Genomic DNA, 57671 nt, shown 5'->3' with positions numbered 1-57671 from the left:
TTTAAGTAATGCTTTATAAGCATAGACTCCACGCGCATTTGGGCAAAAATCTACCGGTACTTTTTGCGCTAAACTTGCATCTCTAAATTTAGTATCAACAGGAATAACGCCTGGCCATACTTTTTCTTTATACGTTTCTTGTAGTGTTTTATAGGCCTCAAGCGATGCTTTGGTTCGTTTATCATACATAGTTGGAATTATAGTATATTCATAGCTTTTCGCTTGAGAGGTTTGCATTAATTCCATAGTACGCATCATTCTATCGAGCCCTTTAAGCGCCAAGAACTCAGTTTGCACCGGCACTAACACTCTTTCACAGGCGGCAAGCGCATTGACCATCAGCACACCTAAAACAGGTGGGCAATCTAAAATTGCATAATCGTAATACTCGCTAATTTTAGCCAGTGTTTTTTTTAAAATCAGGCCCATTCCCGTTTTATTACCCATGCTACGGTCAAGTGTCGCGATCGCCATAGTTGCAGGTAAAATATCAAGGTTTTCAATTGTTGAGGGGCATAATGCTTGCAGTATTTCTTCACTTTTCATACTCGAGCCGCGAGTAAAAATATCGTAAACACTGACCTCTAAATCTTCTGAATCAATACCAAAGTAATAGGTTAGTGAAGCATGAGGATCTGTATCAATCAATAACACGCGCTTGCCTTGAAGCGCAAGGATCCCTGCAAGGCTAACCGCTGTAGTGGTTTTGCCTACTCCCCCTTTTTGATTGGCTACTGTCCAAACTTTCACATTACATCCTAATTACTGTTCGTTGCGCGTGGTAACACGGATGCCACCATGCGGTAAACGGATTATTTTTATTGTATCGTCTTGGGCAGGTAGCTCAATTTCTGGCTGACTTTGCTCTGATACTGAAATTGATGATCTCGTTTGTTCATCAGAGGGCTCTGGTGCTAAACCATATTTAGAAAGTGCAATCACGACTTTACGGTTTTCAGCACGCCCAGCTTCGGTATCATTATCGGCAAAGGGCGAGTATTGACCATACCCCTCAATGGCCATGCGCGCGGATTCAATGCCCAAACGCTCTAGTTCAACTAATATTGAGGTTGCACGCGCCACTGATAACTCCCAATTAGAACGAAATATTTCATTTCGTATGGTTTCGTTATCTGTATACCCGCGTACTCTTATATAGTTATCGACTGATGCGATGATTGCTTCAATTTTTTTTACAATCTCTTTGGCCTTGTTATGTGCAACAGCACTACCACTGGCAAACAACAATCCGGAATTGAGCTCAATAACCAACCAGTCTTGGCTTAGTTCTAAGCTAGCCTCGCCACTGCGTATCTCATCAATCAGCGACGATTGTAATTTAGCCAATAAACTATCCAGCGGCTTACCTAAGTGGCGTTGACTAATATTGCTATTGTCACTTTGACCATCGAGTAACATTGGGCCTTGCTCTTGCTCTTGAATACTTTCGCCATAGAGTATTTCAGCCTCAGGGGTCACCCTTTCAAGCAATAAAGCATCACCATTTACCCCGTTACCCTGCTGAGAATATTGTTTTGCAGACTTATCAAAAACATGCTCAAGAGAATCAGATAAAACCTTGATGTTGTCTTCTTTGTTTATCGCAATTGCATACAATACAACAAAAAATGCAAACATTATGGTCATATAATCCGCATAAGAAACTAACCAACGCTCAGTATGTTGGCTCTTTAATTGGTGATGACGTAAGCGACGGCGTAACATAGGCGCTAATGGGCCTGTAAAATTGGACGTTCAACGCGGTAGGCTTCAAGCTTTAGTTCAATATTAATAGGGCTCTCACCTTGGCTAATAGCAATTACACCTTCCGCTAACATTTCGTGATAAAGCATCTTTTGTTCAACCCGTTGCTTTAGCTTATTGGCCATAGGTAAAAATAATAAATTAGCCAAACCAACACCATATATAGTTGCAATGAACGCGGTGGCAATACCCGTTCCTAACTGCTCAGGATCGTTAATAAATGACATGGCTTGAATAAGCCCAAGTACCGCACCTAAAATACCAATAGTTGGGCTATACCCACCCATTGCTTCATATACCCGGCTAGCCTCAAGTAATCGTTCTCGCTCAAGTAATAAGTCAATCTCGAGGGTATCGCGTAGTTTTTGCTCTGAACAGCCATCAACTAATAAACTCAGTCCTTTGGCAGCATAGGGATCTGAATGCGCAAGTGCTTCGTTTTCTAATGCTAAATAGCCTTCTTGACGGGCTTTATGCGACCAGCGTTTTACTTGCTCAATCGCATCTTCAATATCATGGTCGTCGGTAACAAAAACCCAATGAGTAATACTAAGCATTTTTTTAAATGTATTGGCTGATGTTTGTAGCATCACCGCACCTAATGTACCGCCTAATACAATAATTAGTGCAGGCCCATTAAACAGCGCAGATACCACACCTCCCTCTAAAGAATAACCGATTGCAATAGCACCTAATGCAACCAGTAATCCTAAAACAGAAAGCTTATCCACAGCCAACCTCTCTTTTTAAACGTGCAGCCACATCATGAAGGCTAATGCTTTCGCTCGCTAAACCTGCACTGGCTATCGCCTGAGGCATACCATAGACAACACAGCTTTTTTCATCCTGAGCCCAAATTGTAGCGCCAGTTTGCTTAAGCATGCGAGCACCATCACGACCATCTGCACCCATGCCTGTCAAAATAATGGCAAGCACATCACCTTGATACGCTTTGGCCGCACTGGCAAAGGTAATATCAACACTTGGTTTATAGTTTACTCGTTCATTTTTATCTTCAAACACACGAAGGGTTCTATTAGAGCCACGTCCTTCTACCATCATTTGCTGGCCACCTGGCGCTAAATAAGCGCACCCAGGTTGTAATCTATCGCCTTGCTGCGCTTCTTTTACTTTAATCTTACACAAGCCATCTAAGCGAGTAGCAAAGGCCGGGGTAAATGCAGCAGGCATATGCTGTATGAGTAAAATAGGGTGTGGAAAATTAGCAGGTAATTGCGTCAAAATAGTTTGCAGTGCAACTGGCCCACCTGTGGATGTACCAATAGCAACTAACTGATACTGCTTACCACTGGCACGCGCTGAGGCACTGCTGTTATTAGGTGCAGGACTCGCATTATTAAAGCTACGATCAGGTTGAACTATCGGCTTTTTAGCAAGGTTAGAAAAGCGTTCAGAACTGTTTGACGCTGGTTTACTAATACTTGGAGATGGGGCCGTTCTCGTAATTCTTCCAATACGCTGGCGGCCTATTTCCTTAACCTTATTTTGCAATAACTTAATTGCATCATCGTTATTGCGAGCAATATCTTCAAACTTTTTAGGTAAAAAGTCCATCGCCCCAGCATCAAGCGCATCCAAAGTGGCAGATGCCCCTGCTCGTGTTAACGATGAAAACATTAAAATAGGTGTTGGATTACTCGCCATGATCTCTTTCACAGCACTAATACCATCCAGCACCGGCATTTCAACATCCATGGTGATAACATCAGGACGTAACTGAGCTGTTTTTTCGACGGCCTCTCGGCCATTTACAGCAAAGCCTATTACCTCAATGCCGCTGTCTTGTTCAAGAATTTCACTCACTCTGCGGCGAAAAAAGCTTGAATCATCAACTACTAAAACTTTAACAGCCATTTCGCTCTCTTATTCAATGAATGGGTAGGCATAAAGTTTATACCTACTTTTTATTATCCAGCGTAATGCTTTAGCATACTCGGTACATCTAATATCAGTGCAATTCCACCATCAGAGGTAATAGTCGCACCCGCCATACCCGGCGTACCTTGCAATAATGCATCTAGAGGCTTGATCACCACTTCTTCTTGACCTATTAGTGAATCAACAACGAACCCTACTTTTTGAGTCCCTATTTGCACAATAACGACATGCCCTTGTGCTTTTCGCTGACCTCTATCAGCGCCTTTTATAAGCCAATGTTCAAGGTAGAATAATGGAATCGACTTTTTACGAACAATAATCGTTAGCTGGCCATCAACCACATTAGTTTTTGTTAAATCTAAGTGGAATATTTCACTTACACCCGCTAGCGGCAAGGCAAAGGTTTGCTCTCCCACCACCACCATTAAGGTAGGTAATATCGCAAGTGTTAGTGGAACTTTGATTTCTAAAGTAGTCCCTACGCCCATTTCTGATTTTATGTTAACCGAGCCATTGAGCTGAGTGATTTTTGTTTTAACCACATCCATACCAACACCACGGCCAGAAATATCTGAGATTTCTTCTTTGGTTGAAAATCCAGGTGCAAAAATAAGGTTATAAGCTTCAGTATCAGAAAGACGACTCGCTTGGTCGTGATCAAGCACCCCTTTACTAATCGCAATCTTTTTAAGCTTTTCAGCATCCATACCGGCACCATCATCTTGGATGGTAAGTAGAATATGATCACCCTGTTGCGAAGCTGATAAAGTCACCGTACCTGTTCTAGGTTTACCCGATGCTTCACGAATATCGGGCATTTCAATACCATGGTCGACCGAGTTGCGAACCAAATGCACCAATGGATCGGCCAATGCTTCCACTAAATTTTTATCTAAATCGGTGTCTTCACCGACAAGTAATAAATTAATATCTTTTTTAAGTGTTCGTGCTAAGTCACGTACAACACGAGGAAAACGGCCAAATACTTTTTTAATTGGCTGCATTCGTGTTTGCATTACTGCACCTTGGATATCAGCAGTCACAACATCTAAGTTGGAAATAGCTTTACCCATAGCCTCGCTATCAGAATTAGTCGCCAAACTCACTAAGCGATTTCGCACAAGTACTAACTCGCCCACCATGTTCATTATTTGGTCTAGGCGTTTGGTATCAACACGTACTGTTGTTTCTGCCGGTGGAGGCGCTGCTTTTTTAGGCGGCGCAGCTTTAGCTGCTTGTGCCGCAGGAGCAGGCTTAGCTGGCTCTGGTTTAGGCTGTGGCTTAGCTGCAGCAACTGGTTCTGGCTTTTTAGCTGCCACTGGTTCTGGTTTACTTACAGGAGCCGGTGTTTCTATCGACTTAGGTGCACCTTTACCATGAAGTTCATCAAGTAACGCTTCAAACTCGTCGTCACTTATTTCATCATCGCCCGAGCTTTGCTCGTTACTTGGTGGAGCCACAGGGGCTGATGGTGTTTGTTGTGGTGTACTTGCGGTTGCTTGGCTCACTTCGCCAAAGCTGCCTACACCATGAAGTTCATCCAATAAGCTGTCAAACTCATCGTCAGTTATATCACCACTGACATCATTGTCACTTGATGATGATTGTTTTTCTTGTGGGGCTTGCCCTTTTCCATGAAGTTCATCAAGTAGGCTTTCGAATTCGTCTTCGGTTATTTCATCAATCTGAGACTCAGTACTGCTGCTATCTGGGCCGCTAAATAATTCATCAAAAGCAAACGGGTCTTCTTCAGCATCGTTGCTCGGTTGCTCTGCAACTGGTTCGGGCTCTACCGATGGGGTTTCGACAGGAGCTATATCTTCAACCACAGAATCGCCGGCAAGCTCTTCTGCTGTCGGTGGCTGTCCAAGTTTGTGAAGTACTGCAAGTAATTCTGGATCAGCAGGCTCTGGCTGGTCACGATTTTTAATCGTGGCAAACATTTCATTAATGGTATCCAGTGCTTGTAAAATCACATCCATTAATTCAGAGTTAACTGTTCTTACACCTTGGCGCAGTAAATCAAACACATTTTCAGCACCATGACATGCATCAACAAGCTCTGTCATAGCCAAAAAGCCAGCGCCACCCTTTACAGTGTGGAAACCGCGAAATATTGCGTTTAGTAGCTCAGTATCATCTGGGTTGTTTTCCAGTTCTACTAACTGTTCAGATAAAAGCTCAAGGATTTCTCCGGCCTCTACTAAAAAGTCTTGTAAAATATCTTCATCGACTTCAAAGCTCATGCAGTACTCTCCTATTAGAAGCCCAAACTTGATAATAGATCATCAACTTCATCTTGATCAGATACAACATCATTACGCGTTTCTTTATCAATAATAGGCCCTTCGGGACCTGCTAGTGTTTGTGCAACAATGGGATCTTCTATTTTTTCTGGTTGTTCAGTTGGTTCAACCTCACCACCTTGCGCTGCAAATGCAGTCAACAGGTGAATTAAACTTTCTTCAACTTCACGGACAAGTTCAATAACACGGCGAATAACCTGACCGGTTAAATCTTGATAGTCTTGAGCCATCAGCACATTAGTCATCAGCATTTGTAACTCATCGGTTTTGTGATGAGAACTGCTCATAAACTTATCAATACTATGACAAAGTGATTTAAACTCACCAAGCTCTATTTCGCGGTTCATTAAACGATCCCACGTTGGCTTGATATCAGCTATTTCGTCAGCGATTTCTTGTGCTAATGGTAAGCTTGCTTCAACCGCATCCATTGTCTTATTGGCTGCGTTTTCTGTCATTTCCATGACATAGTTAAGGCGTTTTTTTGCGTCAGGGATGGCATCAGTGGTAATGTCTGTTAAACGCGTGTCTAACTCGAAACTTTTTAAAGCTTCGTGCAGTTGACGCGTCAACTTACCCACCTCAGCAAATAACTGTGATTGCTCTTGTGAAGCTGTTTCTAAAATTAACTGATTCGCTTTATCTTGCTCACCATTTTCTAAAAAAACAACTAACTGGCGAGCTTGTTCTAAAGTAATCTGAGGCGCAGCAGGTGCTGACATAAGCCTCTCCCTCTCATTAACCTAAGCGTTCGAACACTTTTTCTAATTTAGTTTTCAATGTACCTGCAGTAAATGGTTTAACAATATAACCATTAACACCTGCTTGGGCCGCAGCAATTATTTGTTCTTTTTTAGCTTCTGCTGTAACCATTAAAACAGGAATATGCTTTAATTTTTCATCAGCTCGAATTGCCCTCAAAAGATCAATACCTTGCATGCCTGGCATATTCCAATCTGTTACAACAAAATCAAACGCTTGATTTTGCAACATAGGCAAAGCAGTTGACCCGTCATCTGCTTCTTGAACATTGGTAAAACCTAAATCGCGCAACAGGTTTTTAATAATACGTCTCATTGTTGAGAAATCATCAACAACAAGAATTTTAATGTTTTTATCCAAAACATCCTCCAGTGAGGCCTGAACCTTTATTTACTTACTTCTAGTTTATCCAGTCATTGATTTTTGCTTTAAGCTTAATCATCGCCTGACCATGTATCTGACTTACACGCGATTCACTTACATCGAGTATATGCCCAATTTCTTTTAAATTCATCTCATCGTTATAGTACAAAGAAAGCACCATTGCATCTTTTTCCGGTAACGACTTTATTGCACTGAGTAAAGACTCATTAAACCGTTCATTTTTAACATTATTGAACGGTTTGTCTAGTGCTAAATCTTGGCCATGAGGTGTAATCACATCGTCATCTATACCAAGGTCTTCAATACCTAACACTTTGCTTACATTTACATCGTTTAAAATATGATGGTACTCATTTAGCGAAATTTCAAGTTTTTCAGCAACTTCACTATCTTTAGGTTCACGGTTTAAACTGTTCTCAAGCGCAACAATAGTCTCTGCAACCAAACGGCTTTTTCTGTGAACTGAACGTGGAACCCAATCGCCTCGGCGCATTTCGTCTATCATCGCACCACGAATACGAATACCGGCAAAGGTTTCAAAGCTTGCGCCTTTGCTCGCATCAAAGTTTTTTGAAGCTTCAATTAAACCAATCATACCCGATTGAATTAAATCATCTAGCTGCACACTGGCCGGTAAACGAGCAATTAAATGGCACGCCACTTTTTTGACTAATGAGGCATGCTTTTCAACAATCATATTTAAATTTTGTGTTGACTGATATCCCATAGCTCTATTCACCGGTATTGTCATTGTTAGTTACTAACTAGTTTCTCAATGAAAAACTCTAAATGACCCGAGGCTTGACTAGGTGTTGGCCACTTAGCAATTTTTGTAGCCAGTGTTTTAAAAGCAATTGCAGCAGGCGACCCAGGAAAAACCTCAACAATTACTTTTTGGCGGCGCGTTGATTTGCGCATATTTTCATCATATGGAACCGTTGCAACCAACTCCATTGATATATCTAAAAATCGGTCGGTAACCTTTGAAAGTTTTGCAAACAATTCCTGCCCTTCGCGTAAACTACGCACCATATTGGCAACAATTTTAAATTTATAAACGCCGTGCTCACGGCTAAGTACTTTAATTAAAGCATAGGCATCGGTAATTGATGTAGGCTCATCACATACCACCACAACCACATCTTGCGCTGCGCGAGAAAAACTCAGCACCATATCGGAAATACCCGCAGCGGTATCAACAATTAAAATATCAAAGTCGGTGTTAAGTTCACTAAATGCACGAATAAGTCCAGCGTGCTCTGAGGGTGATAACTCAACCATACTTTGCGAACCCGATGTTGCAGGCACTATTTTTATGCCTGCGGGACCTTCGACTAAAATATCATCAAGTTCACATTCGCCCGATAAAACATGAGATAAATTACGCTCAACGCGCAGTCCAAGCATCACATCACAATTCGCTAATCCTAAATCAGCATCTAGTACAAGCACACGTTTGCCTTGTTGGCCTAACGCGATTGCCGTGTTAAGGGATACGTTCGTTTTACCCACTCCACCTTTGCCGCCGGTGACAGCGATAACTTTTACGCCGTTATTATTATTCTTGCTCATTTTGCGAAGGCCGCTTGCTTGATCTAAAACTGTGTTAATCATACATCTCTACTGTGCTCGACGCCACTGATTGGTGTCGTGATTGTTGTGCTTTTATTCTTTTTAAATACAATTGCTCAGCTTTTTTTACTAGTTTTTCGGCATTTGCCACTCTAATATCTTCTGGTACTCGCTGACCGTTAGTAAGATACCCTATTGGGAGACGATTTTGAATCGCAATACTAATAATCTCACCTAAACTCAATGACTCATCAAGTTTAGTAAAAATACATCCGCTTAGCTGTACTTTTTTAAAGTGCCTTACTGTTTCTTGTAATACATTAATTTGCGCCGTCGCACTTAATACTAAATAACTACGTATATCAACACGCTGATTACGCATCAAGGTGTTTAACTGCTCGGTTAAGCGTAAATCACGTTGACTCATTCCCGCTGTATCAATTAAGACTAGACGTTTATTTCGTAAATGGTATAAAACTTCTGCTAATTCATTTGCATCTTTAACTTGTTTAACGCCACAACCTATAATACGACCATACGTTGCTAGCTGCTCATAAGCACCAATACGGTAGGTATCGGTAGTAATAAGCGCTACTTTATCGGCACCGTATTTTTGTGCACCCAATGCTGCCAGTTTTGCAACTGTGGTGGTTTTACCCACGCCAGTAGGTCCGACTAACGCAAAAACACCGCCTTGGCGAAGTATTTCGTTGTTCGTGGTTTGCATTTGATCTTCAACCATGTTCAATAAAGCTTTCCAGCCTTGTTGGCGAGACACATCGTCTGGTACAAAACATGCCATTTGCTCAGCAACATTTTTTTCTATCCCCATACCGACTAAGCGGTCAATCATACATGCACGGGTCGGATCGCGACGTGCCATATCTTGCTGCATTAAACCTGATACTTGGTGCTCTAATAGTTGACGAATTGCGTTCATTTCTTCACGCATTGTGCTGATGTCACTGGATTCTTTATGCATTGTTTGCTGACGCGGTGCGCTAGGTGAATCTAAATCGTCAAAGCCACTGTCTAAGTCGTCGAAACCTAAGCTATCGGCTTGGGTACGAGGGCGCACTGGCGCGCTTTGTTCACGTTCAAACATATTTTTAGGTCGTGATTGCACAGGCTCTTGTTCTTGATAGTGACCAGAAGTGTCAATGCCAGAGTGTGAAAACATTGAAGCAAGCTCTGCTGAACGAGGACGTGGAGACTGACGCTCTAGTAAAGCTTGTAAGCTATCTGCAACCTTTGCCTGTGGCTTAGGTTGAGCGCGTTGCGGTTCTGGTTTAACAAAATTATGTGAACTTTGCTCAGTATGTGCAAATGAAGCTCTTGCAGCAGGTTGGCTTTGAGGCTGCTCTGGCGCTTTTGTCGCTGCTTTGTCGTAATCAACTGCAGCAACAATTTCAACGCCATTAGCTAGTTTTTTATTTGACATAATAACCGCATCAACACCCAACTCTTCTTTTACTTCTTTTAGTGCAGTGCGCATGTCTTTAGCAAAAAAACGTTTAATTTTCATAATTCAAACCCCTTTAAAATCTTATTGTTGGCCTACAGAGCTGACAATCTTGATCTGTCTTTCATCTGGTATCTCTTGATAAGACATCACTCGCAATCCAGGAATGGTGTATTTAACAAATCGAGATAACACAGTGCGTAACATTCCTGACGTTAGCAATATTGAAGGTTCACCGGCCATTTCTTGATTTTGATGCGCTTCATTCAATGATGTTTGAAGTCTATCAGCAAGCCCTGGTTCTATTCCGGCACCTTCATCACCTGCATTTTGAAGTGACTGATGCAACATCTGTTCCAACTCAGGCGCCAAGGTTATGACAGGGATTTCAGAAGACATACCAACGGCATCTTGAACGATTAATCTACGCAGTGATATTCGCACTGCAGCCGTTAATACATCTGGGTCTTGGCTACGAGGGCCATACTCAACAAGGGTTTGAACAATTGAGCGCATATCTCGTATTGCTACCCCTTCGTTTAATAAATTTTGTAGTACTTTCACGATGGTGGTCAGCGGTAATACCTCAGGTACAAGTCCTTCAACTAAGCGAGGGTGACTCTTACCTAACATATCTAATAAGTTTTGTACTTCTTCATGTCCGAGTAATAATGCGGCGCTATTGGTGAGTAACTGGCTAATATGGGTTGCCACCACGGTAGCCGAATCAACCACGGTGTAACCTAAAGACTGTGCTTCATCTTTTTGATCAGGTTTTATCCAAACTGCATCTAAACCAAACGCAGGATCTTTAGTTTCAATTCCTTTTAGCGGGCCAAATACTTGGCCTGGGTTAATCGCTAATTCGTCACCATGTTTAAGCTCACCCTCACCACTTGATACACCCATCATGGTTATGCGGTATGCATTTGGGTCGAGTTCTAGATTATCGCGTATATGCACCGGCGGCACTAAAAAGCCTAGCTCTTGAGATAGTTTTTTACGCACTCCTTTAATACGGTTTAACAGCTCGCCACCTTGTGATTGGTCAACGAGAGGAATGAGTCGGTAACCGACTTCTAGACCAATAACATCAACTTGTTGAACATCATCCCAACCCAGTTCTTTTTGCTCTTGTTTAGCCGCAATTCCGGTACCTGAGGCCGCATTTTCGGCTTCTTCTGCTTCTGCAGCGGCTAATTTAAGTTTATTTTGCTGAGTATAGTATGCAAGGTAACCTAAAAACGCCCCTAAGCTTAAAAATGCAAGGTGTGGCATACCTGGGACTAAGCCCATCGTAATAAGGATACCTGAGGCAATAAATAACGACTTTTCGTTACCTAATTGCTTCTTAAACTGATCGCCCATGTTGTGCGATTCATTTTGACGGGTTACAACAATTGCAGTACCAATTGAAAGTAGTAATGAAGGTAATTGCGCGACTAAGCCATCACCAATGGTCAATAGTGTGTACACTTCCATAGCGCGTGAAAAACTTAAGTCATGTTGGATCATGCCAACAAATAAGCCACCCACAATATTGATCACTAAAATGACTATGCCAGCAATAGCATCGCCTTTTACAAATTTACTAGCACCATCCATAGAACCATAAAAGTCAGCTTCACGGGTTACTTCCTCACGACGTTCTCTGGCTTGCTCGGCACTGATAAAACCGGCATTCATATCTGCATCTATGGCCATTTGCTTACCTGGCATAGCATCTAGAGTAAAACGCGCTGATACTTCTGAAATACGACCAGCACCTTTGGTGATTACCACAAAGTTAATGATGATCAGAATTAAAAACACCACCAAGCCCACGGCGTAGTTACCACCGATTACCACTGAACCAAATGCTTCAATGACTTTACCAGCAGCATCCCCACCGTTATGACCCTCAAGCAGTACCACCCGGGTACTGGCCACATTGAGTGCTAAGCGCATTATGGTTGCAATTAACAGCACGGCTGGGAACATACCAAACTCAAGCGGCTTCATGGTGTATACAGTGACCAGTAATACAACTAACGCAAGCGCGATATTAAACGAAAATAATATATCAAGCAGGAATGGAGGCAGCGGTAAAATAACCATGCCCAGCGCAGCCAACACCAAAAGCGGTGTACCAACGCCCTTCGCATATTCTTTTTTATCTTTATTAAGTTGTTGTAATACCGCTTTAAATTCCATAACTCTACAATTTCAAAAAATTGACACTACGCTGAAATTGCAATAACTATTCCAAGTTAGTTGGTTAGCAGTTAATACTTAAATTCATCGGGGATAGGCAGCTTTTTATTAAGGGCAACAGGGCGTTTTCCACGGCCTTTTTTAAACCGTTTAAGCTGAAACACATAAGCAAGCACTTGAGCAACCGCAGTAAATAGCTGATCGGGGATTTGCTCACCCACTTCTGCAGTATGATAAAGCGCTCGGGTTAAAGTTGGAGACTCAACAATAGGCACTTCATTACCCAATGCAATTTTACGAATTTGCATGGCGAGCTCATCCACACCTTTGGCTAATACAATAGGCGCGCCTGCTCGCTCTGTATCGTATTTTAAAGCTACGGAATAGTGAGTAGGGTTGGTAACAATAACATCGGCGTCTGGCACATCCTGCATCATTCTCTTTTGCGACATTTGACGTTGGGTTTGCCTTATGCGCGCTTTAATCTGCGGATCACCTTCTGAGTTTTTATATTCGTCTTTTACCTCTTGCATAGTCATTTTAAGCTGTTTGTTATGACTATAGCTTTGAAATGGGGCGTCAATAGCAGCAATAATAATTAAGGTGCAAGACATGCCTAAAAACATCCACGCTAAAATTTCCAAAGCATGAACAATATTGCCAGGCGCACTTTCTATACTTAAATGTAAGATTTCATCAAAAAACGTATTAATTAAAAAAATAGCAAATGCGGCCACCAAGCCAAACTTTAATAATGACTTAAGCAATTCTATAGCCGCTTGTGGACCAAACATGCGGGTAAAGCCTTTCATTGGCGACATTTTACTGGCTTTGGGCGCAGCTGCTTGCCAACTAAAATTAAAGCCGCCAAGCATGGTATTACCGATAAATGCAGCCAATACAATAATGAGTACAAACATCGACATAGGAAATAACAGTACGTCGGCCACCTCTCCCCATACGGCAAACATTTTGGTGGTGTCGTAGGTTTCATTGCGGTTAAGACTCAGCATTCTTCCCATAATGCGGTACAAGCCTTTGCCAATTTCAGGCCCATACATTAATAAGGAAATAGCAGAAAAAATAAGCACAAACATGGTACCTAACTCTTTAGAACGCGCTATTTGGCCTTTCTTTTTAGCATCATCAACTTTTTTTGGGGTGGGTTCTTCGGTTTTTTCTTGTCCGGAATCTTCAGCCATTACGCTCTCCTAAGGGGAACAACCAACTAGAGTACACATCAGCTCAACCATTTTTAGCCATTGGAACTCAAACTGAGTGACAAAGTTACCGAGCGTTGCCCAAATAATAACGAGCCCTGCCACTAAGGTAAACGGGAAGCCTATCGAGAAAATATTTAACTGCGGTGCAGCACGGGTCATAATACCAAATGCCATATTAATAACCAGCATGGCGGTTAATGGTGCTAATGACAGTACTAATGCAGTGGTAAACATCCAACCACCCCATGTCACTATGTCCCAGTAATGATCAACCGCCCACCAATTGCCATCAATCGGGAGTACTTCAAAACTGTGCACCACCATTTGAATCATCATTAAATGACCATTAAACACAAAAAATAATAAGGTAGCTAATATAAGATAAAATTGCCCCACTGCAGGCACACTCATCCCATTAGAGGGGTCAACAACAGATGCAAAACCTAAACCGGTTTGCATAGCAAGAATTTGACCGGCTAATACAAACGTATTGAGTAATAGTGTGGACGCAAAACCAATTGCGACACCAATCAACATTTGTTGGAGTACCACTAAAATCATTTCAAAAGAAAATAGATTAGTAAATGTAGCAGCAGGAAGAACAGGAACAACTAAGAAGGTGACCACTACAGCCAAGCCCATTTTTATTCGAGCAGGTACGTTTTTTGCGCCAATACCCGCCATGATCATGATCATAGAGCTGATGCGCACTAAGGGCAGTAAAAAATCACTTAACCATTGAATGACAACGGAAAATGGAAATTCCATTGTTAACCTGCAATTTCGGGGATAAGCAGCACTAAGCGATTAAAAAAGTCCATTAGCTCTTGAGTAAACCAATGTCCTCCCACAATCAGGGCACTGATGGTGATTAATAAGCGCGGTAAAAAACTCAGTGTTTGTTCGTTAATTGAGGTTGCTGCCTGAAACACAGCCACAACCAACCCAATAATTAAGCCAGGTACCACAATGGCAGACACCAGCTTAATCACTAAAAATAGGGCTCCACTTAAAATATCAACAAATACTTCAGGTTCCATGGACGACTCCTAGTGTGATTGGTTCAATGAAGAGTGCACAACTACGTGCCCAAGCCAAAGCTTTTAGCGAGTGTACCCATCACCAAGCTCCACCCATCAACCAATACAAACAACATAATCTTAAACGGTAGCGACACAATCATAGGCGATAACATCATCATACCCATGGCCATCAATACCGATGCAACCACCAAATCGACAATCAAAAAGGGAATAAAAAACATAAAACCAATAATAAAAGCGGTTTGTAGTTCACTGGTCACAAACGCAGGAATAAGCACAACCATTGGCGTTGCTTCAGGCGAGTCAAGCTGATCGTAACCTGCTATTTTAGCAAAGGTTTCTAAATCTTTTATACGTACCTGTGAGAGCATAAACGCTTTCATTGGCTCTTTGGCTAAATCAAGTGCTTCAAGTGACGTTACTTGTTCACTTAAATACGGTTCGATAGCTCGCTCATTTATTTGCTCATAAATTGGCGCCATAATAAAAATACTTAAAAACAGCGACATACCTAGTAATACTTGGTTCGAAGGCGTTTGCTGCAAACCAATGGCTTGGCGCAAAATAGCTAAAACAACAATAATTCGAGTGAAAGAGGTCATCATGATGATCGCGGCTGGAATAAAGCTCATAGCCGTCATGATCGCCAACACTTGTAGCGTCACTGAGTAGTCTTGGGTGCCATCGGCATTAGTGGTGATCGTCAGCGCGTCAATCCCCTCGGCATTGACCCCTGGGACGAACAGCATGGCAAATAGGAAAAGCAGCCATTTAGTCATAATATTAGTTCTTTTTATTTTGATTAAGTTGCGGATTCAACATTTTGCCAAACCGCTTCGCTAATTCTGGTAACTCTTTTTCTGTTAGGGGGGTTTCTAACTTGTGTAGATAATTAATACTGTGTGGAGTAACCCCTAATAGGTGCTGTGCATTATCTATTTCAACCACCATTAAGCGCTCGCGTGATCCCAACGGAAGACTGCGGATCACTTTAAACTCATCGTTATTGGTTAAATTTGGATTGAGCTTTTTTACAAAAAAAGCCAACACTAAAATTAACACCACAACCATACCCAAAGATAACACCATGGATACGATATCTGTGGTCGGTGTTGCAGCATCGGTTGCTGCAAACACCGAATTGCTTAAACTGGCTAGTGCTATCATCGTAACTTTTTGATCCGTTCAACCTGGCTAATTACATCCGTTAAACGAATACCGAACTTATCGTTTACTACAACCACTTCGCCATGCGCAATCAAAGTACCATTAACTAATACATCAAGCGGTTCGCCGGCAACCCTGTCAAGCTCAACGACCGAACCTTGGTTAAGTTGTAATAAATTACGAATATTAATTTTAGAACGCCCTACTTCCATAGAAATAGTAACGGGAATGTCTAAAATAGTATCGAGTTTACGTTTTTCTTCACCGCTGAGTTCATGCTTTGAATCATCAAGCTCATCAAGCTCGGTTACTTTGACCTCAGGACTATCGTCAGTGCCTTCAGCTTCAGCAAGTGCTGCTGCCCATTCGTCCATTGTATCTTGATCATCGCTCATACTTTTAACCTTTTAATCAATTACCAGTCTAAGTCTACACCGTTTGAAAGGTGTAAATCATCTTCTAGTTCTGCTAATTCTGCATCTGAATCAATTTTTTTGCCGCCTTTGGTAAAGACATGCAGCTCAGATTTAACTGAATCAGGGCGTTTAATTTTTTCACTAATTTGTAGCGCAACGTTATCACGTGAACGACCCATTTTAGCTCTAAATGTAGGGAGTTCTTCCACAAATACGGTAATATGCTCAGGCATTTCAACTGGAATTATATCCCCCGCCTTGAGCTCCATTATTTGTTTTAAGCTTAAATCAACTTCAAGTAGCTGGGTCGATAAATCGACTTCTACGTCCATTATTTCGTCACGAAGCGCCTTACTCCAACGTAAATCGGTATCTTCAGTATCAGACTGAACACCCGCATCCAATAGCTCTCTGATAGGTTCGAGCATTGAATAAGGTAGCGCAATATGGAAGTCTCCCCCGCCACCATCCAGCTCAATATGAAAAGAGCTGATAACCACTACTTCGGTTGGGCTAACAATATTAGCCATCGCAGGGTTTACCTCAGAATCGAGGTACTCGAACGACACATCCATCACCGGTGCCCATGCTTCTTTGTAATCTTCAAAGATTATTTTCAGCAGCATTTGCACGATTCGGCGTTCTGTTGGGGTAAATTCACGTCCTTCAATTTTGGCATGATAACGGCCATCGCCACCAAAGAAGTTGTCTACCAGTATAAATACTAAGCGTGCTTCCATGGTAATAAGGCCGGTGCCTTTTAGTGGACGAAAACGCACCATATTCAAACTCGTTGGTACAAACAAGGTATGTATGTACTCACCAAACTTGATCATTTGCACGCCGTTAATTGACACCTCAGCGGTGCGGCGCATCATGTTAAATAAGCTAATTCGCATGTGACGGGCAAATCGCTCGTTAACAATTTCAAGTGTCGGCATGCGACCACGCACGATGCGATCTTGCGAAGAAAAGTCGTACTGTAGTGTACTTCCCTCACCATCTTCACCGTCGTGTATATCTTCCTCTTCGACTTCATCGACACCATGTAATAGCGCATCAATTTCGTCTTGGGATAATAAATCGCTCACACTGGCCCCTTATTGCATCACAAAGCCGGTAAATAGTACCCGCTCAATTACTTTATTCCCTTCAACATCCATCATAGCGGCCTGTACTTTATCAAGTGCAGTAAAACGCAGTGTTTCTTTGCCTACACTGGTGCTAAGTTCATCAGCCGTTGTCATGGAAAATACACTCAGGAGTGTGCCTTCAATCAGTGGAATGTGTTTTTTAGCCGTTTCTTCATTACCATCGCCGCGCACTAATAATTGCACTTTAATCTGTACAATTCTATCGCGACTAGCCCCTGGCACATTAAAAATAAACGGTCTAGGCATCGCAACATATAAAGCACTGCCAACCGTTGCCGAAGAACTTGTTGGCGCAGCAGCTACCTCACCATTGGCAGCATCATCTGCAAGGGTTTCTACTGGCTCATCACCACCTGATAATAAAAAGTACCCTGCCACAGCGCCAACAATAAGTAATACAGCGGCAATAATTATTATGAGTTTGCTTTTACTTTTACTTACTTCTTCTATTTCTAAATTAGTATCTTCAGCCATTGTATTTCCTTTATTTGCAAAGGTATTTGCTTGTTTTAACTATTATAATAGCAGGACTTAGGCATAGTAATCTATTGATGATAACGTTTGTTGTCCAGAACCCTGTATTTGCTTATCTGGTTGCTCACTATTTGTCTCATCTGTAGAGCGATTATTAGCCATTTGCCCTTGTGCATCACTTTCTTGTTGCTGTGCTTGTTCACCTGAGGAATCACCGTAAGAAATACTGCTTTCACCTAGTTCTAAACCTTGCTGCATCAGCATTTCTCTAAGCCTAGGTAACGACTGCTCCAGCGCTTCTTTGGCTTGCTGGTTTTGCACTACAAAGTTGATTTGTGCTTGCTCAGCATCACTTCTAATACGAATTTGCATACTGCCCATTTCTGGGGGATCTAGGCGAATTTCAGCTTCTTTATTATTAATACTTAACATTGAGCTAACCCGCTCTTGTAGCATTTTTGCCGCATCACTTTTAATAATGTTTAAAGCCTGTAAGGTGGCAGGATCAATGCTTACTTGTTTCGCTTGTGCGGTACTTTGTAACTGTCCTGCTTGCAAGCTTTGCGCTTCAATAATAGCTTGTTCGTACCCTAAAGTATCGTATTTAGCGAGACTATTAAGCGACTGTTTGTCAAATATATTAATGATCTGAGAGAAAATTTGTGCTGCACGCGGTGGCATTTGCTCAGCATTAGTGCCGCGCATGCTCTCTTTTTGTAATGCGTCTAACTGTTTGGCAAGCCCGTCAGGGTTATCAGCTACCGATTTTGAACTCTCTAATTTTAGCTCAGGTTTTACATTGGCTGATTCAGTACCAGTCTGTGCTTTTGGCGCTATTGCTCCCGCCAAAGCATTATTTGAAAATAGTGGCTTATCTTTGGCGCTAAACAAGCTGTCCGCGTCAATCGCGGTCTCTAAATCACTGATTACTCCTTTTAGCGAGGTAAGTTCTTTCGTTGATAAAGATTCATTTTTAACGTAACCCTGCAACTGATTGAGTAAGGCCTGTTTTTCTGAGGTAGTTAACGTACTTATTTGTGCATTAATGGTCTGCTGAGGTGTTTGCGGCTTCTCACTTTCACTCACATACTTACTGAGTAATTGCTTTAAATCCGCTAGGTTATCTTTATTAATTGGCTTGCTCATCGCATTAAGTTCAGTAGCTAACTCACCTTGCTGAGCAGGTGTTAAATTTGCCAATAATTTATCTGCTTTAATGGCATTATCATCTTTTGATAACAGCGCCAAAATTGATGAGTCTAATGATGATTTTACGGTTGTGGTATCAGTCGGCTTATCGGCCACCTTATCTGTTGCTAATTGACTTGAAACAACATCGCCTTTTTGACTCGCATTAACAGCTGCTAGCGCTTTTGTGTCAAGCAGTGTCGGCTCACCTTCGCCTTTTCCTGCTAAATTAGCACCTTGTACATTTTGTGTTTGTGGAATGATTTCATCATCCACAACGGCATCACTTGGCATAGTAATAATAGGTGCCAGCTTATCTTCAGGCTTAGCGTTTATTTTAACAGCGTCTTTGTCTATTAACTGCGCACCACCATGGGGGTTATTTTTTACTGAGGTATCGATGACTTGTGCCGCATTAATTTGCGCCAGCATATCTTCACCGCTCAAAGGCTTTTCTTCGCTACTTTGCTCTTTTAGATCGGATTGTTCATCTGCTGATTGTTTGTTTGGCGCTTTAGCTTGCGTACTGTGTGTTTCAGAAGCTTGGTTAGCAAGGGCTAATTGATCAAAAAAGCCCGCATCATTACTGCTGTCTAGCTTTGTTTTATCACTGTCTTTTTTAACTAAGTATGAGTCTTGCTCAGATACCGCTAACATTGAAATATCATTTATCGCCATAAATCACCTAATAAAAGCGGCAACAGCCCACCGCACAATCCTAAAAATCATTGCTCTTGTAGAATCTAAGCAATTAGCATGCCTACCTTATAGTGCTTTATGCCTTTGATAAAACTGATTAGAGGAAAATTCATCGAGCATTTTTTGCTCACTTTTAGCGGCCAACATATCCGCTTTTATCTGTTGTTTTTCAATTAACTTAGCAACCGCTTTCGCTTTTACTTGTTGCTTTAACCACAAGGTTTTACGCTGGCTAACCACCTGCTTTGCAGTGTTAACAGTGCTTGCTTGTTGACGTATCGCTTCTTCAATCTTAGCAATGAATGCATGATACTGGCTAAATCCGGCACTTGATAAACCCGACTGCCCCTTAATATGAAGTTGCTGCGTGTATTCAAGTCGAAAGTCATTTAAGCCCTGCAGCTTTTGCTGATTTAATTGCAAATTTTGATTAGCTTGCAAATAGCTCATGCGTAACGTTTCTTCTTTTTCGTTTTCAAGCCTGAGCAACAAATGCAGTTTATTTTTTGCCATTATGCTTGTCCTAATAATTGCGCTAGCCCTTGAAGGCCATCATCATAGCTAATCACATCACGCATCCCTTGTTGTAAAAATGCGTTCACTCTTGGCATCATGTTTATTGCCTGATCGAGCATTTGATCACTGCCTTTTTGATAAGCGCCCAAGGTGATCATGTCTTTGTTCTGTTGATACATTGAATACACTTGCTTAAGCACCCGAGCTTGTTGCATGTGCGATTCAGACACCACTTGAGGCATAACTCGAGAAATCGATTTTTCTATGTCAATGGCAGGATAATGGCCGCTGTCGGCTAAATCACGCGATAAAACAATATGTCCGTCAAGTATGGCACGTGCAGCATCAGCAATCGGGTCTTGCATGTCATCGCCTTCACTCAGTACGGTAAAAAAGGCAGTAATAGAGCCTTGCCCTTCCCCGCCATTACCCGCTCTTTCCACCAGCGCAGGTAATTTAGCAAATACTGAAGGTGGGTAGCCTTTTGTTGCAGGGGGCTCACCGACGGCAAGCGCGATTTCACGCTGTGCCATAGCATAACGCGTCACCGAGTCGAGTAATAACAATACGTTTAAACCTTGATCTCGAAAATACTCTGCAATGGTTACCGCACTTTCGCAGCCTTTTAATCGCATTAATGGTGAGGCATCAGCGGGAGCTGCAACAACAACTGAACGTTTACGCCCTTCAACACCCAGTATTTCTTCAATAAATTCTTTTACTTCTCGACCACGCTCACCGACTAAACCCACTACAATCACATCGGCTTCACTGCCTCGGGTCATCATGCCTAATAATACTGATTTACCCACACCAGAGCCTGCAAATAAGCCCATGCGCTGGCCTTGGCCGACAGTAATCACCGAGTTAATAGCACGTACCCCCACATCCATAGGCTTACTAATGGGGCGTCTTGCAAGAGGGTTTATTGCATTTTGAGCAAATTTGAGTGTATGTTCTGCATTAATTTTACCTAAGCCATCTAAAGGTCTGCCTAAGCCGTCTACCACTCGACCAAGTAAGCTCATGCCAACAGGCAAACCTGTGTCATTAACTTGGGGGATAACTCGCGCACCAGGCAGTACGCCTGAAATGTGGTCGTTAGGCATTAAATACAAAGTTTGATCGTTAAATCCAACAATTTCAGCGTCAACAAAGCCGTTCATTGTTTCAATTTTACATTGGCTGCCTACCGGAGCGCGCAAACCTTTGGCTTCCAGTGTTAAACCAACCACACGCGTTAAAACTCCCGCGACTGCAGGCGCTGGAATTTTAATATGCCGTTGGTATTGAGATAAGCGTTCGCTTAATGAAGTATCGCTCACAGACATGACACGCCAATAAAAAAGTTAGATACCACTGTTATGCAAAAAGCTATCCAACGTTTCTTTGACACGGGTTTTCAAGGTCATATCTAAAGATGATAACGTTGTTTTAACTTCACAACCGCCCCGATCTAGAGTGGGTTCTGCAATTAGTTGCCAATGATTATCTTCAATAGCTTGTTCACCATAACTGGCTTTTATCAGCGTTAAGTCATCTGGATGAAGATGAATTCGAACTTTTTCTTGTTCTGCATTGAGTGCATCAATGCTTTTTTTCAAAGTATGTAAAATAATATCAGGTGATGTTTTTACTTCTTGATAAATAATCGCTTCACTGAGCATAGTGGCTAGCTGTACCAGTTGTTTTTCTGCTTGCTCGTCCACTTTTTTAAGCGGGTCGCTTAAACTATCTAGTAAGCCACGCAGGCTGGTCAACTGCTCATCAATTAATGGTTTAACATCTTCTTGGCCTTGTGTTTTACCCAGCTCTACACCTTCTTTGTAACCCGCCTCTTTACCCTCGGTTACGCCTTTGTCAAAGCCATCTATATAGCCTTGTTCGTGCCCTTGTTTTAGGCCTTCTTCGTAGGCATCTTGGCGAATACGCTCCAGCTCTACCATAGTTAATGAAGGCAGTTCTGGTTCTTCCGGTTCTTCTACTTGCTCTTTTGCTATTTCTTTACGGTATAGCTCGGCTAAGGGTGTGCCATAAGCCGTAGAGCGATTGCGAAAGCTTCGCTCATCAGGAGCAACATCAGGAATTGGCCAATTTTTTAATAACTCATCAGCTTCATCTGCATGTAATGGGCGACCTTTAGAGTGACTCATAGGTTATAAGAACTCCTCACCACCGCCACCACCAAGCATAATTTCACCTGAATCAGAAAGGCGACGTGCTGTTGATAAAATTTCTTTTTGCGCCGCTTCTACTTCACTAATACGCACAGGAGCCATAGCTTCTAAATCATCAGCGAGCATTTCAGCGGCACGTTTTGACATGTTACCCAAAATTTTCTCTTTAAGGGCATCATCGGTTCCTTTAATGGCTTTCATTAATACATCTTGCGGCACTTCACGCAGGATTGCTTGAATGCCTCTGTCGTCTACATCCATTAAGTTTTCGAAGACAAACATTAAGTCTTGAATTTGTTGCGACATTTCTTCGTCATGCTCACGGATTGAATCCATTAACTGGCCTTCAACATTGGTATCGAGGTAGTTCATGATATCTGCCGCAGCTTTTAAGCCACCCATTTTCGCAGCTTGTGCACCCGCTTGACCGGCAAATTGTTTTTCCATAATTTCATTCAATTCTTGCAATGCTGCCGGTTGTACTTCTTCTAAATTAGCAATACGCATGGTTAAATCGAGGCGCACTTTTTCAGGAAATTGCGCTAAAATTTCAGCAGATTGTTCCGGCTCTAGGTAAGAGAGAACAATTGTTTGAATTTGTGGATGCTCATTACGAATAATGTTAGCCACCTGTTTAGAGTCCATCCATTTTAATGAATCAAGACCTTTAGCGCCTGAGCCCATCACTATTTGGTCTATCAAGCTGGCGGCTTTATCTTCACCTAATGCGGCTGTAAGTGCTTTTTTGATGAAGTCTTCAGACTGAAAACCAATCGTACTAAAGCTTTGAATTTGTTCAATAAACAAATTATGAACCGCGCTAATTTTAGCTTGCGACAAATCATCGATTGCCGCCATAGCCATACCGACCTTTTGCACTTGTTTTGGCTCTAAGTGCTTGAGGATTTGCGCTGCATCTTCTTCAGTTAAGCTCAGCAATAATATTGCCGCTTTATCTACTCCATCAAGTTTATCAACATCAAACGCTTGAGGTAGTTGTTTTTGTTCTTGATCAGTCATCTTCTGTTAACCACGCTTTCACTACTTGTGATGATAGTTCTGGTTCATTGGCTACAAGGGCACGAACCGCTTTGAGTAAGTCTTCGTCGCCGTGTAGGTCTGGTAAGCGTAGTGTACCATCGCTTGAGAAGCCAACAGAAGCAGAATCAAAGTCATTATTTAGCATATCTAATGTGCTGTCACCAAGATCAACACCTGAACTAAGAGAATCTTCATCGTATTCTTCAAGTGTATTATCTGGGTAGATTAAGCGTTTAAGCATAGGTTTAACGACAGCTAAAATCAGTACAATAATAACCAGTGCACCTAATACTAAGCGCATCATTTTCATAAACCAATCTTGTTCCCATAAAGGCAACTCGAAATCAAGCGCTGAGTCTTCACGAACAAATGGTACGGTCACTACTTCAAGTGCATCGCCACGTTGCATATCAAAGCCTACGCCACCTTGTAACAAGCGACGAATATTTGACAGGGCTTCAACCGAGCGTGGCGTCATAGTTGTTTCACCATTTTCACCCACCGTAGGCAGGTAATCAACTGCAACAGAGACGCTTATTCTGCGGATCACTCCAGTTTGCTGACGCTTATGTGAAATAGTGGTATCGAGTTCATAGTTACGAGTGGCTTCTTTGTGAGTTCTACTCGGTGAGGTTGCAGTGCCTGCACCGCCCGCCATCGCATCTTCAGGAATAGTTGAGTTAACTGGTGGCTGATTAGTCAGCGCGCCTGGAATACCAACCGCTAGGCCACCAATATTATTTTCTTCAAAGGTCGTTTCACTTCTTACCGCAGGTAAATCTGGGTTGTAACGTTTTTGTGTTTCTTCTACCGCACTAAAGTCCATACTTAAATCTACTTGTGCGGTGTAATTACCTAATCCAACCACGGGGATCAAAATACTGTCGATTTTTTCTAGGTATTCTTGCTCACGTTTACGTTCTATATCGTATTCTTTACGCGAGCGTGCAGCTAAAGAGGTTTGCGAGCCTGAATTTAATAAACGACCATTTTGATCGGTCACAGTAACGCGAGAAGGCTCAAGCCCTTGTACCGCTGAAGCTATCATATCAACTACTGAGTCAACTTCTTCGCCATCTAGAGAGCGACCGCGTTTAAGAGTAAGTACAACAGTCGCAGAGGGTTTTTTCTCTCTACGGGCAAATACATTTTCTTTGGGAATAGCTAACAATACTTTGGCGCGAGTAACATTATTTAGCTCTTCTATAGTACGGGCAAGTTGTTGCTCACGGCCATGTTTAAGGCGCTCACGTTCTAAACGTTGGCTTACCCCAAACCCCATGTCTTGCATAATAATGTCGCTACCTGATGTAGGCCCTTGATCTAAACCTTCACGGGTCATCAATAACTTGATATTTTGATATTCAGTTTCATCCACCGAGACCACATTGCCATCAAGTTGGTAGTCAATTTTTTGTGCATCTAAAAAGTCGAGTGTTTCTATTAACTCTTCAGTTTGCATTTTACCTAAAGGGCGCATATCTGGCTGACGAGCCCAAATAATAACGAAAATAGCAATGGCTAAACAAATAGCTAATGCAACAATCAGGGTAATTTGACGTAAAACATCAACACCGCCAAGGGAACTGAAATAGCCTGATTTTTGCTCTTGTTGATCTTCGTTTTCACTTTGCTCCATCATGCCATCAGCAAGTGCCAGATCTGTAGATTGATTAGATTGCGCCACAATAATTCTCCACTACCTAGTTAAACAGGCATGTTCATAATTTCTTTATAAGACTCAACAAGCTTATTACGAACCTGTACCGTAGCTTCAAATGCCACAGAAGACTTTTGCGAAGCAATCATAGCCTCAGCAAGTGATACGCTTCTGTCGCCATTCTCTACCGCTTTTACTTTTTGCCCTGTGTCTTGCTGAAGCTCATGCACTGTATTAAGGGCATTACTCAACATGTCACCAAACTGTGCTGTAGAGGTTGATTGCACTTGCGTTGGCAAGTTATTAACTTGATTACTACGTGTGGCCTCCGCAGCCATTGATTGCATTTCTTGAAATAAAGCACTGTTTTGAATTTTCATAATTGTCTCTGATAATGCAGTAAACTCTTAAAGAGAATAAAGCACAAAACATGCCAAAAATTAAAACCAATTAAAACAACGCTTTAAGTAAAATAATTAAGCAGTCAGAGTTTTGACAGCCCTAAATTCAAGTGATTGAACTTAGGGCTTATGGGGGTTATGCTGGGAGGGAAATACCTAAATCACGCATTTGTGCTAATTTGTAGCGTAAAGTACGCGGGCTAATACCTAAGGTTTCGGCGACCTCTTTACGTTTTCCTTGGCAGCGTGCCAAGGTTTCTAAAATAATACGATGTTCTTTATCTTTAAGCTCATCTTTGTAACTACCAGTATCGACGGCTAACAAATCATTTTTTTGCTCATCTGCAGGCGCTGCTTTTTCATCATAATAAGCGTTACTGAGACTACTTTTTACAGGCTCAATGTCAGCTTTAGTTTCTGCCACAAAATGCGTTGGGGCTAGATTTTCGATAAAAATAGCATGCTCATCAATACTATTCCCACTGCGTAAAATTAATGCTCGCTGGATAACGTTATCTAGTTCGCGTACGTTACCGGGCCAGCTATGGCTAAGCAGTTTTTGCTCTGCACTGCTATCTAAATACGCCATTGGCTCTTTGCTTTTACTTAAGTGACGTTCAATCAAATGTTTAGCCAGCACAATAATGTCCCCTGGGCGCTCACACAGTGGTCGCCACAGTAAAGGAAACACATTGAGTCGATAATATAAATCTTCGCGGAACTGATTTTCAGCAACGGCCTCTTTTAATTCGCGGTTACTGGTTGCAAGCACACGTACATCTAGCGAAATGGTTTTACGACCGCCTAAACGCTCAACTTCGCGTTCTTGTAATACCCGCAGTAGTTTAGCTTGTAAGCCTAAATCCATTTCGGTAATTTCATCAAGTAAGATAGTCCCACCCTGTGCTTGTTCAAACTTACCCGGGCAGGCCTGAATCGCGCCAGTAAACGCGCCTTTTTCGTAGCCAAACAAAGTAGCTTCAAGCATGTTTTCAGGAATAGCAGCACAGTTAATTGCTACAAATGGTTCATTGCAGCGTTTTGACTTGTCATGAATATAACGCGCCAGTACTTCTTTACCAGAGCCACTTGGCCCAAGCACCATCACACTGGCATCTGATCGAGCAACTTTATTAGCAAGTTCGAGTAATTGAATACTACTAGGGTCGGCGACAATGGGCCCGTCTGTTTCTTTTTCTTTTTCTGGTAAGTAACGACTCACCATATTCAATAGCACTTCTGGTGCAAATGGCTTGGCCATATAATCAATCGCGCCTAAACGCATAGCCTCTACAGCATCATCAATAGTGGCGTAGGCCGTCATCATTAGTACGGGTAAATCAGGGTAATTTAATTTAATACTACGTAATAAATCCAAGCCGCTCATTGCGCCCATTTGTACATCACTGACCACCAATGAAAATGCTTCTTTTTTTAGTAGCACCATGGCTTGCTCGGCACTATTGGCGGCCATACAGGCTATACCTGACATTTCAAGCGTATCAATTAATGCTTCACGAAGTCCGGCGTCATCTTCTACAACTAAAATAGTGTTACTCATTGTGACTCCCCTAATTTAGATGTGACACTAATAGGTAGCAACATACTAAAAATTGCTCCCCCTTGTGGGTTGTTGTCTGCTTCAACACGTCCCTGATGTGCACTGGCCACTGAACTTACAACGGCAAGTCCTAAACCAGTACCTTGGCTTTTGGTGGTATAAAAGGGTTCAAATATTTTTTCAGTTTGTGCTAAATCAAGCCCAGGGCCATTATCACTAACACTAATGCGGACATAATCAGGGTCTTGCATATCACGCAAAGCACTAAGATGTACTTGTGCACCACTGCCAATGACTTGAATACTATTATGAATTAGGTTTTGAATTGCGCTTGCCAATGCTGTTTTGTTACCCATAATTTCAATATCAGGCTCAGGTAAGCTCACATTTAATTCGCTATCATTGAGCGCTACCATAGCATCGGCACCGGCTTTAACTTCACTTAGTAGCTGTTGCATCGACACTTGCTCAACAACTTGCTGATCACCACTTTTAGCAAATAACAGCATGTCGTTTACTTGGGTTTCTAAATCTTTTAAACGTGACATTAATTTAGTATGAAAACTGCCGCGAGACGCTTCGGGTAAGCGTTTTGAGCCTAAATTTGCGGCATACAACATAGCCGCTGATAACGGTGTGCGTACTTGATGAGCTAAAGACGCAACCATTTTACCTAAGGCACTTAAACGCTGCATATGCGCGACTCGCTTTTGTAAGCGTCGGGTTTCGGTTAAATCGGTCATTAGTATAAGTTGCCCAGGCTCAGGCGCGAGTGCAGTAATATCGAGCTTAATTAAGCGTCCATCTTTTAACGACACTTCATGACCATCATCTTGATGAGGACGAAATGAGCGCTGAATAACGCTAAACCACTTCTCTCCTTCTAATGGCTCGCCGAGCATATCTATGGCAATTTGATTCGCTTTGGCGATCATTCCTTTACCATCGAGTACAATCACGCCCGCAGGCATGGTATCAACCAGATGAGAGAGCCAACTTGCTTGTTGACGCAAATCACTCAACTCACCAACATACTCCTCTTGCAGTAAACATGGGTTATACTGATTAGCAGAAATAAACTGAGGTTTTAGCACACTTGCAAGGGCCATAATCAACTCTCTAAATTAATGTAGATGTAGTGGCTAATGCACAATATGTACCAAAATTATTTCATAATAATATCAACAATTTAAATAGTTAAAATACGTGCCGTAAAAATGACGCGCTAAGGAATAAGCATGAAAGAAGAAGCTCAGTGTCGCTGTCCATGGTTAGATACTTCAAAACCCGACTACGTGGATTACCATGACCATGAATGGGGCGTACCTGTGTATGACGATCACCTACTTTTTGAGTTTTTAACGTTAGAATCGGCACAAGCAGGGTTAAGTTGGTACACCATATTAAAAAAGCGCGCTAATTATAAAAACGCCTTTGCAAACTTTGATGTAAATAAAGTAGCGGCCTTTACTGAGCAGGACCTAGAAACATTAATGCAAAATGAGGGAATTGTTCGCAACCGCTTAAAAATAGCCGCAACAATTAATAATGCAAAGTGCTTCATTGCTATTCAAAAAGAGTTTGGCAGCTTTAGTGATTACCAGTGGCGGTTTGTTGGCAATAAACCTCAGGTAAACGATTTAGAGACGCTTGCGGATTACCCTGCAGTTACTGAAGCATCAACGTTATTTGCAAAAGATTTAAAAAAGCGCGGTTTTAAGTTTTTAGGCCCAACCACAGTGTATGCCTACATGCAGGCGTGTGGAATGGTTAACGATCATAGTAATAATTGCTTTAGAAAAGAAGAAGTTAAAAAGCTAGGCTAGGTGGGGTTACGGGTTACGAGACGCGGGGTTAACCCGCTGACAAGTATAGCGCCGAGTTTGCATTAAACGCGGTGTTTAGTTTTTCTAACCTAATACCTGAAACCTGCCCTTAGCTCTCAATCTCTCGATAGGTTATATTTTTTCATTTTTTCGACCAGAGTGGTTCGCCTTACGCCAAGCACTTCAGCAGCACGGGCTACAACGTAATCAAAACGTTCCAGAGCCTGAGTTATTAAGTTAATTTCAAGCTCAGCTAAGTACTCTTTAAGCTCAATACCTTCATCGGGCAATAAACCAGGTGCGGCCTGAGCAAAGTCATCTTCTAGATCTATTTCATCTTCGCTAAATCCGCCACTAAAAATATCATTAAAGGCATCACGCTCCATCAGCTCTTCTGGGTACTGTGGCTCATAGGCTTCAACTTCAATGTAGCGGTATTTATTGGGTAAATCAGGGACATCCACCACCTTGTCTGGGAACATAATAACCATACGCTCAACTAAGTTAGCGAGCTCACGAATATTACCCGGCCAAGCATGTTCTTTTAAACTATCAATAGCACGCTCTGTAAACTTAGCAGTAGTACCACTTTGCTCATTTACACGGCGCATAAGCTCTTTAAGTAGTAAAGGAATGTCTTCTGCGCGTTGAGCAAGAGATGGGCTCTCAATAGGAAAAACATTTAAACGATAGTATAAATCTTCTCGGAACGAGCCTTTTTCTATCATGTTTTCAAGATCACGGTGGGTTGCAGCAATAACACGCACATCAGCCTGAATCGCTTTGGTACCACCAACACGCTCATAACTACGCTCTTGAAGCACTCGCAGTAACTTAACTTGCATTTGCAGTGGCATATCCCCTATTTCATCTAAAAATAGCGTACCACCTTGCGCTAACTCAAAACGGCCTTTTCGTGCTGAAATAGCCCCGGTAAACGCGCCTTTTTCATGGCCAAATAGTTCACTTTCTAATAGCTCAGCAGGAATAGCGCCACAGTTTACCGGTACAAAGGGGCCTTTATTACGTTTAGAAAGCAAATGTACGTTACGGGCAACGACTTCTTTACCTGTGCCCGACTCACCTAAAATAAGTACGTTAGCATCGGTTTTAGCAACCTGCGTAATTAAAAAGCGTAAATCTTTTACCGCTTTGGTTTCACCAACAAGACCATCAAAGGTGCTTTTCTCTTTATTATTTTTATGTTCATGCGGCAACATGCGCTGATATTGCTGACAGTCGTGTAACAGCTGTGTGGTTATTTCATGAGTAAATGGCTCACATATCAACCCCACAACATTAGCCAAACTCAACAAAGGTTTAAGCGTTTCACCAATGAGTAAAAAAGGAAATGTTGGGTATCGTTTAATTAAACTTTCGTGATCTAAAGACTGCAAAGCACCTAACACCACAATACATTCTTTGTTTTGATAGTGGCTACATGCCTGTTCAAAGTCAGCTTCTGTTTGCAACTGTACAGCCTCACCAATAAAAGTAAGCGATGCGTATAATCCAATAGAGCGATTGTTATTATTATCTAAAATTAAGATCATCTTTAGCGAGCCATTTATTTCACTAATTTGTTTTATTAATCAAATTGTAAGCCAGTTGGGTTTGGATGCAAGCAATAGCGGCGATTTTTTGACATTAACGCCAAAAAACAGACACCCGCCACGCAAAGCTAATACTTTATAACTAATAACTCTTTAACTATTTATAACGGCATACCGACTTAGGATGAATTATCTAACACGTTTTGCCACTGATGATGATGCGACTCTACACAGAAGAAACTCATAAAAAGTGCTATTATTACTTAAAGGTGTGACTGTTTTTGCCGATAAGTAATAGTCAAACTTATGTTGGAACTAAACTTGCTTAATGTTCTACACAGTAATTAAAATTTGAGGAATTACCCATGGCTCATGCATCAATCAATAAATACCGTCAAATAACAGTTAGCAGCGTTAAAGAGATGACTCCCTACGACCAAGTTAAACTCGTGTTTGTAAATATTGTTGGCAAGCTCTCTGCTGCAAAAGGATTTATTGAACGTAAAGAGTTAGAAAAAAAAGGCAACGCAATCTCTGATTGTATTGTGCTACTTGGTGCGTTGCAGCAAGTGTTAAATTTTGAAGACAATAATGAAGTATCAACTAACTTAGACTCTTTGTACGATTACTGCCAGCGTTGCTTATTAACTGCAAACCTTGAAAACAACATTGATAAAATTGATGAAGTAATTACCTTAATTAAAGAGATTAAGTCAGGCTGGGAAGCAATTCCATTCGAACAAAGAGAACCACAACTGTAATGACTTTAAAGCAGGTTACGAGCTCACAAATTACTGATAGTAAGACCAGAGACTACTGCAATGAGCTGGTTAGTTTGATTACTGACTCTCAGGATTGGGATATTGAGCAAGCACTGAATATTCATAGCCGGTTAGACAGTTACATGAATGAATCTTTAAAGCATAACGACGGTTTTTATTCTGAATCTGAGCTTGAGTTTTTAATCGCATTTGTGGCACAGCTTTCAACACTATTTGATAGCGAAAAACAAAAGCTAGCGATAGAAATTATAAAGAAACAAAAAAGCAAAGGCGCGGTGAATAAGTATAAATCTAATATTTAAAAATATTATTTACTTTAGCTCCCCCCTATTTTATTCCCCTTTACAGAGTGATTAAGCAGATTTTTCACTCTGTATTTTTATTTCCTCAAACCTCACTATAAAACAACACAGTTAGTTACTAACAATCGAACAAACATAAAAAAACCTGACTCATAAGCCAGGCTTTATTTGCTAAACAAGGTTAATTGTTTAGCTAGACTTTTTAACCACACCAGGTAGGTTAGCTAATTGCTGTTGCAAGTAACTCCCTGTCGAGTTTAGGTTAGCAACGAGCAAATCCATTGCGTTGTACTGGCTATATAATCGCTCTTCATATTTAGCCATACGGGTATTAAACTTTTCTACGTCAGTTTCTAGTTTAGAAATTTGTGATTCGCGACCTTCTATACGAGAGCTAATAATACCATCAGAGGCCGTATAACCTTTAATAACAGTATCTAACTGGCCAACAAAACCATCACCGTCATTTTCGCCAACAAAAAACGTTTGGATAGCTTGTGGATCACTTTCTACCGCAGCTTTAAGTGCATCAGAATCAATACTTAACTTACCTGAGCGCTCAGTTCTAATACCAAAGTTAGCTAAAAAGTCGGTATTACCATTACCCGTGCTAAATTCAGATGTTAACATCGAGCGTACTTGGTTTACTGAACCTCTAAGTAATGAATCACCCGCAAGTGCACCAACGCCCTCTTCAGCGCTAGATCGACCTAACTGATTTGATAAATCAATAAACGCATTAAACTTTTCTACAAACGATTTTAATCCAGCCGCAATATTGTTATTGTTTTCTGTTATCGTTGCTTTACTTAAATCACCATCTGCGTTGTGCGTTTTTTTGGCATTAATGGTGACACCCTCAATGACATCTTTAAACTCATTTGTACTGCTTGTCGCAACAAGCGTCCCATCAATCGTAATTGAGGCATCGGTCGCTGCCGTTACTTCATTTAAATTTTCAGCATAGGTTGCAGATGCAGCATCGCTGTCATAAGCTAGTCGTGATAAGCCAGACAAATCAGTATTATTAGCATCACCAACATCATCAACCACAATCTTTATTGCGTTTACTGCGCCAGTTTCCTTACTTGATAATACCAATCGCTGCCCCGTATCATCAGTAATAATAGTGGCATTAACTGAGTCGTTATCGGTAGAATTATTAATAGCATCACGAATATCAGCAAGGGTTGCTGTATCTGACACATCAATATTAAAATTATTACTACCTGAACTAATAGTTAGCTTACCCTCACCCACAGCCTCATCACCTGCTATGGCACTTGAGGTTAACTTGTGGTTTTCAGCTAAGCTGTTTACTTTTATAGAATAGTTGTTAGTTTGCGCGTTTTTTTCAGAGCTTAAAGAGACAAAGTCATCGCTACCACTGATAGTACGCTTTTGAAAATTTTCGATGTCCCCCAATGATTCTAGAGAACCATTAAGCTCTTCTAAAGACGCTTTTAAGGTCCCTACCGCAGAAATGTCCGTAGTAAAATTTGCTTGCTGTTGTGTTACCCGTGCTTGATAAGGGGCTTTTTCAGCATTGACTAAAGCGGTTACAATTTCATTAACTTGAAGTCCTGAACCTATACCTGTAAATGAAATAGCCATAATACTTACCCTCTTAAATTGCTCAAACTAAACTTTAAAATCAACTAACACGCCAGTGGCTTCTGCTAATTTAGCAACAATACCTAATACTTCTTCAGAGGGATATTGCTTAACTAAATCACCGCTTTCTTTATCAATTACCTTAATAACATTACGGCCAGAATCTTCATCTACTTTAAACTGTAGGCTACGATTCATTTCGCCCATAAAGTCCTGCAATTGCTGTACCACCTTCTCTAGTTTTTCAGGTGACAACTCAGTTTCAGAAACTTCACTATTACTTGCCGTGGTGGTGATGGGTGTATTCTTTTGCTCATCGGCGTTTTGCTTAACTTGTGATGGGGCTTGGTAACTTGAGCTAACCTCACCTTTTTGCGTTGAGCTGATATTTAGATTTAAACTTTGCGTTTCCATAATTCGCTCCTACTATAAAGCGATATAAAGCTTTATACCTATACAAGAAAGGAAGGGTTGCCCCTTCCTTAGTAGTTAAAGTATAGAGCTTATTGTTAAATTAACCTAATAAGCTAAGTGCTGCCTGTGGCAACTGGTTAGACTGAGCTAAGATTGTTGTACCAGCCTGTTGCATAATCTGGTTCTTAGTTAGTTTAGCCGTTTCTGCAGCGTAATCTGTATCTTCGATACGGCTTTTAGAAGCTGATACGTTTTCTGATACGTTTGCAAGGTTAGCAATAGTGAAACCAAAACGGTTTTGTACCGCACCTAAGTCAGCACGTTGTGCATCAATTTGCGCAAGCGCCGCATCGATAGTATTGATAGCTGCTTGCGCACCATCACTAGTTGTACCAGAGATATCAACACTTTCAATAGATGTTAATGTACCTTTACCACCAGTAGCTGCAATAGCATTAGTAGCTGTGCCACCTAATATATCGTCAACATCTGAACCTGAAATGCCTATTTGATTTGGTGATGACAATGTTAATGTTGAAGTGATGCTAATATCATTATTCGTTGCACCACCAGCAACTGCTGCACCACCTGTAACATTGCTTTTAAGTGTTGCAGTCCCTGCAGTACCTGTCATTTGTATACCGTCAACATCCTGCGCTTTCAGTCTTAATGTACCATCTTCAACAACAGCATCATAACCATCAGCTTGCATCTCTGAAGCTAAACGATCTATGTCTCCGCCAAACTCAGCTAGTTTGTAATCATCAACAACATTACCACCTTTCTGTAACGATATAACACTATCATCTGCAGATGTTAAGCCAGCAAGAGACACATCTAACTTAGCTGTAGCAGTTACACCTGTAGCCTCATTATTTATCGCATCGGCAATATCAGCAGCACCTTTGCCAGTTACTCCTGCATTGGGAATAGCAACACCGTTAATGTTTAAGTCTGCAGTCGCAACCGCTCCAACTGCTGTAGATAAAACTGCAGTTTGTGTTGTAGGTGACCCGAGACCAGTAGCAATACCTTTTACTTCATATGCGCCAATTGCATCAGCAGACACATCACGTAGACTTACATTGATTGTTTCGTTTGCGTTTGAACCTACTTGGAACTGTTTAGTGCCGAACGAACCATCTAGTAAGCTTGTACCACCAAATTTGGTCGTTTCAGCGATACGAGTAAGCTCTTGCTGTAATGCGCCCACTTCTTTTTGTAGTGCTGCACGAGCGTTAGCATCGTTTGAACCATTAGCTGATTGTAAAGATAGGTCACGCATACGTTGTAAGATGTTTGATGACTCTTGCATCGCACCTTCAGCGGTTTGCGACATTGAGATACCATCGTTAGCGTTACGCTGAGCAACACCTAAACCATTAATTTGTGAAGAAAGACGGTTAGCTATTTGTAGACCTGCCGCATCATCTTTCGCGCTGTTGATTTTCATACCAGATGAAAGACGTTGCATTGATGTACCTAATGCATCGCTAGATTTTGATAAGTTTCTTTGTGCATTTAGTGATGCAACGTTAGTATTTACTGATAAAGCCATGTTATAACTCCTGATTACTTTCGTAATGTAACTAATTGATTTTAACCAAGAGCCATCACAATAAAAATCTGTTCAAGCTCCGTTCTAATTAAGTTAACGGCCGTTATAAAATTACCTTTAGCTTTTTTTTAAAAAAAACAGTAAAAACTTTTAATTGATTGAAATACAGACAAAAAAGCCAAGCATATTTGCTTGGCTTTTTATAGTTAGCGGATATTAGCCACCTAAAAGACTTAATGCTGCCTGTGGCAACTGGTTTGCCTGAGACAAAATAGTGGTACCTGCTTGTTGCATTATTTGGTTTTTAGTTAGTGTTGCGGTTTCAAGCGCGTAATCAGTATCTTGAATACGACTGCGAGAAGCTGACACATTCTCAGATACGTTAGCAAGGTTGGCAATGGTAAAACCAAAACGGTTTTGTACCGCACCTAAGTCTGCACGCTGGGCGTCAATTTGCGCAAGCGCCGCATCTATAGTGTTAATCGCAGATTGCGCACCCGCACTAGTCGTACCTGATATATCAACACTTTCAACAGATGTTAATTCACCAGAACCACCGGTAGCTGAAATATTTGTACCGCCTAGAATATCATCTACATCAGTACCCGATATGCCAATTTTTTCTGACGAAGATAAGGTCAGTGATGATGAAACACTGATATCATTATTGGTAGCGCCACCAGCCACTGGCGTACCACCTGTTGCATTGTTAGCAATAGTAGCTGTACCGGCAGTACCTGTCATTTGAATACCATCAACGCCTTCAGCTTTTAGTGTTAACGAACCATCATCTACGATTGCATCATAGCCATCGGCTTGCAGCTTTTCAGCAAGACGATCAAGATCACCACCAAATTCTGATAGTTTATACGTATCAACCGCAGCGCCAGCTTTGCGAAGAGTTAAGTCACTGTTATCCGCTGATGTCAGTCCTGCAATAGTGACATCTAATTTTGCAGTTGCAACTACGCCTGTTGCCTCTTTGTTAATGGTATCGGCTATTTCAGCTGCTCCCTTACCCGTAACACCTGCATCAGGGATTGCAACACCATTAATATTTAGTCCTGCCGTAGCAACTGCACCTGTTGCCGTAGCAAGCGGTGCTGTTTGTGTTGCAACAGCACCCAGTAACGTACTGTTTCCTTTTACTTCATATGCACCAATAGCGTTTGCAGCAACATTACGCAAACTTACATTAATGGTTTCATTCGCATTTGCACCTACCTGAAACTGTTTAGTACCAAAAGTGCCGTCAAGTAAGCTGGTGCCACCAAATTTAGTGGTATCTGCAATTCGAGTGAGCTCTTGTTGCAAGGCTGCTACTTCTTTTTGCAGTGATGCACGGTCAACCGCACTATTTGAACCATTCGCTGATTGCAGTGATAAGTCACGCATACGTTGTAAGATGTTTGCAGACTCTTGCATCGCACCCTCAGCGGTTTGCGCCATAGAAATACCATCATTGGCATTACGCTGAGCAACCGTTAGGCCATTAACCTGAGACGTTAGTCGGTTGGCAATTTGTAAACCTGCAGCATCGTCTTTTGCGCTATTAATACGCAAACCAGATGATAGTCTCTGCATTGAGGTTTCAAGTGCCATGCTAGATTTAGATAGATTGCGTTGCCCATTAAGTGATGCAACATTTGTATTTACGCTTAAAGCCATTTTACCATCTCCTAGTTTCAATCAGAATGTGGTTCAAAATATTTAAGCAAAAACCACACTTTCTATAACTAGCTAAATGCATTAGTTGTGCCAACTAGTAAAAAAAGATTAACCTTATGTTTTAAAACAACTAAATAACACTTATTGCGGCTTTAAATTAGAAGTTAGCGATTTTTTGACAGAAGATAAAAAGGGGGTGACAGTTTTTTGCCGCTTCGTTAAGGCAAGTTATTACCTACTTTTCTCGTAAAGTAATAACCTGCCTTGGATAGTATTTATAAATAATCGAATAATGAAAGTTTAGCCAAGCGACCAAAAGTCGCTTGTGAAGCCTGTAAACCAGACTCATGTTTAGTAAGATCGCTGATGGCTTCAGCGGCATCAATCTCAATCAGGCTGGATCTATTTTCTTGATTATTAATATCCAGTGCACTGTTTGAATCGGTCACACGCTCAACCACATTCATCCGTCCACCTAAACCAGCTTGTGTAAATACAATCTGTTCACTAGCATTTTTAAGCTGAATTAAACCATCCGATAATGCTTGGTTAATTTGCGCTTCATCAAGTTGTTCGTCATTTAGGCTAATGATCAAATCTTCTAGTGTATTCAATACATTTTCTTTGCTTGGTTTCTCAAGGGTAAAATCAAGCTGCCCCGGTGCTACACCTTCAAGTTGAATTTCCATACCGGCAAATTCAATCGGCTCATCAGTTACTTCACCAGTCACAGGTGGTACAAGAGGATTACCATCACGTAATATCTCATACTGATCAGGCGATGAAGGGGTCGCACCAGGGATCACATTAACGTTGTAGGTATTGATCGTTGGAGAAATAAGCGGATCTGGGTCTGAGTTATAATTATCTTTGTGAAAACGATCAAACTCACCTTGATTTTGAACATAAACAGTTCCAGCGGTAATACCGCCTGATGGCGCTCCACCATTCGATACCACATCAAGACGTGCATCAACTCGTTCAAATACATTAAAGCCATTATCGCTTGATTTGATCTCAACGCCTTTTGCAATAGTTACTTCGTGCTGGCCTTGATCGCCTTGGTATTCGTATTTGCCATTAGTGCTATTAAATGTATAAGTTTGAATATCGTCTTGATAGCCAGAGAAAAGGTATTTCCCCCCTTCAGATTGACTATTCATTAAGTTAAGCAGCGATTTTTGCAATTCTTTTAGTTCACTGGCAACCGAAGCCAAATCACCTTTATCTAACGAACCATTGCCCGCTCGTATAGTTAACATTTGCGCTTCTAAAATAGTGTCGTTCATACCTTGTAATAAACTTTCTTCGGTTTCTAAACGCCCTTTTAGCTGGTTAATATTCTTCGTCAGCTGCTCATTAGTTTCTATTTTATTGGTGTACAACATACCCTGCGAAATAGCAGCAGGGTTTTCTGAGGTACTCAAATATTTTTGACCTGTCGTAACGCGCTCCTGCGCACCAGCTACATTTTGTTGATTCTCAAGTATTTTATTAATGTTATTTTGATACATTAAATTATTTGATAAACGCATAATTACCTCGCCGCACTCAGTAAAGTGTCAAAAATAGAACGTGCTGCAGACAGTACTTGAGCCGATGCAGCATAAGATTGCTGAAAACGCAGCAAATTAGCTGCCTCTTCATCTAAATTTACGCCGGATAACGATTCATACCAGGCTTCTGATTGCTGTGCTAAAGCATCAAATGCCGCCCCGTTGGTTTTTGCTTGACTGGTTACTACACCAACATCGGTTACTAATCCAGCATAGGCCTGGTTCAAGGTTTTATGATTATCGGCTGAGGCACTTGCTACCACATTTTGACGTACTAAATCGCTATTTTGTAAGTCAGCGAGTTTTTGACCATTACGGTTATCATCAAAACCGCCTTCATTAAATTCTAAATTAAAGGTATCACCTGTAGCCGGTACCCCTTCAATATTAAAGTCAAAACCATAGCCATCATAAGGAGGCCCCGCTTGCGCCAAAATATTGTTAGCAGGCGGTGTAACCGTAAACGTGGTTGTACCATTACCATCAGTAAGTTGATATTCGTTAGCATTAGCAGTTTTAACAATGTTAATAGGACCATTTGCTAAGCCTAAAGGGTTTGTAAAACTGCCGGTAGTTACATCGCTCACATCACCCGGTGAAATAGTCCCAGTGCCTGTATTATCAAGCCCGTCTGCTGTTCTAATTGGAGAGGCCAATGCAATGTCTTCTCCTCGACCTGTTGTCAGCGATATATTGCCAGCCGCGCCACTATTAAGTTTTATCTGAAATTGATCACCGGCATTACCGGCTCCGGTTACGTTTAGCTCTAAACCAAACGACTCCCCGCTGGTGATTGCCGCAGAGTCAATAATGCCACTCGGTGGAATAACAGCTAACGATGCACTGCCTAAAGGCTCGCCTTTATTATCTATTGGCTGAATACTTACTTCGTTAGGGTTCCCCGTATAGGTGATCACAAAATCACTCGCTGGTAGTTCACTGCCTTTACCAGCTTCAACGGTTGCTGACATATTAGCTGTTCCGGTATTTGCTTGATAAACAAAAGCACTGACCGTTGGGATATCAAAAATATCGCCTCCAAGCTCACCGTTTGCATCCATTCCTAAACGGTTTTGCTGATTAAACGAATCAGCAAGCGCAATGCCCATCTGACCTATTTGATTTTGTGCAGGCACCAAAATATCGTCTCTAAATGCCAATAAGCCACCAATTTTACCTTTGAGTTTAGTGGGATCTATTTCTAGTGGAACGGCTTGGCCACCATTTACATCTAAGCGTAACTCTTTAAAATTAGCATCGGGATCGCCACTAATCGAAAACAAGTTAAATGAACCATTTTGCATAACAACCGCTTCACCTGTGCCCATAAATACTTGTTTTTCACCATTAGGGCCATCGAGTGTTTCTATATCAATTAGTTTTGATAAATCACGTATTGCTTTATCACGCTCATTGTAAGCTGAGCTAGCATCTGCTTCGTTTTTAGTGCCATGAACACCCGCAATTTCTTGATTTAACGAACTAATACTTTCGATTAACGTATTCGCCTCTTCAGAAAATATTTCTAATTGCTCATTAACCACTGCTTTTTGCTCTGAAACAATACCTGCAAGCCGGTCCATTTGATCAATCAGATTTTGCGCATCACTCATCACTAATGAACGAGCAACCGTAGATGAAGGTTGGTTAAGTGCTTCTTGTACGTTGTTAAACATCGAGTTGATACTAGTTGATAAGCTGTTTGATTTTTCTGAAAAAATTTGATCAACCCGACTCGCCTCGCTAACAAATTGATCAAAAAAGCTTTTATTTGAGGTATCTCGGTTTAATTGCTTTTGTGCAAACTCATTTAATAACCGGTACGTTTGACCGCGGCTCACCTGATTATCAATCATGGTAGTAAATTCAGTGCGCTCTCGTACATACCCTTCAGTATTAACGTTTGCGATGTTTTTACTTGTCGTTTGCAATAACTCAGAGTTTGCTCTTATTCCTGAATTAGCAATATTTAATAAATTAAACGACATGTTACTCTACTCCTTGGCGGATAACGCTTGTGGCGATATTCTTTAACTCGTTACTGTTAAGCACTCTTTTTATTTTGTCTGCATAGTTAGGGTCGGTTGCATAACCGGCTTGCTGTAAAGAGTCTAAAAATTTGTGCGGCTTTGCTGTATTGTTTAATGCATCTTGATAGCGAGGGTTCTGTGTTAAAAAATCCACAAAATCATTCACGCTATCTTTTATTGAGTCATACGCTCTAAAGCTTGCTTGCTTTTTAACTGCAGCGCCTTGCTCAAACTCTAAAGTGACCTTACTGGCTTTTTCGCCCTGCCAACTTTTATCTGACTTTATATTGAATAAATTATTTGAGCTATTGCCATCACCTTTACTGATAATATGTTTACCCCAACCAGTCTCTAATGCTGCTTGCGCAACCATAACCGCCGGATTTAAACCAATTTTCTTAGCCGCTGTTTTTGCGTGTTCCCATACGGTGCTTACAAATTCCTCAGCATTTTCAAATGTGCCAGACGCTATGTTTTGTTCGCTTTTTTCAGTTGAATCAACGAGCGGCACTTTTTCAGTGACCTTTTGGTTTTCTTGATGAGGTAAGGTGCTACCCGCACGTTGGTCACTAAAGAAATCTGACGTTGTACGAAGAACAGAGCCTGGCATAAAGTTTTTTCCATCTGGCGATAGTTGCTGCACAATTAAATCTGCAAGACCTAAAGAGCCATTTGATGAAAGCTCTGTAGCCATCTGTTGGTCGTGCATTTCTTCAAAAAACTTCACGCCACTTGCATTAAATGGGCTTTCTTTGTCTTCAAAAGCCTCATTGGCTTTACGCATACTTTTCAGTAGCATTTGGGTGAAGATAGCTTCAAATTGTGCCGCCGCTTTTTTTAACGCCGCTTTAGATGCATCGGTTGATGCATCACCGCTGTTTAAAGCATCTCGACGCAAAGAGTCTAAGTTGCCTAAATCAAAAAAGTTTTGCTTATCTAGATGATTTGTTTCCATCAGCTTTTTGACACAATAATTAATAATACCTAGTTAAATGCAATAATTGAGCCAAAAGAAGAGTAGCGATGAAAGGTTAAGGATGAAAGGTTAAGGGTTAAAGACCCTAGGGCTTAGGGTCTAGAATCTTATAAAACTAAATTACAACAAGCTGACCGTTAATTGCACCGGCTTCTTTAAGTGCTTCAAGAATCGCCATTAAATCGCCAGGGGCAGCGCCAACTTCATTAATAGCACGAACTAAATCATCAAGGCTTACACCTGGGTCAAATACAAAAGCACGTGAATCATCTTGATTAACGTCAATAATACTTTGTTGGGTAACCACTGTTTCCCCCTCAGCTAGAGGATTTGGCTGCGCCACATTTTGTTGCTCAGCAATGGTCACAGTAAGGCCACCATGTGTAATTGCCGCAGGTTGTAATTTTACATTTTTTCCAATAACTATAGTGCCGGTACGTGAGTTAACAATTATTTTTGCCGAAGTATCCGCAGGCTTAAACTCTAAGTTTTCAAGAGTTGATAAATACGATACACGTTGCGAGGCATCACGAGGTGCAATAACGCGAATAGAAGCTGCATCGAGTGCTTGAGCGCTATTTGGGCCGATTAAATCATTTATGGTTTTCTCTAAACGTTTAGCAGTAGTAAAATCAGGGCGGTTTAAATTAAAGGTAATATAGTCGTTTTGCATAAATGGGCTTTTAACAGCACGTTCAACCGTGGCACCATTTGGTACGCGTCCTACCGTTGGCGTATTAATCACAACGCGACTACCATCAAGGCCTTCAGCGCCTAAGCCACCTACAATTAAACTGCCTTGAGCGATGGCGTAAACATTACCATCAACCCCTTTTAGGAATGTTTGTAATAATGTACCACCGCGCAGGCTGCCTGCACTGCCAATTGATGACACGGTTATATCTATGGTTTGCCCTGGCTTTCTAAATGGAGGGAGTTCAGCATGAACAGCAACCGCTGCAACATTTTTAATTTTTGGCTTTAAACTAGAAGGTAACGTAATACCAAAACTATTGAGCATGCCTTTAAAACTTTGTTCGGTAAAACGGCTTTGCTCACCGGTACCCGGTAAACCAACAACCAATCCATAGCCCACTAATTGGTTTGAGCGCACCCCTTCGACCATAGACACATCTTTAATTCGCTCAGCACTGGCAGTAAATTGCCAGCCTAGTAGCACCATAAAACAAAAAACTTTAAAACCATTCATGTCGAATGTCCTCTAAAAAGGAAACAATGAGCTACTAAAGAAACGCGTTAACCAACCCGGGCTTTGTGCCTCTTGAGTTTGACCCTTACCTGAATACTGAATACGTGCATTCGCAATTCGATTAGACTCAACAGTATTATCGGCATTGACATCTTGCGGACGCACTAACCCCTCTAAGCGAATAAATTCTTCACCGGTATTTAGCGTTAGCCATTTTTCACCGCGAATCACTAAATTACCATTTGGTAATACTCGCATCACGTTAACCGAAATATCGCCAACTAGGCTGTTTGATTGATTTGATTTTGAGTCACCTTTAAACGACGCATCACTACCAACCCCAAATTGAATACTATCGCCACCAATATTAACCGGTAAACCACCTAAACCAATAACAGGATCGAGGCTAGCATCTGTTTGTTTATCTGTTTCTGTTTTAGCCGCTTTTGTGGCTTGGGTTGACTCTTGCAATTTAACCGTAATGATATCGCCTGTTCTAAGTGCTTTCTTATCGGCATATAAGTCATTCGATAACTGAGTACTGAATAAAGAGCCAGTTGCTACCACTGGCTCCATATTAGGCTCAGGATACATAGGTGCATAGTAGGGATCGTCCTGCACTACTTCATTATTTTGTGTAGATACACAACCGCTTAACAGTAAAGTCCCTACTGCAAATAACATGATATTACGCATACAATCCCCCAAGACTATAATTGTTGATTGATGTAGCTCATCATTTCATCAACCGCTGAAATTACCTTTGAGTTCATTTCGTAAACTCGCTGAGTTTCAATCAAATTAACCAACTCTTCGGTCACATTTACATTTGATGTTTCAAGTGAACCTTGAATAATTGTACCTAAGCCCTCAACCCCCGGGTTACCTTGAACAGGTGCACCACTTACTGCAGTTTCGGTATAAAGGTTTTGCCCTATAGGCTCAAGGCCCGACGGATTGATAAAATCACTAATAGTAATTTGACCAATAACCACGTTTTCGGCTTGACCTTTAATGCGAACTGACACTTCACCATCTTGAGATACGGTGATTGACTGTGCATCATCAGGCACATTCATTTCAGGCTGAACAACGTAACCGGCACCCGAAGTTACAACTCGCCCCTCACCGTCGGTGGTAAACTGACCGTTACGCGAATAGGCAATATTGCCATCAGGCTGTAAAACCTCAAAAAATCCAGGACCAGAAATCATCCAATCTAATGAATTTTCAGTGGTGAGCATGTTACCTTGGGAAAAGTTTTTCTGATTAGCGACCACTTTCGTACCCGCGCCCAACATTAAGCCTGACGGCATTTCGGTGTCTTGCGATGAGCGACCGCCTGGTTGATTAATATTTTGGTAGAGTAAGTCTTCAAAAATAGCGCGGCTTTTTTTGTAACCCACTGTACTGGCATTCGCTAAGTTATTTGATATAACCGATATATCTGTTTGTTGAGCGTCAAGCCCTGTTTTACTTATCCATAATGCTGGATTCATAATAATATCCTCACGTTATAGTTAAACGATGCGCATCAGCTGTTCTTGACGTTCGTCAATCTCTTCAGCTGTTTTCATCAGTTTTACTTGTAATTCAAATTGGCGTTGATGACTGATCATATCGACCATTTCATGCACAGGATTTACATTCGATTTTTCTAATGTGCCGCCTAATACTTGTACATTGGCTGATGTTTCAACTATTTGGCCTGGTTTAGCTCTAAATAAGCCATCGTTACCCTTCTCGAGTGTAGCGTTGTTTGCATCAACTACTTTTAGCCGATCAACTTCTTCTAAAAAGTTAGCCGGTGCACCTTGAGGGCGAACTTGAATAGTGCCATCTTTGCTAAATTCAATTTTTTCAATCGGTACAGGTAATATGACTGGCCCACCTTCGCCAATAACTTGACGACCGTCGCTGGTAGTCAACATTCCTTCAGCCGTTATATTTAACGAACCCACTTTTGTATAGGCTTCATTACCAGAGGCATCCTGAACACTCAGCCATGCGTTATCACTCATAGCAATATCAAGGCTGCGACCTGTTTCGACAACACCGCCCGATGTCATGTTTGATCCTGGGCGCTCCTGCATAGCAAAAACACGAGTCGGCAAACCTTCACCGAAAGCCTGCATTGACCGTGCTTGCGCAAAATCAGATTTAAACCCAGTGGTATTCGCATTTGCCAAATTATTGGCTTTAAGAGCAAGCCCTTGCATGCTTTGTTTAGCGCCAGATGCCGCTATGTAGACCATTTTATCCATAACATCGACTCATTAAGAAATCTATGTATGAGTAAATGCAATATAAGTGCCAAATTAAATTTAAGTGTGAATAAGATTTTAGGAGAGGAATAAAAAAGGCTGCACTAAGCAGCCTTAGTAAATCAAAATATGATTATCTGATCTGAAGGATGTTCTGTTGAATAGTTGAGTTAACCTCAAGCGCACGAGAGTTTGCTTGGAAGTTACGCTGCGCACTAATCAAATCAACCAGCTCATTGGTTAAGTTTACGTTAGACTGCTCAAGAGCTGACGAATTAATGTTGCCTAGTGTGCCTGAACCTGGCTCACCCGCAATTGGTTCCCCCGAGGTCAAACTTTTTTTCCATGAAGTGTCACCTACTTGCTGCAAACCTTGTGAGTTTGAAAAGCGCACCATGGCAACTTGACCTAAGTAAGTTGAATCACCATTACTGTAAGATGCAACAACTTTTCCATCTGTACCAATATCAATACCCGCTAAGCGACCTACTGTCGCACCATCTTGCTCTAGTGCTTTCACCTCAAAGCGACTCGCATATTGAGTAGGCGTTCTATTTGCAGTACCGGCCTCATCGCGCCAATTAATCGCAATATCATCAAATTGGGCGCCATTAGATAAAATACCCGATAAATTAGTTCCGGTTAAATTAACATCAGTAAAGGTTGGACCAACATTTGGAGCACCATTAGTCGTTGCAGGCAAACCGCTAGCATCAAACCCAAAGGTACTTAGCGGGCTTGGTGTTGCTGTCGCGGCACCAGTTGCATCAAAGGGAGTTTTATCAAGCGTACCATGTACTTGCCATTCATTAGGCGCTGTTTTTACAAAAAAGAATTGTAGAACATGTGGCTCACCAAGTGAGTCATACATTGTGGTCGATGTCGAAGAGTTATAAGTAGTACTGTCTGTTGCATCAAAAGGGACAGCTATTACATCTTCTCGAGAATCGACGTTAAATGATGTATAAACGTTTGAAGTAGAGCGCGGAGAGCCCGAAGAATCTGGTATTTGTAAAGCAGATGAAGTACTAAGACTTACAGAGGTCGTATCACCACTAACTTCATCAACTGGGAAGCTTTGTAAAAAATTACCTTTAGCATCTACAACAAAGTTATCTTTATTAAGCTTAAATGCACCCGCACGCGTGTAGGTAAAGTCTTGTGCGCCTAAGTCTTGACTGGTAGCAAAATACCCCTCACCTGTGATCGCTAAATCCAGTGAATTATTAGTAAACTGCAGCGAGCCCTGATGAAACTGCTGGGCAACCATAGTGGTTTGTACACCATCACCATTTTTCGTTTTACCGGCGCTAAATACTGATGATGCGTATACATCAGCAAATTCAGCGCGAGACTCTTTAAAGCCCGTGGTATTTACGTTGGCAATATTATTGGCGGTAACATCTAAATCTTTTTGTGCGGCAGCAAGGCCTGTTAATGCAATATTGAAGCTCATAATTAACCTCTAACCTAAAAAATATTTAGCCTATTGGCTAAAAAATACATAAAATCTATTACGCGATTTCTGCGACATCAGTCAGCCTAACCGCACCTTCTTTGGTATTAATAATAATGCCGCTTGAGCCATTAATATTAACACTCTCAATATTTTTGAATGAGGCAATTGGTAAGCTAGAGAATTCGCCATCCGTACTGCCTTCAGCTTTAACATTGTATTCACCAGGAGGAAGTCGTTCACCCGCTTCGTTTTTACCATCCCATGCAAAGCGAACCGCACCTGCAGGCTGCGTGCCTAAATCAATAGTTTTAACTAATTGCCCTGATGCATCTTCAATACGAAGCGTTAAATTGTCTACCGGCTTTTCAGCAACAATCGCTCCCTTTACCTCACCCGACTCATTAAGCTCAAGTGTGTCAGACTCCAGCAGCGCTTGCTTACCAACCAGTGTTGATGCTTGCAATGCTGAATTTGATGTCATCGACGCAGCTAAAGACTCAAAGTTAGAGTTTAAATTTGAGATCCCTTCAGCCATAGTAAAGTTTGTCATTTGTGCAATCATCTGATCGTTATCAGCTGGTTTGCTGGGATCTTGATATGACAACTGCTGTGTTAACAACGAAAAGAAATCTTCTTGGGTTAACGCATCACTCTCTTCTTTTTTTGGCACTTGCTTATCTTGCCAACGTAAAGAGTCCATGTAGGATGAAGAAGTACTAATATCGTTACTCATGAGCTACCCTCAGTTACCGCTGACCTAACAGCAGTGTTTTACTTAACATTTGCTTAGCTGCATCAGCAACTTGAACATTTGTCTGATAAGAGCGAGAAGCAGAAATCATATTTGCCATCTCCTCAACAACATTCACGTTGGGTTTGTAAATATATCCATTTTCATCCGCACTCGGGTGATTTGGGTTATATTCGATTTGTAGTGGTTTATTACTTTCAACCACTCCTAACACTTTTACACCAACGGCAGAGCCCTGTGGGTTGCTTGCTGACGCTGACGCTTTTGTTAGCTCCGCAGCAAATACAGGTTGTCGCGCTCGGTACGTCTCATTTTGTGAAGAGCTAATTGTATTGGCATTAGAGATATTACTTGCCGTGGTATTTAATCGCACGTTTTGCGCGCTCATACCAGAACCAGCAATATCAAACACATTATATAAACTCATAATTAGGCTCCTTGACTACCGAGGGCTTTTTTCAGGCCTTTAAATTTACCATTAAGAAACTGGACACTGGCCTGATACTCCATAGCATTCTGTGTATACAAGTTCCGTTCCACTTGTATATCAACAGAGTTGCCATCACCTGTATCTGTTTGATTTGGCGTACGAAATAGTTCATTACTACCTACACTACGGGTACCACCGGCAATGTGTTTTTCATTGGTTCTTACCATGGTATTGCCGCTTAGTTGGTTGGACTTTGCCGTTTTTAATGCTGAGGCAAAGTCGATATCTTTTGCTTTATAGCCGGGCGTATCAGCATTTGCGATATTAGTAGCGAGCATTTCTGCTCTTTGCGAACGGATCAACATCGCATGCGGATGCACGCCTAATGCTTTATCAAAACTGATAGCCATAACTACCTCCAAAAAATTGACTCAGTACAGATAAAGCAATAAATGAGCCAGCAGTGAAAATAGTGATGATAAAAACAAAAAACGACGCAATAGGCGTCGTTTAGAGGAGGGATAATATATTAATGAAGGTCATTTCTTTTGATAAATGATACCAGGGTTACAACGCACCATATCAAAGTCAGTACTTAAACCAGACATAGACTCCGACGCACCTAAAAATAAATACCCCTTAGGGTTAAGTGCTTGAGAGAATTGTGCAATTATTTTGGCTTTCACCTCAGGTGAAAAGTAAATTAAAACATTACGGCAAAATATAATATCGAACTTACCCATTAAAGCGTACGAATCGAGCAAATTTAAATGCCTAAAGCTCACTTGCTTTTTCAATGAATCAACCACTTGTGCCATACCATTGCCGCTGTCTTTAAAAAACTTTTTACGGCGTTCAGCAGAGAGTCCACGAGCCAATGCCAATGCATCATATTCAGCATGTTTACACATATCAAGCATGGTATTTGATATATCTGTACCAATTATTTGTGCACCCATTTTTAAAACACCAGGGCTGCTGGATTGAAACTCAGCAACCGACATCGCTATTGAGTAGGGTTCTTGTCCTGATGAGCTCGCCGCAGACCATATTTTTAATGGCCTATTTAACGTTTTAAACTCAGGGAATAATCTGGTTTTAAGTAACTCAAACGGATACTGATCTCTAAACCACAATGTCTCATTGGTTGTCATGGCATCAACAACGGCAGCGCGCAACTGGCGCTCATGCACACCGAGAGTTTTACTTACCAATTCAGACAACGATTCAACATTAAATCGAGACATTAATGGTGCCAAACGGCTCTTTACCAAATACTGCTTATTTTCACCTAAAACAATACCGCACTGTTGTTCTAAAAATAAGCGAAATTGATCGTATTCGTTTTGCTGCAAATCTTTATTAGTCAAATCAATAACACCTATGTTTATTAATCACGATGAACCCATTTATTAACGGCTGTTGCAAGCTCGTCTGGGTTAAATTTTGCAATAAAATCATCTGCTCCTACTTTTTCAATCATCGCTTGATTGAAAACACCACTCAATGATGTGTGTAAAATCACATGTAGTGGCGCAAGTTTAGGATTAGCTTTGATTTCTGCAGTCAGCGTGTAACCATCCATTTCTGGCATTTCTACATCAGAAATGAGTAGCCCTACTCGCTCTGTAATATCATTTACGCAATCGAGCTCTGCAATTTCTTTTAATCTTATTAAAGCTTCTTTACCATTTTTAGCCAACTCAGTTGTTACACCTAATGGTTCCAATGCTCGTTTTACTTGATTTCGCGCAACAGCCGAATCATCAGCAATAAATACTATTCTCTCGCCTAAATCTTTTTGTATATTACCTTGCGAGGCGACATCATCGCTCACGGTAGTATTAACTGGGCAGATTTCGTTTAAGATTTTTTCTACGTCGAGTATCTCAACGAGCTCATTTTCAATTTCAGTGACGGCTGTTAAATAAGAATAACGACCCGCTCCTGACGGCGGTGGCATTATTTTTTCCCAGTTCATGTTAACTATACGTTCAACACCACCTACTAAGAATCCTTGCACTGTACGGTTATACTCAGCAATTATTATAAAGCCATCTTCGATGCTTTTTATTGGGCGCCCGCCTACGGCCATAGATAAATCAATCACCGAAATAGTTTGCCCACGAATATGTGCTACGCCACGGATATAAGTGTTAGATTTCGGCATGCTAGTCAATGGAGGGCATTGAAGAACTTCTCTTACCTTGAACACATTAATACCAAAGCGCTGACGCCCATTAAGCTTAAATAACAATAATTCCAAGCGGTTTTGCCCAACCAACTGCGTACGTTGGTTTACTGAGTCTAAAATGCCGGCCATTTAAATCTCCTAAGAAAACAAATATAAGGAACGATAATTGCTTTCAATTAATAAAGCGTCATAACACAACGGGGGCGTCTAAATTCTGACGCAAAATATTTATACCCTGTTTGCAACCATAAGCATAGTCGAAACATTATGAGTTTGTTAAAAAAAACCAGAAGATACAGTGTTTTTTATTTTCTTGCTAGCCTCTGCTTCGCTTTGCCACTAAAGGCACAAGTATTTAGTAAAGAGTTATTGCAAGAAATGGCTGTATCTTATGTTGCTCAAAAAGCAGTGACTACAAATGATAACAAAATACAGTTTAGCGCATTACCGCTAGATAGCCGCATTCCCGATCGCCAATGTAATTCTGAGCCTGAGCTAATAACGCCAAGTGAGCCTCCCTTTAATCGCCAAGTCACTATTCAAATAAAATGTAACGATAGTGACAACTGGGCACAGTACGTTCATGTCAGAATCACTGAATCAGCACCTGTTGTAGTTGCAACTACCAATTTAGCACGAGGTGAAGTGATTACTCCATCCCATTTAAGTATTGATATGCGCCCTGCACACTTTATCAGAGCGCAGTACCTTGAAGATCCAACGGCTCTTATTGGTAGTCGTAGCAAACGCAACATCCGTGAAGGAATGCCCGTTTTACTTAATCAAATATGTATGGTGTGCAAAGGTGATTCTGTTACAATTTATGCTAATATCAAAGGGTTAAGAGTGAAAACGACGGGTATTGCATTAGAGGATGGCACCTTGGGCGAGCAAGTAAGAGTAGAAAACAAAAAGACAGGTAAAGTTTTAAATGCGCGTGTAGATGGTGTAGAGTCTGTGCAAGTAAATATTTAATATAAATTTATGCTAAAGTATCTTTAATAAATGCCGATATAAAGGCATCAGTTGGGCAATATACGGATTTTTATTATGGTCGGTCAAGTAAATAAATCAAATCAACAACCGAGTGTTTTAACAAACACTCAACAGCAAAAAGTTGATTTAAAAAGAGATAATGCAAATACACAGGCGGCACAAACGCCTTCACCTAAAGCTGCCAGCGATTCGGTGAGCTTAACACCGCAAGCTAAGCAATTAAAATCGTTACAAGAGAAAGCGCAGCAGTCTTCTGGTTTTGATAGCAACAAAGTTGCTGAGCTTAAAAAAGCGATTACTGAAGGTAATTATCAAATCGACAGTGAGAAGCTTGCCAAAAATCTAGCAGACTTTGAGTTTAACGTTTATGGCTGATCACAATAGTTTAATTACAATTAAACTAAATGAGCAAATTACTTGCTTAACAAAACTGAGCGAGTTACTCACTCAGGAGCTTACTGCGATTGCATCTCGAAGAGGTGAAGGTTTAAAAGAAATTGCCCAACAAAAAATGTCTTTTTTAACCAGTATAAGCACCCTTGATAAAGAACTCAGCAAACTTATTGCCAGTAATGATCAGCAAACAGATGAAAACGCTGACTTAATAAAGCTAACTCGAGAAAAGCTTGAGCAGTGTCAAAAACAAAATGAAGTTAACGCTCATGCAGCGCACCAGGCGCAGTTAAGTGTAAAGCAATTAAAGGGTATTTTAATTGGCGCACCTTCGTCTATGACCTACGATCAAGCCGGTAGTGTAGTTAATACTGACAACAGCATTGTGCGTAACCTAAAAGCCTAAAGAATACTCATAAAAAAACGCCTAAACGATTATTCGTTTAGGCGTTTTTTTATGATTAATAATTTGTCGGTTAGTAATAACTTGTCGCTTAGTAATAAGTGACTTTTTTCACTTCCCGTGGTTTTATCTCACCGATGTACAAGTCGTGTACGCGCTTCATATTAAGCTCAAGCTCAGTAATATACACATCATTAACAGCATAAGTTTTTATAATTTGCGCACCTTTTATAATACCTTGCACTTTACTCTGTAAATAATCATCTTGGGCAACAGAGCCTGCGACGGTTGTGCCTGCGGTAATTTTTTGCCCGTACACTTGTTCCGTTAGTTCGCGGTATGCTTCTAGCTTGGAGGCTTTAATTGCCATAAGCTGTTTTTGAGTGTCATTACTTCCCGACTGCAAACTAATGGGCGCGTACCCTATTGCTTTTAATACAGGGTAATTATTTGGCTCAACATATTTATATTCAACGTGCTTATCAAATATATTGCTACAACCGCTTAACGTTAAGCAGCCTAATGTGATCATTAATGGCATTACTCGCATCATACAGGGCCTTTAAAAACTAATTAAACTCAGTTATGCACGTTTAATGCCAGTGATACCTATATTCTGTAACAACAAATAATAGTGGTACATTACTTGCTGAGATTTATTAACACTAACGTTTAATTGGAGTAAGAGTATGAAATCGTTTTTAAAAGCAGTATTGGCAGGATTAAGCACCACTGCGGTATTAACGTTTTCACCTTTTACCCACGCTCAGTGGTATGAGTCTACAGGCCATGCGGTTATTCAAAATAGCGACATTCCCGGTGCAAAGGCCGCTGCAATAAAAGATGCGATTACCCAAGCCCTTGTATTCTCTGGTGCGCGGGTGAGCTCGGTGCAAACACTTGTTGATGGTGTTTTAACCCAAGATCAGCTAAAAATAAGTAGCCAAGGCGAAATTCAAAAAATAGAGCTCGTTAGCGAAAACCGCAGTAGTGATGAGTTTGCAATTACCTTACGCTTAGATATCTTTGCGCAAACAGAGCAATGTCCACAAAGCAACTTTAATAAGTTTATAGCTGTCACGCAAAGCCAATTAACAAATCGTGAACAAGCGAGAATGGGTCAAATATTTGACATTAACAAAGCAGTCAGTAAAAACATTTATACCTCGTTGCAAAAATCAAAAATGAGTGCAATACCCGTTGCCTATTTCAACAAAGCTATAAAGGTTGATACCTACTTTAATCAACAGCATGACTATTCAAACAGTCAGTTAGAAGAAATTTCATCACGCAGCAATGCGCAATATGTGCTGTTAAGTCAAATAACCAGTTTATCTACCAGCGATAAACTCAATAGCGACTATGCGTTTTGGCAAGATGAAAGCTATCAGCGCCACTACCAAATAGAGTTTAGCTTATTTAATGGCACCACTTACGAGCCGTTATGGCAAAAGAGCTATCAAAGCCAAGCAATTTGGCCATTTGAAAAAACAGCCATTATTGATGTAAATAGTAATCGGTTTTGGCAATCACCTTTTGGCCAAAGCATTAGTGATATAAACCAAACCTTAAGTTATGACCTACAAGCAGCCATGGCCTGTCTACCTACTCAAGGTAAAATAATGCATATGGAAAACAATAAATTAGTGATTAATTTAGGTAAGGCTCATGGCTTAGAAGAAGGCCAACTACTGAGTATTGCCCATCATAATTATTTAACCGACGCACAAGGCAACACTATGCCGCATACCATCACTACACTTAACCGTATACGAATTGAGCAGCTTTATCAGCTCAGCGCTATTGCCGTCAGTATTAATGATCAGCCTTTGCCGGGCGTACAAATTAATGACATTGTAGAGATTGCCGAGCAATAGCCGCATGTAAAATGCTAAAGCGCCTCGCTTAGTTTAGCCTTTAAATTAGAGTGGGCGCTTAACCACTGAGCCAATTGCTCAACCCCAGATAAGTGCGGGTAATGCTTTCTACATGCAAATACAATATTACGTTGTTGATTAGGAAAAATAGGCAAATAATGAATACCCACTCGTGGTATTGCTGCAAGTTTTGGCACAAACGTAACACCATCATCCATCGCCACCAGCGCCAATAAAGTCTCAAGGCTATTTCCTTGATACTGGCTGGAAACATCTACCCCTGCCGAAAAACAAAACTGCTGGGCTTGATCTTTAAAGCAATGGCCATCACTTAACATTAATAGGTTGCAACCTTGCAGGTCTTGCAGTGCCACTTTTTTATGCTCACACAATGCGTTATCGCTTGATACGGCAACTAAAAAGTCTTCTTTATATAAATCAATGGTATGGTAACTTTTAAGTTCAGGTACATCCGCTAAAATTGCAAAGTCGACTTCACCACTTTCTAACGCAGCTAAAATAGTGGTTGTTTGCATTTCAATAAACGAAAACTGGCTATTTATAAACGCTGCTTTCATTGATGTTAGTAGCGTAGGTAATAAATACGGCGCAATCGTTGGAATAATACCAATGGTTAGCTTACCCTGCAGTGGTTCATTAGATGTTGCTGCCAGCTCTTTTAATATTTGTATTTGCTCTAAAACGACAGCTATTTGTGTCAATAAACGTTCACCTTTGGCAGTTAAGGTAACGTGCTTGGTAGAGCGGTCAAAAATAATAACGCCTAATTCTTGTTCCAGCTTTTTAATTTGCCCACTTAAGGTAGGCTGGCTTACAAAGCAGGCATCGGCCGCTTTACGAAAATGCTTATAGTGGGCAACCGCTTTGATATACTCTAAATCTTTTAAGTTCATATTTACACTCAACCTGATAGCTTATACCTATCAGTTTAATACAAACAAACGATTGGAACTATATTTAATTGTTCGCCATAATGGCTATCAACAAATCAAGAGGAACTAAAAACATGTTAAACAATATTGAAGGTCAAACAATCCCAAACGTAACATTCGCAACGCGTCAAAACGACGAATGGAAATCAGTGACTACAGACGACATTTTTAAAGGTAAAACGGTTGTTGTATTTTCACTACCAGGTGCATTTACACCTACGTGTTCATCAACGCACTTACCACGCTATAACGAACTAGCTGGCGTACTTAAGCAAAATGGCGTTGATGACATTGTTTGTGTATCAGTAAACGATACGTTTGTAATGAACGCATGGGCTGAACATCAAGAAGCGCAAAACATTACCTTACTACCAGATGGTAACGGTGAATTTACCGACGGCATGGGCATGTTAGTTGATAAAAACGATTTAGGTTTTGGCAAACGCAGCTGGAGATACTCTATGCTGGTTAAAGATGGCGTAGTAGAGAAAATGTTTATTGAGCCAGATTTACCAGGCGACCCATTTGAAGTATCAGACGCTGACACTATGCTTGATTACATCAACCCAACTCAAGTAAAACCAGAAGCAGTTACTCTATTTACTAAGCCTGGCTGTCCTTTCTGTAAAAAAGCAAAAGAGCTACTTACAGCTAAAGGCTTTGCATTTGAAGAAATCGTAATGGGCGCTGGCGCATCACTTACCAGCCTTAAAGCGGTATCGGGCCGTGAAACCGTGCCACAAGTATTTATTGGCGGTAAGCACATTGGTGGCTCAGACGACCTAGAAAAATACTTTGCTTAATTAAGTAAATAAAACAGGGGCTGCAACGCCCCTGTTTACTAAAGGAAAAACACTATGAAAGAATTGCAAACCGACGTTGTTGTTATAGGTGCAGGTACCGCTGGTTTAAGTGCCTATCGTAATGCTAAACAATTTACTCAAAACGTACTTATGATTGAATCTGGCCCATACGGTACAACCTGCGCACGTGTTGGTTGCATGCCAAGTAAATTATTGATTGCCGCAGCAGAAGCCGCCCATTCAATAGTAATGGCCCCTGCCTTTGGTGTTCACAGCTCAAAACCGGTTATTGACGGTAAAGCCGTTATGGCACGAGTAAAAAGTGAACGCGATCGCTTTGCAGGATTCGTAGTAGAAGCGGTAGATGAAATACCTAGCGAAGATAAAATTCGTGGCTATGCACAATTTTTAGACGCCAACCGCGTACAAATAGACGACCACACCATTATTACTGCCAAACGCTTTGTAATTGCAACGGGTTCACGCCCTTCTTACCCAGGCGTATTTAATAACTTTGGCGACCGACTGATTATAAATGACGATGTATTCGACTGGGATGATTTACCAGAATCAGTGGCCGTATTTGGCCCTGGCGTTATAGGCCTTGAAATTGGCCAAGCGTTACACAGATTGGGTGTAAAGGTAAAACTATTTGGCGTAGGTGGTGCCATAGGCCCATTAACCGACCCAGTAGTTAAAGATTACGCTAACACTGTATTTGCAGAAGAGTTTTATGTTGATACCGACTCAAACGTATCAGACATGAAAAAAGTAGGTAATAAAGCAGAGCTAACCTATACCGACAAGCAAGGTGTTAAACATACTGAGCAGTTTGACTATGTACTGGCTGCAACTGGGCGAGTACCAAACACCGATAAGCTAGGGTTAGAAAACACCGGCATAGAGCTTGATGAACGTGGCGTACCAACGGCCGATGCCCATACTATGCAATGTGGCGACTCACACATATTTATAGCTGGTGATGCCAGTAACATGCTGCCGCTGCTTCACGAAGCATCCGATCAAGGGACAATCGCAGGGCAAAACGCAGGCCGTTATCCAAGTGTGCGCGCAGGCTTACGCCGCGCTAAAATAGCTGCCGTTTTCAGCGACCCACAAATTGCCATGGTTGGTGAAAGCTTTAAAGAAATTAGCCAACGTTTAGGAAGTTGTGATTGCTTTGAGATAGGCGAAGTTAGCTTTGAAAACCAAGGTCGCAGCCGCGTTATGCTAAAAAACAAAGGGCACATGCGTGTGTATGCCGAGCACGGTACCGGCTTATTTTTAGGTGCTGAATTTATTGGCCCACAAGCAGAGCACATAGCACACTTACTTGCATGGGCTGTACAAAACAAAATGACTGTACCGCAAATGCTAGATATGCCTTTTTATCACCCTGTTATTGAAGAAGGTCTACGCACTGCACTGCGTGATTTAAACGCTAAATTAAAATTTGGCCCAGACATTCTTAACCATTGTATGGAATGTGGCCCAGGCGCATAACACATCACTAATACACACTTGCTACTCAAAGCCAAAACCATTGTTTTGGCTTTTTTTATGTTAAAAACTGGTATATAAAATGGAGTTTAAACTGCTACACTCAGATTAATAAACAAACAAAAATGGACCGAAAATGAGCAATAATAAATATAGACTTGTCACTCGAAGCGATTTTGACGGCCTAGTGTGTGCCGTATTACTTAAAGATTTAGACTTAATCGACGATATTTTATTTGTGCATCCAAAAGACATGCAAGACGGTAAAATAGCCATTACCAGCAACGACATTACCACTAACCTCCCCTATGTTGCCGGTTGTCATATTGCATTTGATCATCACTTGAGTGAAACCGTTCGTAACGCAAGCGATATAAAAAACCACATTATTGACCCAGATGCGCCTTCTGCAGCACGCGTTGTTTATGATTATTATGGCGGTGCAGAGAAATTCCCTAATATTTCAACTGACATGATGGAAGCGGTCGATAAAGGGGATTCTGCACAATTTTCAAAAGATGAAATTTTAAACCCAACTGATTGGGTACTGATGAACTTTATTATGGATGCGCGCACAGGGCTTGGTCGTTTTCGTGAATTCAAAATTTCTAATTACCAGTTAATGATGAAGCTAATTGACGCCTGTAAAGATCACAGCATAGAACAAATACTAGCAATGGAAGATGTTGCCGAGCGTGTTGCTTTATATCACGAGCACAACGCACAAGCTAAAGAGCAAATAGACCGCTGCTCATCAGTACACGACAACTTAGTGGTCCTTAATTTAACCGAAGAAGAAACCATTTACGCTACTAACCGCTTCGTTATTTACGCCATGTTCCCCGAGTGTAATATCTCAATTCATAAAATGTGGGGGCTTAAAAAGCAAAACGTGGTGTACGCCATTGGTAAATCAATCACCAACCGCAGCTCAAATACTAATGTTGGCGAGTTATGCCTTAAATACGGCGGCGGCGGCCATTTAAATGCCGGTACTTGCCAAGTAGACACTGACAAAGCCGAAGAAGTATTGAGTGAGCTGATTACTACGATTACCAGTGATGGCTGATTTATAGCCTCGGGGTTCGGGGTTCGGG

Annotated in this window: 58 protein-coding genes (1 of these 58 running past the window's edge); 10 read left to right on the top strand and 48 right to left on the bottom strand. The window is 41.2% G+C overall.

Going from position 1 to position 57671, the window contains the following annotated elements; translation table 11 throughout:
- From QL984_RS09115 to QL984_RS08980, 28 genes are all read right to left on the bottom strand, one after another.
- Window positions 1–750, bottom strand: the 5' portion of a protein-coding gene (locus QL984_RS09115) for a ParA family protein (RefSeq protein WP_008112222.1). The gene continues 21 nt to the left of window position 1, outside the view; only the first 750 of its 771 coding nucleotides appear in the window; it begins with the start codon at window positions 748–750; its stop codon lies beyond the left edge, outside the window.
- Window positions 751–762: 12 nt separating this feature from the next.
- Window positions 763–1725: a flagellar motor protein MotB gene (locus QL984_RS09110; protein WP_290172496.1), complete on the bottom strand. Its 963-nt coding sequence runs from the start codon at window positions 1723–1725 to the stop codon at window positions 763–765.
- A gap of 5 nt (window positions 1726–1730) precedes the next feature.
- On the bottom strand, window positions 1731–2495 hold the full coding sequence (locus tag QL984_RS09105) for a flagellar motor protein (protein ID WP_028833993.1): 765 nt from the start codon (window positions 2493–2495) through the stop codon (window positions 1731–1733).
- Complete coding sequence (locus QL984_RS09100; RefSeq protein WP_016899235.1) at window positions 2488–3639, bottom strand: chemotaxis response regulator protein-glutamate methylesterase; 1152 nt, start codon at window positions 3637–3639, stop codon at window positions 2488–2490. The genes QL984_RS09105 and QL984_RS09100 overlap by 8 nt, the downstream gene beginning before the upstream one ends.
- 53 nt (window positions 3640–3692) lie before the next feature.
- Window positions 3693–5909, bottom strand: a complete 2217-nt coding sequence (locus tag QL984_RS09095) for a chemotaxis protein CheA (RefSeq protein WP_013465548.1) — start codon at window positions 5907–5909, stop codon at window positions 3693–3695.
- Window positions 5910–5923: 14 nt separating this feature from the next.
- The gene (locus tag QL984_RS09090; protein ID WP_010387932.1) at window positions 5924–6691 is read right to left on the bottom strand and encodes a protein phosphatase CheZ; all 768 of its coding nucleotides are present in this window, start codon (window positions 6689–6691) and stop codon (window positions 5924–5926) included.
- 16 nt (window positions 6692–6707) lie between these two features.
- Entirely contained in the window at window positions 6708–7091 is a 384-nt protein-coding gene (gene cheY, locus QL984_RS09085) for a chemotaxis response regulator CheY (RefSeq protein WP_008112210.1), read from the bottom strand.
- 40 nt (window positions 7092–7131) lie between these two features.
- A complete protein-coding gene (locus QL984_RS09080) occupies window positions 7132–7842 on the bottom strand; it encodes an RNA polymerase sigma factor FliA (protein WP_008112209.1) in 711 nt (236 codons plus the stop codon).
- A gap of 26 nt (window positions 7843–7868) precedes the next feature.
- A complete protein-coding gene (locus QL984_RS09075) occupies window positions 7869–8729 on the bottom strand; it encodes a MinD/ParA family protein (RefSeq protein WP_010387928.1) in 861 nt (286 codons plus the stop codon).
- Entirely contained in the window at window positions 8722–10212 is a 1491-nt protein-coding gene (gene flhF / locus QL984_RS09070) for a flagellar biosynthesis protein FlhF (RefSeq protein ID WP_096038654.1), read from the bottom strand. The genes QL984_RS09075 and flhF overlap by 8 nt, the downstream gene beginning before the upstream one ends.
- 21 nt (window positions 10213–10233) lie before the next feature.
- The gene (gene flhA / locus QL984_RS09065) at window positions 10234–12342 is read right to left on the bottom strand and encodes a flagellar biosynthesis protein FlhA (RefSeq protein WP_290172491.1); all 2109 of its coding nucleotides are present in this window, start codon (window positions 12340–12342) and stop codon (window positions 10234–10236) included.
- A gap of 71 nt (window positions 12343–12413) precedes the next feature.
- Entirely contained in the window at window positions 12414–13544 is a 1131-nt protein-coding gene (flhB, locus tag QL984_RS09060) for a flagellar biosynthesis protein FlhB (protein ID WP_013465550.1), read from the bottom strand.
- A 9-nt stretch (window positions 13545–13553) separates the two neighbouring features.
- Complete coding sequence (gene fliR / locus QL984_RS09055; protein WP_013465551.1) at window positions 13554–14333, bottom strand: flagellar biosynthetic protein FliR; 780 nt, start codon at window positions 14331–14333, stop codon at window positions 13554–13556.
- 2 nt (window positions 14334–14335) lie between these two features.
- The gene (locus QL984_RS09050; protein ID WP_010387922.1) at window positions 14336–14605 is read right to left on the bottom strand and encodes a flagellar biosynthetic protein FliQ; all 270 of its coding nucleotides are present in this window, start codon (window positions 14603–14605) and stop codon (window positions 14336–14338) included.
- Between the two features lie 41 nt (window positions 14606–14646).
- Window positions 14647–15387: a flagellar type III secretion system pore protein FliP gene (fliP, locus tag QL984_RS09045; protein WP_128583044.1), complete on the bottom strand. Its 741-nt coding sequence runs from the start codon at window positions 15385–15387 to the stop codon at window positions 14647–14649.
- Window positions 15388–15391: 4 nt separating this feature from the next.
- Window positions 15392–15775, bottom strand: a complete 384-nt coding sequence (fliO, locus tag QL984_RS09040) for a flagellar biosynthetic protein FliO (protein ID WP_024602027.1) — start codon at window positions 15773–15775, stop codon at window positions 15392–15394.
- A complete protein-coding gene (fliN, locus tag QL984_RS09035) occupies window positions 15772–16170 on the bottom strand; it encodes a flagellar motor switch protein FliN (protein ID WP_013465554.1) in 399 nt (132 codons plus the stop codon). The genes fliO and fliN overlap by 4 nt, the downstream gene beginning before the upstream one ends.
- Window positions 16171–16190: 20 nt before the next feature.
- On the bottom strand, window positions 16191–17282 hold the full coding sequence (gene fliM / locus QL984_RS09030; protein ID WP_010387912.1) for a flagellar motor switch protein FliM: 1092 nt from the start codon (window positions 17280–17282) through the stop codon (window positions 16191–16193).
- 9 nt (window positions 17283–17291) lie between these two features.
- Entirely contained in the window at window positions 17292–17819 is a 528-nt protein-coding gene (gene fliL, locus QL984_RS09025) for a flagellar basal body-associated protein FliL (RefSeq protein WP_013465555.1), read from the bottom strand.
- Between the two features lie 57 nt (window positions 17820–17876).
- A complete protein-coding gene (locus tag QL984_RS09020; RefSeq protein ID WP_290172487.1) occupies window positions 17877–19685 on the bottom strand; it encodes a flagellar hook-length control protein FliK in 1809 nt (602 codons plus the stop codon).
- A gap of 87 nt (window positions 19686–19772) precedes the next feature.
- On the bottom strand, window positions 19773–20219 hold the full coding sequence (fliJ, locus tag QL984_RS09015; RefSeq protein WP_248532818.1) for a flagellar export protein FliJ: 447 nt from the start codon (window positions 20217–20219) through the stop codon (window positions 19773–19775).
- On the bottom strand, window positions 20219–21553 hold the full coding sequence (fliI, locus tag QL984_RS09010; protein WP_008112184.1) for a flagellar protein export ATPase FliI: 1335 nt from the start codon (window positions 21551–21553) through the stop codon (window positions 20219–20221). The genes fliJ and fliI overlap by 1 nt, the downstream gene beginning before the upstream one ends.
- Before the next feature lie 18 nt (window positions 21554–21571).
- Window positions 21572–22375 (bottom strand): flagellar assembly protein FliH, encoded by an 804-nt coding sequence (gene fliH, locus QL984_RS09005; protein WP_290172484.1) that lies wholly within the window; start codon window positions 22373–22375, stop codon window positions 21572–21574.
- A gap of 3 nt (window positions 22376–22378) precedes the next feature.
- Window positions 22379–23419, bottom strand: a complete 1041-nt coding sequence (gene fliG, locus QL984_RS09000; RefSeq protein WP_013465559.1) for a flagellar motor switch protein FliG — start codon at window positions 23417–23419, stop codon at window positions 22379–22381.
- Entirely contained in the window at window positions 23412–25127 is a 1716-nt protein-coding gene (gene fliF, locus QL984_RS08995; RefSeq protein ID WP_024602023.1) for a flagellar basal-body MS-ring/collar protein FliF, read from the bottom strand. Before fliF ends, fliG begins: the two co-directional genes overlap by 8 nt.
- Window positions 25128–25147: 20 nt before the next feature.
- Complete coding sequence (gene fliE, locus QL984_RS08990) at window positions 25148–25480, bottom strand: flagellar hook-basal body complex protein FliE (RefSeq protein WP_016899229.1); 333 nt, start codon at window positions 25478–25480, stop codon at window positions 25148–25150.
- A 157-nt stretch (window positions 25481–25637) separates the two neighbouring features.
- Complete coding sequence (locus tag QL984_RS08985; RefSeq protein WP_290172482.1) at window positions 25638–27062, bottom strand: sigma-54 dependent transcriptional regulator; 1425 nt, start codon at window positions 27060–27062, stop codon at window positions 25638–25640.
- Window positions 27059–28171: an ATP-binding protein gene (locus tag QL984_RS08980; RefSeq protein ID WP_290172481.1), complete on the bottom strand. Its 1113-nt coding sequence runs from the start codon at window positions 28169–28171 to the stop codon at window positions 27059–27061. The genes QL984_RS08985 and QL984_RS08980 overlap by 4 nt, the downstream gene beginning before the upstream one ends.
- A 129-nt stretch (window positions 28172–28300) precedes the next feature.
- Here QL984_RS08980 and QL984_RS08975 point away from each other — a divergent pair, with 129 nt between their 5' ends.
- Window positions 28301–28888, top strand: coding sequence for a DNA-3-methyladenine glycosylase I (locus tag QL984_RS08975; RefSeq protein ID WP_290172479.1), 588 nt, complete (start codon window positions 28301–28303; stop codon window positions 28886–28888).
- A 116-nt stretch (window positions 28889–29004) separates the two neighbouring features.
- Here QL984_RS08975 and QL984_RS08970 read toward each other — a convergent pair whose 3' ends face one another.
- Window positions 29005–30441, bottom strand: a complete 1437-nt coding sequence (locus QL984_RS08970; protein ID WP_028833983.1) for a sigma-54-dependent Fis family transcriptional regulator — start codon at window positions 30439–30441, stop codon at window positions 29005–29007.
- Between the two features lie 365 nt (window positions 30442–30806).
- Here QL984_RS08970 and fliS point away from each other — a divergent pair, with 365 nt between their 5' ends.
- Window positions 30807–31202 (top strand): flagellar export chaperone FliS, encoded by a 396-nt coding sequence (fliS, locus tag QL984_RS08965; protein ID WP_008112168.1) that lies wholly within the window; start codon window positions 30807–30809, stop codon window positions 31200–31202.
- Entirely contained in the window at window positions 31202–31525 is a 324-nt protein-coding gene (locus QL984_RS08960; RefSeq protein WP_290172475.1) for a hypothetical protein, read from the top strand. The genes fliS and QL984_RS08960 overlap by 1 nt, the downstream gene beginning before the upstream one ends.
- Window positions 31526–31714: 189 nt before the next feature.
- Here QL984_RS08960 and fliD read toward each other — a convergent pair whose 3' ends face one another.
- The 17 genes from fliD to QL984_RS08875 form a co-directional block, all read right to left on the bottom strand.
- Entirely contained in the window at window positions 31715–33139 is a 1425-nt protein-coding gene (gene fliD / locus QL984_RS08955; RefSeq protein ID WP_290172473.1) for a flagellar filament capping protein FliD, read from the bottom strand.
- Between the two features lie 27 nt (window positions 33140–33166).
- Window positions 33167–33553, bottom strand: a complete 387-nt coding sequence (locus tag QL984_RS08950; protein WP_290172471.1) for a flagellar protein FlaG — start codon at window positions 33551–33553, stop codon at window positions 33167–33169.
- Window positions 33554–33653: 100 nt separating this feature from the next.
- A complete protein-coding gene (locus tag QL984_RS08945; protein ID WP_290172470.1) occupies window positions 33654–35111 on the bottom strand; it encodes a flagellin in 1458 nt (485 codons plus the stop codon).
- Window positions 35112–35327: 216 nt separating this feature from the next.
- Window positions 35328–36779, bottom strand: coding sequence for a flagellin (locus QL984_RS08940; RefSeq protein ID WP_096038660.1), 1452 nt, complete (start codon window positions 36777–36779; stop codon window positions 35328–35330).
- A 275-nt stretch (window positions 36780–37054) separates the two neighbouring features.
- Complete coding sequence (gene flgL / locus QL984_RS08935) at window positions 37055–38314, bottom strand: flagellar hook-associated protein FlgL (protein WP_013465585.1); 1260 nt, start codon at window positions 38312–38314, stop codon at window positions 37055–37057.
- A 2-nt stretch (window positions 38315–38316) separates the two neighbouring features.
- On the bottom strand, window positions 38317–40323 hold the full coding sequence (gene flgK / locus QL984_RS08930) for a flagellar hook-associated protein FlgK (RefSeq protein WP_290172467.1): 2007 nt from the start codon (window positions 40321–40323) through the stop codon (window positions 38317–38319).
- A 1-nt stretch (window position 40324) separates the two neighbouring features.
- Window positions 40325–41320, bottom strand: a complete 996-nt coding sequence (gene flgJ / locus QL984_RS08925; RefSeq protein ID WP_008113076.1) for a flagellar assembly peptidoglycan hydrolase FlgJ — start codon at window positions 41318–41320, stop codon at window positions 40325–40327.
- Window positions 41321–41456: 136 nt separating this feature from the next.
- Entirely contained in the window at window positions 41457–42551 is a 1095-nt protein-coding gene (locus tag QL984_RS08920; protein WP_036953616.1) for a flagellar basal body P-ring protein FlgI, read from the bottom strand.
- Between the two features lie 12 nt (window positions 42552–42563).
- Window positions 42564–43247, bottom strand: coding sequence for a flagellar basal body L-ring protein FlgH (flgH, locus tag QL984_RS08915; protein ID WP_013465588.1), 684 nt, complete (start codon window positions 43245–43247; stop codon window positions 42564–42566).
- Window positions 43248–43261: 14 nt separating this feature from the next.
- Window positions 43262–44050 (bottom strand): flagellar basal-body rod protein FlgG, encoded by a 789-nt coding sequence (gene flgG, locus QL984_RS08910; protein WP_013465589.1) that lies wholly within the window; start codon window positions 44048–44050, stop codon window positions 43262–43264.
- Window positions 44051–44071: 21 nt separating this feature from the next.
- Window positions 44072–44815 carry a flagellar basal body rod protein FlgF gene (locus tag QL984_RS08905; RefSeq protein ID WP_013465590.1) on the bottom strand — a complete coding sequence of 248 codons (744 nt, stop codon included), beginning with the start codon at window positions 44813–44815 and terminating at the stop codon, window positions 44072–44074.
- Window positions 44816–44948: 133 nt separating this feature from the next.
- The gene (flgE, locus tag QL984_RS08900; RefSeq protein ID WP_013465591.1) at window positions 44949–46271 is read right to left on the bottom strand and encodes a flagellar hook protein FlgE; all 1323 of its coding nucleotides are present in this window, start codon (window positions 46269–46271) and stop codon (window positions 44949–44951) included.
- Between the two features lie 58 nt (window positions 46272–46329).
- Window positions 46330–47007, bottom strand: coding sequence for a flagellar hook assembly protein FlgD (locus QL984_RS08895; protein WP_013465592.1), 678 nt, complete (start codon window positions 47005–47007; stop codon window positions 46330–46332).
- Window positions 47008–47020: 13 nt separating this feature from the next.
- A complete protein-coding gene (gene flgC / locus QL984_RS08890; RefSeq protein WP_013465593.1) occupies window positions 47021–47452 on the bottom strand; it encodes a flagellar basal body rod protein FlgC in 432 nt (143 codons plus the stop codon).
- 2 nt (window positions 47453–47454) lie between these two features.
- Entirely contained in the window at window positions 47455–47865 is a 411-nt protein-coding gene (gene flgB / locus QL984_RS08885) for a flagellar basal body rod protein FlgB (RefSeq protein WP_013465594.1), read from the bottom strand.
- A gap of 129 nt (window positions 47866–47994) precedes the next feature.
- Window positions 47995–48825 (bottom strand): protein-glutamate O-methyltransferase CheR, encoded by an 831-nt coding sequence (locus QL984_RS08880; protein WP_013465595.1) that lies wholly within the window; start codon window positions 48823–48825, stop codon window positions 47995–47997.
- A gap of 20 nt (window positions 48826–48845) precedes the next feature.
- Window positions 48846–49778, bottom strand: coding sequence for a chemotaxis protein (locus QL984_RS08875; protein WP_013465596.1), 933 nt, complete (start codon window positions 49776–49778; stop codon window positions 48846–48848).
- Between the two features lie 138 nt (window positions 49779–49916).
- On the opposite strand from QL984_RS08875, the gene flgA reads away from it, so the two are divergent.
- The 3 genes from flgA to flgN all read left to right on the top strand — a co-directional run bounded on the left by flgA (window position 49917) and on the right by flgN (window position 51444).
- Window positions 49917–50624, top strand: coding sequence for a flagellar basal body P-ring formation chaperone FlgA (gene flgA, locus QL984_RS08870; RefSeq protein WP_016899218.1), 708 nt, complete (start codon window positions 49917–49919; stop codon window positions 50622–50624).
- Between the two features lie 75 nt (window positions 50625–50699).
- Window positions 50700–51020: a flagellar biosynthesis anti-sigma factor FlgM gene (gene flgM, locus QL984_RS08865; RefSeq protein WP_013465598.1), complete on the top strand. Its 321-nt coding sequence runs from the start codon at window positions 50700–50702 to the stop codon at window positions 51018–51020.
- Window positions 51013–51444: a flagellar export chaperone FlgN gene (gene flgN, locus QL984_RS08860; RefSeq protein WP_013465599.1), complete on the top strand. Its 432-nt coding sequence runs from the start codon at window positions 51013–51015 to the stop codon at window positions 51442–51444. The genes flgM and flgN overlap by 8 nt, the downstream gene beginning before the upstream one ends.
- A gap of 88 nt (window positions 51445–51532) precedes the next feature.
- On the opposite strand, the gene QL984_RS08855 is transcribed toward flgN, so the two are convergent.
- Window positions 51533–51991 carry an LPP20 family lipoprotein gene (locus tag QL984_RS08855; RefSeq protein WP_036953730.1) on the bottom strand — a complete coding sequence of 153 codons (459 nt, stop codon included), beginning with the start codon at window positions 51989–51991 and terminating at the stop codon, window positions 51533–51535.
- Between the two features lie 139 nt (window positions 51992–52130).
- Between QL984_RS08855 and QL984_RS08850 the strand changes: the two genes are divergently transcribed.
- Window positions 52131–53318, top strand: a complete 1188-nt coding sequence (locus QL984_RS08850) for a flagellar assembly protein T N-terminal domain-containing protein (RefSeq protein ID WP_290172457.1) — start codon at window positions 52131–52133, stop codon at window positions 53316–53318.
- 14 nt (window positions 53319–53332) lie between these two features.
- Here the strand turns inward: QL984_RS08850 and QL984_RS08845 are convergent, their stop codons facing one another.
- Window positions 53333–54232 (bottom strand): LysR substrate-binding domain-containing protein, encoded by a 900-nt coding sequence (locus QL984_RS08845; protein ID WP_069438728.1) that lies wholly within the window; start codon window positions 54230–54232, stop codon window positions 53333–53335.
- 113 nt (window positions 54233–54345) lie between these two features.
- Between QL984_RS08845 and QL984_RS08840 the strand changes: the two genes are divergently transcribed.
- The 3 genes from QL984_RS08840 (at window position 54346) to QL984_RS08830 (ending at window position 57643) form a co-directional block, all read left to right on the top strand.
- Window positions 54346–55074, top strand: a complete 729-nt coding sequence (locus QL984_RS08840) for a glutathione peroxidase (protein WP_008466566.1) — start codon at window positions 54346–54348, stop codon at window positions 55072–55074.
- A 54-nt stretch (window positions 55075–55128) separates the two neighbouring features.
- Window positions 55129–56577 (top strand): dihydrolipoyl dehydrogenase, encoded by a 1449-nt coding sequence (locus QL984_RS08835; protein WP_036953615.1) that lies wholly within the window; start codon window positions 55129–55131, stop codon window positions 56575–56577.
- A gap of 133 nt (window positions 56578–56710) precedes the next feature.
- On the top strand, window positions 56711–57643 hold the full coding sequence (locus QL984_RS08830; RefSeq protein ID WP_036953612.1) for an exopolyphosphatase: 933 nt from the start codon (window positions 56711–56713) through the stop codon (window positions 57641–57643).
- The last annotated feature ends 28 nt before the right edge of the window (window positions 57644–57671 follow it).

Source organism: Pseudoalteromonas sp. APC 3495 (assembly GCF_030407645.1).
GTDB classification, from domain to species: domain Bacteria; phylum Pseudomonadota; class Gammaproteobacteria; order Enterobacterales; family Alteromonadaceae; genus Pseudoalteromonas; species Pseudoalteromonas tetraodonis.
The sequence above is the reverse complement of the archived record's forward strand: the minus strand, read 5'-3'. Positions and strand labels throughout refer to the sequence as shown.

Excerpts from the sequence above, each read along its gene's own strand:
- QL984_RS09110 (WP_290172496.1), bottom strand. The coding sequence starts at position 1,725 with ATGTTACGCCGTCGCTTACGTCATCACCAATTAAAGAGCCAACATACT.
- QL984_RS09100 (WP_016899235.1), bottom strand. The coding sequence starts at position 3,639 with ATGGCTGTTAAAGTTTTAGTAGTTGATGATTCAAGCTTTTTTCGCCGC.
- QL984_RS09095 (WP_013465548.1), bottom strand. The coding sequence starts at position 5,909 with ATGAGCTTTGAAGTCGATGAAGATATTTTACAAGACTTTTTAGTAGAG.
- QL984_RS09090 (WP_010387932.1), bottom strand. The coding sequence starts at position 6,691 with ATGTCAGCACCTGCTGCGCCTCAGATTACTTTAGAACAAGCTCGCCAG.
- QL984_RS09080 (WP_008112209.1), bottom strand. The coding sequence starts at position 7,842 with ATGGGATATCAGTCAACACAAAATTTAAATATGATTGTTGAAAAGCAT.
- QL984_RS09075 (WP_010387928.1), bottom strand. The coding sequence starts at position 8,729 with ATGATTAACACAGTTTTAGATCAAGCAAGCGGCCTTCGCAAAATGAGC.
- flhF (WP_096038654.1), bottom strand. The coding sequence starts at position 10,212 with ATGAAAATTAAACGTTTTTTTGCTAAAGACATGCGCACTGCACTAAAA.
- flhA (WP_290172491.1), bottom strand. The coding sequence starts at position 12,342 with ATGGAATTTAAAGCGGTATTACAACAACTTAATAAAGATAAAAAAGAA.
- flhB (WP_013465550.1), bottom strand. The coding sequence starts at position 13,544 with ATGGCTGAAGATTCCGGACAAGAAAAAACCGAAGAACCCACCCCAAAA.
- fliR (WP_013465551.1), bottom strand. The coding sequence starts at position 14,333 with ATGGAATTTCCATTTTCCGTTGTCATTCAATGGTTAAGTGATTTTTTA.
- QL984_RS09050 (WP_010387922.1), bottom strand. The coding sequence starts at position 14,605 with ATGGAACCTGAAGTATTTGTTGATATTTTAAGTGGAGCCCTATTTTTA.
- fliP (WP_128583044.1), bottom strand. The coding sequence starts at position 15,387 with ATGACTAAATGGCTGCTTTTCCTATTTGCCATGCTGTTCGTCCCAGGG.
- fliO (WP_024602027.1), bottom strand. The coding sequence starts at position 15,775 with ATGATAGCACTAGCCAGTTTAAGCAATTCGGTGTTTGCAGCAACCGAT.
- fliN (WP_013465554.1), bottom strand. The coding sequence starts at position 16,170 with ATGAGCGATGATCAAGATACAATGGACGAATGGGCAGCAGCACTTGCT.
- fliL (WP_013465555.1), bottom strand. The coding sequence starts at position 17,819 with ATGGCTGAAGATACTAATTTAGAAATAGAAGAAGTAAGTAAAAGTAAA.
- QL984_RS09020 (WP_290172487.1), bottom strand. The coding sequence starts at position 19,685 with ATGGCGATAAATGATATTTCAATGTTAGCGGTATCTGAGCAAGACTCA.
- fliJ (WP_248532818.1), bottom strand. The coding sequence starts at position 20,219 with ATGGCAAAAAATAAACTGCATTTGTTGCTCAGGCTTGAAAACGAAAAA.
- fliI (WP_008112184.1), bottom strand. The coding sequence starts at position 21,553 with ATGTCTGTGAGCGATACTTCATTAAGCGAACGCTTATCTCAATACCAA.
- fliH (WP_290172484.1), bottom strand. The coding sequence starts at position 22,375 with ATGAGTCACTCTAAAGGTCGCCCATTACATGCAGATGAAGCTGATGAG.
- fliG (WP_013465559.1), bottom strand. The coding sequence starts at position 23,419 with ATGACTGATCAAGAACAAAAACAACTACCTCAAGCGTTTGATGTTGAT.
- fliE (WP_016899229.1), bottom strand. The coding sequence starts at position 25,480 with ATGAAAATTCAAAACAGTGCTTTATTTCAAGAAATGCAATCAATGGCT.
- QL984_RS08985 (WP_290172482.1), bottom strand. The coding sequence starts at position 27,062 with ATGAGTAACACTATTTTAGTTGTAGAAGATGACGCCGGACTTCGTGAA.
- QL984_RS08980 (WP_290172481.1), bottom strand. The coding sequence starts at position 28,171 with ATGGCCCTTGCAAGTGTGCTAAAACCTCAGTTTATTTCTGCTAATCAG.
- QL984_RS08975 (WP_290172479.1), top strand. The coding sequence starts at position 28,301 with ATGAAAGAAGAAGCTCAGTGTCGCTGTCCATGGTTAGATACTTCAAAA.
- QL984_RS08970 (WP_028833983.1), bottom strand. The coding sequence starts at position 30,441 with ATGATCTTAATTTTAGATAATAATAACAATCGCTCTATTGGATTATAC.
- fliS (WP_008112168.1), top strand. The coding sequence starts at position 30,807 with ATGGCTCATGCATCAATCAATAAATACCGTCAAATAACAGTTAGCAGC.
- QL984_RS08960 (WP_290172475.1), top strand. The coding sequence starts at position 31,202 with ATGACTTTAAAGCAGGTTACGAGCTCACAAATTACTGATAGTAAGACC.
- fliD (WP_290172473.1), bottom strand. The coding sequence starts at position 33,139 with ATGGCTATTTCATTTACAGGTATAGGTTCAGGACTTCAAGTTAATGAA.
- QL984_RS08950 (WP_290172471.1), bottom strand. The coding sequence starts at position 33,553 with ATGGAAACGCAAAGTTTAAATCTAAATATCAGCTCAACGCAAAAAGGT.
- QL984_RS08945 (WP_290172470.1), bottom strand. The coding sequence starts at position 35,111 with ATGGCTTTATCAGTAAATACTAACGTTGCATCACTAAATGCACAAAGA.
- QL984_RS08940 (WP_096038660.1), bottom strand. The coding sequence starts at position 36,779 with ATGGCTTTAAGCGTAAATACAAATGTTGCATCACTTAATGGGCAACGC.
- flgL (WP_013465585.1), bottom strand. The coding sequence starts at position 38,314 with ATGCGTTTATCAAATAATTTAATGTATCAAAATAACATTAATAAAATA.
- flgK (WP_290172467.1), bottom strand. The coding sequence starts at position 40,323 with ATGTCGTTTAATTTATTAAATATTGCTAATTCAGGAATAAGAGCAAAC.
- flgJ (WP_008113076.1), bottom strand. The coding sequence starts at position 41,320 with ATGGAAACAAATCATCTAGATAAGCAAAACTTTTTTGATTTAGGCAAC.
- QL984_RS08920 (WP_036953616.1), bottom strand. The coding sequence starts at position 42,551 with ATGAATGGTTTTAAAGTTTTTTGTTTTATGGTGCTACTAGGCTGGCAA.
- flgH (WP_013465588.1), bottom strand. The coding sequence starts at position 43,247 with ATGCGTAATATCATGTTATTTGCAGTAGGGACTTTACTGTTAAGCGGT.
- flgG (WP_013465589.1), bottom strand. The coding sequence starts at position 44,050 with ATGAATCCAGCATTATGGATAAGTAAAACAGGGCTTGACGCTCAACAA.
- QL984_RS08905 (WP_013465590.1), bottom strand. The coding sequence starts at position 44,815 with ATGGATAAAATGGTCTACATAGCGGCATCTGGCGCTAAACAAAGCATG.
- flgE (WP_013465591.1), bottom strand. The coding sequence starts at position 46,271 with ATGAGCTTCAATATTGCATTAACAGGCCTTGCTGCCGCACAAAAAGAT.
- QL984_RS08895 (WP_013465592.1), bottom strand. The coding sequence starts at position 47,007 with ATGAGTAACGATATTAGTACTTCTTCATCCTACATGGACTCTTTACGT.
- flgC (WP_013465593.1), bottom strand. The coding sequence starts at position 47,452 with ATGAGTTTATATAATGTGTTTGATATTGCTGGTTCTGGTATGAGCGCG.
- flgB (WP_013465594.1), bottom strand. The coding sequence starts at position 47,865 with ATGGCTATCAGTTTTGATAAAGCATTAGGCGTGCATCCGCATGCGATG.
- QL984_RS08875 (WP_013465596.1), bottom strand. The coding sequence starts at position 49,778 with ATGGCCGGCATTTTAGACTCAGTAAACCAACGTACGCAGTTGGTTGGG.
- flgA (WP_016899218.1), top strand. The coding sequence starts at position 49,917 with ATGAGTTTGTTAAAAAAAACCAGAAGATACAGTGTTTTTTATTTTCTT.
- flgM (WP_013465598.1), top strand. The coding sequence starts at position 50,700 with ATGGTCGGTCAAGTAAATAAATCAAATCAACAACCGAGTGTTTTAACA.
- flgN (WP_013465599.1), top strand. The coding sequence starts at position 51,013 with ATGGCTGATCACAATAGTTTAATTACAATTAAACTAAATGAGCAAATT.
- QL984_RS08855 (WP_036953730.1), bottom strand. The coding sequence starts at position 51,991 with ATGCGAGTAATGCCATTAATGATCACATTAGGCTGCTTAACGTTAAGC.
- QL984_RS08850 (WP_290172457.1), top strand. The coding sequence starts at position 52,131 with ATGAAATCGTTTTTAAAAGCAGTATTGGCAGGATTAAGCACCACTGCG.
- QL984_RS08845 (WP_069438728.1), bottom strand. The coding sequence starts at position 54,232 with ATGAACTTAAAAGATTTAGAGTATATCAAAGCGGTTGCCCACTATAAG.
- QL984_RS08840 (WP_008466566.1), top strand. The coding sequence starts at position 54,346 with ATGTTAAACAATATTGAAGGTCAAACAATCCCAAACGTAACATTCGCA.
- QL984_RS08835 (WP_036953615.1), top strand. The coding sequence starts at position 55,129 with ATGAAAGAATTGCAAACCGACGTTGTTGTTATAGGTGCAGGTACCGCT.
- QL984_RS08830 (WP_036953612.1), top strand. The coding sequence starts at position 56,711 with ATGAGCAATAATAAATATAGACTTGTCACTCGAAGCGATTTTGACGGC.